This window comes from Pseudomonas sp. P4_C3 (assembly GCF_056402075.1).
Map to the genome: position 1 here is coordinate 1 of NZ_JBFUIC010000014.1, position 47988 is coordinate 47988.

Consider the following 47988-nt stretch of genomic DNA (forward strand, 5'->3'; position numbering starts at 1 on the left):
CCCCTGTAGGAGCTGCCGAAGGCTGCGATCTTTTGATCTTGCTTCTAAAGCACCGGGCGGCCATTGCGGCAGCCCGGATTGTCGGTGTTAACCGATGGTCATCAAACTGGCATTACCACCCGCCGCAGCCGTGTTAACGCTCAACGCCCGCTCGATCACCAGGCGTTCCAGCGCAATGTTGGTTTCGCCTTGTGACAGGCCCTGCACGCCAACGATGGCGCCGGCACGCTTGGCAACCTGCTGGCACACCGCACGCAACTGGTCGGAGTGGCCGTGATGCACAACCGCATCAAACACCACTTCGTCCTTGTTCCAGTCGGAAATCAGCTTGATGCGTGCCTGAATATCCTTCGGCAGGCGTGCGAACAAGGCCTTGGTCAAGTCAGCTTCCGGCCACACCGCTGAACCACCGACAGCCAGTACCGCCGCCAGTTGGGTCAGCAGATCGCCTTCGACTTCCGCCAGGCAAAGTACGTGCTCGCGCGGCAAGATCGCATAGCTATTGCGCTCGCCGGTCGGGCCGGCCAGGACACGGGTGATGCCACTTTGCGATTGCGCGGCGAACTGCACGCACAGGGTGCTCAGATCGGCGAACTTGTGGCTGTCGGCCCAGGCTTTCAGGGCGGTCAGCGGCTTGCTCATGGCGTCGCGCAGACGAACGTCCGGTGCTGCGGCAGCATCGCCGCGAGCGAAGGATTGTTCGATCGCATCCGCAGGACGCGTCGACAGCAGGCGGTACAGGTACAGCGGGCCACCGGCTTTCGGGCCGGTACCCGACAAGCCTTCGCCGCCGAATGGCTGCACGCCGACCACGGCACCCACAATGTTGCGGTTGACGTAGACGTTACCGGCGTTGACGTTGTCGATCACCTTGGCGATGGTTTCGTCGATGCGGGTGTGAACGCCCAGCGTCAGGCCGTAGCCGGAAGCGTTGATCTGGCCGATCAGTTGATCGATGTCTTTGCGCTTGTAACGGACCACGTGCAGCACCGGGCCGAAGATCTCCCGCTGCAGTTCGTCGAAGCTTTCCAGTTCGATCAGCGTCGGCATCACGAAGGTGCCGCGTTTGACTTCTTCGGCATCGGCGATGGCCACCTGGTACACGCTGCGACCTTTGTCGCGCATGGCCTGGATGTGCTTCTCGATGCCAGCCTTGGCTTCGGCGTCGATGACCGGGCCGATGTCCACGGACAGGCGCTCAGGGTTGCCGAGACGGCTTTCAGCCATCGCGCCCTTGAGCATTTCGATGACGCGGTCTGCGGAATCTTCCTGCAAGCACAAGACACGCAGGGCCGAGCAACGCTGACCGGCGCTGTCGAAGGCCGACGAAACCACGTCGATCACGACTTGTTCGGTCAGTGCCGAGGAGTCAACGATCATTGCGTTCTGGCCACCGGTTTCGGCGATCAGCGGGATCGGACGACCCTGGCTATCCAGGCGGCCGGCGATGTTGCGTTGCAGCAAGCGCGCGACTTCGGTGGAGCCGGTGAACATCACGCCTTTGACGCGTTCGTCGCCGACCAGGCCGGCACCGACGGTTTCACCGCGACCCGGCAGCAATTGCAGTACGCCTTCCGGAATCCCTGCTTCGAGCAGCAGGCGCACGGCTTGAGCGGCGACCAGCGGAGTCTGTTCCGCAGGCTTGGCCAATACCGGGTTACCAGCGGCCAACGCAGCAGCCACTTGGCCACTGAAGATTGCCAGCGGGAAGTTCCACGGGCTGATGCACACCACTGGGCCCAGCGGACGGTGAGCGTCATTGGTGAAGTCGTTGCGCGCCTGCACCGCGTAATAACGCAGGAAGTCCACGGCTTCACGCACTTCGGCAATGGCGTTGGCGAAGGTCTTGCCGGCTTCGCGAGCCAGCAGGCCCATCAGCGGCTGGATCTCGGCTTCCATCAGATCGGCGGCACGTTCCAGGATCGCGGCGCGTTCGGCGGGCGGGGTGGCCTGCCAGATCGGCGCAGCGTTGAGGGCGCACTGGATCGCGTTGTCGACGTCTTCGACGGTCGCTTCCTGCACATGGCCGACCACATCACGCAGATCGGACGGGTTCAGCACCGGTGCCGGCGCTTCGGTGCTGGAGGCGCAACCGAGCATCGGCGCCGCTTTCCAGTGGTTGTGTGCGGTAGCAAGAAGCGCGCAGGACAGGGACGCCAAACGATGTTCGTTGGCCATGTCGATGCCGCTGGAGTTGGCGCGCTCGGAGCCGTAGAGATCACGCGGCAGCGGAATGCGCGGGTGCGGCAGGCCGAAACCGCCTTCCACGGTCGCCATCTGCTCGATGCTGGCTACCGGATCGGCTACAAGTTCCTGGATCGAAATCGACTGGTCGGCAATGCGGTTGACGAACGAGGTGTTCGCGCCGTTCTCCAGCAGGCGACGCACCAGGTAAGCCAGCAGGGTTTCGTGGGTGCCGACCGGAGCGTACACACGACACGGACGGTTCAGCTTGCCTTCGGAAACTTTGCCTACAACCTGTTCGTACAGCGGTTCACCCATGCCGTGCAGGCACTGGAACTCGTACTGGCCCGGGTAATAGTTCTGACCGGCGATGTGATAAATGGCCGACAGGGTGTGGGCGTTGTGCGTAGCGAACTGCGGGTAGATGACTTCCGGCACCGACAGCAGTTTGCGGGCGCAAGCGATGTAGGAGACGTCGGTGTACACCTTGCGGGTGTAGACCGGGTAGCCTTCCAGGCCTTCGACCTGGGCGCGCTTGATTTCGCTGTCCCAGTACGCGCCTTTCACCAGGCGGATCATCAGGCGATGACGGCTGCGGCGAGCCAAGTCGATCACGTAGTCGATCACGTACGGGCAACGCTTCTGGTAAGCCTGGATCACGAAACCGATACCGTTCCAGCCAGTCAGTTGCGGCTCGAAGCACAGGCGCTCGAGCAGATCCAGCGACAGCTCGAGGCGGTCGGCTTCTTCGGCGTCGATGTTCAGGCCGATGTCGTATTGCTTGGCCAGCAGGGTCAGCGACAGCAGGCGCGGGTACAGCTCTTCCATCACGCGCTCGTACTGCGCACGGCTATAGCGCGGGTGCAGGGCGGACAGCTTGATCGAAATGCCCGGGCCTTCATAAATCCCGCGACCGTGGGAGGCCTTGCCGATCGAGTGGATGGCTTGTTCGTACGAGGCCAGGTACTTCTGCGCGTCGTGCTCGGTGAGTGCGGCTTCACCCAGCATGTCGTAGGAATAACGGAAGCCTTTGGCTTCGAACTTGCTCGCGTTGGCCAGGGCTTCGGCGATGGTCTCGCCGGTCACGAACTGCTCGCCCATCAGGCGCATGGCCATGTCGACGCCCTTGCGGATCATCGGCTCGCCGCTCTTGCCGATGATGCGGCTCAGGGACGATGTCAGGCCGGCTTCGTTGTGCGTGGACACCAGCTTGCCGGTCAGCAACAAGCCCCAGGTGGCAGCGTTGACGAACAACGACGGGCTGTTGCCCAGGTGCGGCTGCCAGTTGCCGGTGCTGATCTTGTCGCGGATCAGGGCGTCGCGGGTGCCTTTGTCCGGGATGCGCAGCAGCGCTTCGGCCAGGCACATCAGCGCCACGCCTTCCTGGGACGACAGGGAGAACTCCTGCAGCAGGCCCTGAACGATGCCGGCACGGCCGCCAGCGCTCTTCTGGTTGCGCAGTTTTTCAGCAATCGAGGCGGCGAGTTTGTTGGTGGCGTCGCACATCGGTGCCGGCAGGCGCGCCTGCTCGATCAGCATCGGCACGACTTCCGGCTCAGGGCGACGGTAGGCGGCGGTGATCGAGGCACGCAGTACCGATTGCGGCAGGATGCTTTCGGCGAATTCGAGGAAGCACTGGTGGGCGTGATCCAGAGGCGCGTCGACGCTGTCGTCGGAGTCCTTGGTCAAACCGCTCAGCTCGGTCAGGGTTGCACCACCCTCGAGTTTTTCCAGGTAATTGAAGATTGCCTGCTTGATCAGCCAGTGCGGCGTGCGATCAATCGAGGTCGCGGCGGCCTTGAGGCGTTCGCGGGTCGGGTCGTCAAGTTTGACCCCAAGGGTGGTGGTAGCCATGTTTTTATCCTCATGTTTGCCACGACTGCGTGGCATCAGCTGGCGGCAAGATTAGCCGTGAGACTGTCGAGGTGCAACCGGGTGCAACCCTTTTTTTGTCAGAATATTACGCAGCTCGTCAGGAAATAAATTCTGGTAAGGCTGCGTTGCATTTGCTTGGTGCTTTTCCGGTGAGTTAACACTCGTTTTTGCTCCGAAAAGGAGCAAAAAACGATTTTTAACGTTTATTTCTCGCTAGGTGCAACTTAATCCCGAGAAACTGGTTGCACCTTATTTGCTTTGTTGAATAGCATTCGCGTCCAAGGTGCAACCCGGACAAAATCCGGGTGCTCCGGCTGATGGCTTTCCTGGGGAAACATCAGTCATAAATGCGCGGGAATCCGGATCGTCTGTCAAACGTATGCGTTTGCGAGCGGTTCACCAGCCGCCGCTACATAAAAACAAAGCCAGGGCGTAACTTAATGAGCGTAAGCAATCCAACCCTGATCACGTTCGTGATCTATATCGCAGCAATGGTGCTGATCGGCTTGATGGCCTATCGCTCCACCAACAACCTTTCCGATTACATCCTGGGCGGCCGTAGCCTGGGCAGCGTCGTGACTGCACTGTCCGCCGGTGCCTCCGACATGAGTGGCTGGTTGTTGATGGGCTTGCCCGGCGCGATCTACATGTCCGGTCTTTCCGAAAGCTGGATCGCCATCGGCCTGATCGTCGGCGCCTACCTGAACTGGCTGTTCGTCGCCGGCCGTCTGCGTGTACAGACCGAGCACAACGGTGATGCACTGACCCTGCCGGACTACTTCGCCAGCCGTTTCGAAGACAAAAGCGGCCTGCTGCGGATCATCTCTGCGGTCGTGATCCTGGTGTTCTTCACCATCTACTGCGCTTCCGGCATCGTGGCCGGGGCCCGTCTGTTCGAAAGCACCTTCGGCATGTCCTACGAGACGGCGCTGTGGGCCGGTGCTGCGGCGACGATTGCCTACACCTTTATTGGTGGTTTCCTGGCGGTGAGCTGGACCGATACCGTACAAGCCACCCTGATGATCTTCGCGCTGATCCTGACGCCGGTCATCGTGCTGCTGGCCACCGGTGGCGTCGACACCACCTTCCTGGCCATCGAAGCGCAAGATCCAAGCAACTTCGACATGCTCAAGGGCACCACTTTCATCGGCATCATCTCGCTGATGGGCTGGGGGCTGGGCTACTTCGGCCAGCCGCACATCCTGGCGCGTTTCATGGCTGCCGATTCGGTTAAATCGATCGCCAAGGCCCGTCGCATCTCCATGACCTGGATGATCCTGTGCCTGGGCGGCACCGTGGCAGTGGGCTTCTTCGGTATCGCCTACTTCTCGGCGCACCCGGACGTGGCGGGCGCGGTCTCCGAGAACCACGAGCGTGTGTTCATCGAGCTGGCCAAAATCCTGTTCAACCCATGGATCGCCGGTATCCTGCTGTCGGCCATTCTGGCTGCCGTCATGAGCACCCTGAGCTGCCAGTTGCTGGTGTGCTCGAGCGCCCTGACCGAAGACTTCTACAAGACCTTCTTGCGTAAATCCGCTTCCCAGGTTGAACTGGTCTGGGTCGGTCGTGCCATGGTGCTGTTGGTTGCCCTGATTGCTATCGCGCTGGCATCCAACCCGGAAAACCGTGTACTGGGTCTGGTGAGCTACGCCTGGGCTGGTTTCGGTGCCGCATTCGGTCCCGTCGTACTGATCTCCGTGATCTGGAAAGACATGACCCGCAACGGCGCACTGGCCGGTATCCTGGTCGGCGCGATCACCGTGATCGTCTGGAAACACTTCGAACTGCTGGGCCTGTACGAAATCATCCCTGGTTTCATCTTCGCCAGCCTGGCGATCTACTTCGTCAGCAAAATGGGCACGCCGACTGCTGGCATGTTCCAGCGTTTTGCGGCTGCAGAGAGTGATTATCGTTTGAACAAGTGATGAGTGATGGGTTGAGCTCTTCCCATCTCTGATAAAAGAACGGCTCGCAGCTTTATGTTGCGGGCCGTTTTTTTTTTGCAAGCCAGGTCCGAAAACAGGCATTGGCCCTCCAATATCCGTGGTCCTTTTCAGTGCTGGTCGTAAGACATTTCCTGATTTTCTCGGCCATCTTGAGTTTCCTCTCTGTCCACGTACTTTGCGCTAAGCCACTCATCCCGAGTCGGCTTACCGATCGTTAACAGTGGTGCGCTGCCCATGACTGGGACGGCAGTAGAGAGGGAGATCAATCAATGACTGAAGGGCATTTTATCCGCTTGGGTGACAAGACCACGTGCGGAGGCAAGGTAAAGGACGCCGATACACGCGTCATGATGTATGGCCTCGCCCATGCGCGCGAAGGCGATCCGGTCACCTGCGGCGTGGACGGCCAAACCTACAGGATTGAGGGCGGTATTTCCTACATGGTGAGTCATGGACGATTGGTGGCCGGCACGCTGGACAGTTTCAGCGGTTGCCCTTGCAAGGCGACTCTTATCGCATCGGATTTCACAGGCTCGTATGGATCCAGCAGAAGTGCTGCACCGCACGCCGCACGGGCCGTCAGACAACCGTCTGCCCTAGCCACGAGCAACCCGGTAGCATCGCCATCATCACTCGCGACCGCGCGGAGCAATCCGAAACCGATACCGTTCAATACATCGGTCCAGGAGCCTGGTTTTTACGTCGTTCCCAAAAGCACCACCCGCGAACAACTCGAGGCCTCGCTGTTCACCCTGCGCGACCCGGCGGTGATGGGCAAATTCAAGTTGCTCAATCCCAACCTGCGCGACGTCAAAGCCGGCTCGCTGATCGTGCTGAGCGATCCCAACAACTTCCAGTGCACCCGCGAAGAAGCGCTGCTCATGGATGTGGCGGCACGGACCAATCAAATACTGGAGACGCTTAGCCCGGAAGAGGCGGATTTCATGATGCAACACCGGGATGCCATTCAGACGATCTTGGGCTATGGCTCAGGCGCTGTGGGCGTCGGCGCGAGCATTTTCAAGAATAATCTGGATAACGTCGGTAATGCCTTGAGGGAAATTGAAGTATTGCAACAGACGACGCTCCAAAGAGATGGGCACCTTCGTTCGCCGGCCTTCTTCGTAGAACGACAGCGTTTACTGGCACAACTCAACAGCCATATGACGACCCTAACCCGCAAGGGTATTGGATTCCCAAACCACATCAATTTGAAAAAAATGTTGGGCATCTCCAGCCAAAGTCTGGTTCACCACTGGACCAATGCCAGTCCTGCGGGGCAAATACCGGGTCACGCCACTCATCTAGAAAGTGTGGCAAAGGCAACTAAATACATCAAATACGGTGGTTGGCTAGGTACTGCCATTGGTGGCGGGGCATCTGCCGTGAAGGTTCAGGATGTGTGTACTGCGGGAAATACTGAAACGTGCGAGCGGGTTAAATTTACTGAAACGGGGAGTTTTACCGGGGGGATCGTAGGTGGCGGAATTGTAGGTGCTGCTCTATCAACCTCAGCTGTCGGCGGGCTTTGTGTTGGGTTGGGTGTGCCAACTGGCGGCTTGGGATTACTGGTCTGCAGTATTGTTGTGGTCGGGGCAGGCTCTTTTTCTTCCAGCGCTATTGGGAGTGTTATTGGTGAAAAAATGGGCGAGCGGATTTTCGAGGCCACTCAATGAACATTAGCGTTGCAGACGCACTATTCCTGGCATCAGGGCTAATAGTTTTCGGTGGGGCACTTGTTGTTTTTGGGGTTGCGCTGCACTTGGGCTACACCAAGGGAGATGCCCTTTCAGAGCATTTCCAAAACAGTTCTCCACTTATAACTGTCTCCGCGCGTATTGACGCAGGGCTTAGAGGTAAGACTCGACTGGTTTATTCAATATCTAGCGTCGTTACGTTTCCCCAATTTTTTCTGAAGCGCGGTATGGTCACTGCTGAAGATCTCGACAACTTTCCCCATGACCTCAGGCAAAAGCTCGTAGTGCTGCAATGGACTCTTCTAGGGGTTCTATCCGGCATGGTGCTACTTGGCCTGATAGTGATGTCGGGGATACTCAGGTAACTGACCCATAAAAAATGGGCACCCAATCTGGTTAATACCGATCAGTTAAGGACTCTGTAGGAGCGAGCTTGCTCCGGGCGGCGTTCCGACGATGGACTCAAGAGCGCCGCGTTTAGCCAGTAAACACGCGCTATCGTTAACGACCATCGCGAGCAAGCTCGCTCCTACAGTGATTCCCTTTCGCTTAACTGATCGGCATTACCCAATCTTGTTGGTGTGCCCGTTCTTCATGCCACTCCTCACCCGTCAGGCAGGTTGTAAATTTTCTGGGCAAGGTCCTAGGACGTTTCCTTCAAAACCTATCGGTTTTCATGAACTGGTGCGATGCGAGTTCCGTCGATAGTCTTTGGCGGTCACTGATAATTCAGTGGTGGGGTGTAGGAACCTCTCAAGACCGTTAGAGCTACATTGGCGTCACTGCCTGGTTTGCGGCCGTTTGCATGCGGCCGTAAGATCAGTTGCGGCGGCTATGCGCGGGCACGCTTCGGCGTGGTCGAGTTTTGCTCTAGGTCTCGATATTCCTACCCCGTGCATAGCTGCCACCCTAGCCCGTAGGAAGGCTAATGGCAGGTCCATTTCTTCCTTAGAGCATTAAAAATGAAATCAATACATCCTGACCCACCCTACGAAAAACCAATCCCCCATCCCGACAACCGCTTCATGGCGTTGACCAGTAACTGCACCGACATGCCCACGCTGTTCGTCGACACCCACGTGCCGCTCGACATCCTCACCGACGCCGCCAACTACAGAATCCGTGCAGTAACCCAAGTGCTTGAGAACCTGTCGATGCGCGGTTCGATCGAGTGCGAGTCGTTCATCCTCAGCGATTTTGCCTTGCTCTGCGCAATCTCGTTGCGCGATGGCTGCGATGTGCTGGATGTGGTTGGGCGGCGTGCGGGTGCGGCCTACAGCGGCGGCGTAGACGTCGCCACAAGATCAAAAGATCCCGGGCTTCATCTTCGCCAGCCTGGCGATCTACATCGTCAGCAAATTGGGCGCGCTGTCTGCCGGCATGCTGCAGCGATTCGCCGCGGCGGAAAAGGACTTCATGCTGAACAGATGAGGCTTTCAGCGAGGCTTTTTAGCTTCCTGATTGAAGAAGACGGCCCGCATCCGATGGGTGCGGGTCGTCTTTTATTGGGGATCAGTCAAGATCGGCATCGGGCTGATTCAGAAAGATCAGCACGCCCAGTATTGCCATGTAGAACCTGAAGGCTGCGTCCTGGCCATTCCAGATGTCGGATTGCCACATCAGAAACCACTCGCCTCCAACAACCATGAAGCCGAAAAACCACACGAAAAACCCAGTCGTCAAACCCGCTACGGCCCACTTCCTGGCCAGTCTGAATTCATGTCCACCGGCTGACCGTGAGCGCCAGAGCTGTAGTGCGCCGTAGCCAAGAAGTCCACAGGTAATGGCTTCGCCAACGATGATCAGCCAGTAGGCCCCATGCCACACCCAAGGCAGATCAATTGCGCGATACCGGGCGGCGTTGTCAGGGAAGGTGGTGTCCATGCTCAGCACGTGCCGGACGAAGTTGAAGTTGGAACCGTAGTCGTTGATGTTGTTGAACACGGTCATGAAGGCGAATGCGGCGAGCGCCAGGGTCATTGCAATCTTTGCGTAGCGAATGGTCATTTGTGCGTCCTTTGCTTTTTTCGACAAAGAACGCTATCACGCCGGTTTGCAGGTTCGGGAATCTTCCTGTTGTGAGGCGTTTCTGAATTTGTCGAGTGATGGTGCATGCTTGTTGCCGCTATGAATGCTCGAAGTGTCCGCTCGGCCGTCAACCCCTGACTTGCCGGCCGGTAAAAGGTAAACTCCCCGGCCTTCGCAGGAGCAACCATGAATTATCGTCACGCCTTCCATGCCGGCAATCACGCCGATGTGTTCAAACACCTGACCTTGACCCGCCTCATCGCCCTGATGTCGCGCAAGGAACAGCCGTTTGCCTATCTCGACACTCACGCCGGTATCGGTCTGTATGACCTTCAGGGTGATCAGGCCAACCGTACCGGCGAGTACCTGGAAGGCATTGCGCGTTTGTGGGATCAGCCGGATCTGCCGATCCTGACCGCTGATTACATGCAGGTGCTGCACGAGATGAACCCGGATGGCCAGTTGCGCTATTACCCGGGGTCGCCGGAGTTGGCGCGGCGCCTGACTCGCCCGCAGGACCGTGTGTTGCTCAACGAGAAGCACCCGGAAGACGGCGTGCTGCTCAAGGACAACATGGCCGGTGATCGTCGGGTCAAGGTGCACCTGGGCGAAGGCTGGCATGTGCCGCGAGCCTTGCTGCCGGTGCCGGAGAAGCGTGCGGTGATGCTGATCGATCCGCCGTTCGAGAAGCTCGACGAAATGCAGCGCTGTGCCGCGTCGTTGAAGGAAGCGATTGGCCGGATGCGCCAGACCGTGGCGGCAATCTGGTACCCGGTGAAGGATCAGCGTGCGCTGCGTCGTTTCTACCAGGACCTGGCCGGAACCGGTGCGCCGAAGTTGTTGCGGGTGGAGTTGCTGGTGCATCCGCTGGATACGCCGAACAGCCTGAACGGTTCCGGGTTGGCGATTGCCAATCCGCCTTGGGGGCTTGAGGAAGAGTTGCGTGAGTTGCTGCCGTGGTTGTCCCAGAAGCTGGGGCAGACCCAGGGTGGGTGGCGGATGGATTGGTTGATTGCCGAGAGTTGATCTGTAGGAGCGAGCTCGCTCCGGGCGGCGTTCCGACGATGTTCGTGAACGTTAACGCGTAAAACCAGGTGCCCAGCGGCGCCCTTTGGTTTTTCGCGAGCGAGCTCGCTCCTACAGTAATCAGATCGGGCAGGTCACGCCTGTACCGCCAATGCCGCAATAGCCTTCCGGGTTTTTCGCCAGGTACTGCTGGTGATACGTTTCGGCAAAGTAGACGGTCGGGGCCTGGTCTATTTCGGTGCTGATTTCACCGAGACCGGCCTTGGACAGCTCGGCCTGGTAGGTTTCCTTGCTCTTGAGCGCCGCGTCCAGTTGTTCCTGGCTGGTGGCGTAGATCACCGAACGGTACTGGGTGCCGATGTCATTGCCCTGGCGCATGCCCTGCGTCGGGTTGTGCAGTTCCCAGAACATCGCCAGCAGTTCTTCGTAGCTGACCTTGGCCTTGTCATACACCACCAGCACCACTTCGGCGTGGCCGGTCAGGCCCGAGCAGACTTCTTCGTAGGTCGGGTTCGGCGTGAAACCGCCGGCGTAGCCGACCACGGTGCTGACCACGCCTTCACGTTGCCAGAAGCGGCGTTCCGCGCCCCAGAAGCAGCCGAGGCCGAAGATCGCGAAGTCGACATCTTCGAAGAACGGGCCGAGCAAGGGGGTGTCTTTAAACACAAAGTGCTTTTCGGGCAGGGTCATCGCGGTTTCGCGGCCGGGCAGAGCTTGTTCTTTAGTCGGGAGCACGTTTTTGTTCACCAGGATTTCCGAGCGCAGAACCATGATCAGTCCTCTCAGTCAGGTTGGGTTGTAAATAAACAGACCGTCAGTGTGCCCAATACCTTCCAGATAATCACTATCCAGGTGGGAGATTCCATGTTGCAGGGCAACCCTGCAACTTCAGGCTGGTGGGTATTCACTCCGGCAGTTCATACAGGTAAATCTTGTCCGCCTCCATCTGATACCCCGCATCCGCCAGCTCGCTGGTGGACGCCTTGACCTGCAACGCGCCTTCAATCCAGTACGGCTGATACAGCTCGTCGAGCTTCACGCCGACTTCGCTTTTGACGTGCACGATCTGGTTCGACGGCGGTGGCGGCACATGGATACAGGCGCCGAAATACGGCACCAGCAGGAACTCCGTGGTGCGTCCTTCCTCGCTCACTTCCAGCGGCACGATGTAGCCCGGCAGGCGAATGTTCTGGCCATCGAGGGTCTTGACCACCGGTGCGTTGGGCATGTCCTGTTTGGCTGCTGGCGCCGACTCTGCCGAGAGCGTGCTGCTCATCTGCGACAGATCGTGCAGCGGCGTCATGTTCGGCACTTCTTTCGGCGCGTCGGGCGGGATCATCTCCGACCAGGTCAGGTCTTTTGGCTGGGCTGCCCACAGGGGCAGGGCGACCAGCATCAACAGCGCAAGTACAGCGCGGGGCATTTTCAACGTCCTCATAAACGGATCGACAGGCCATCGGCCAGGGATTGGCGATAGGCACGCCAGGCCGGCACGCTGCCCATCAGCAGCGCGGCGACCAGGATGCCTCCGAGCAGCGTCCATTCATACTCGCTTGGCCAGGACAGCGGCAGGAACAGGCCGTAGTTGGCCTGCACATAACCCTGGGCCGCCGCGATGCACACATACAGCAACGCTACGCCGGCGATCACGCCTGACAGTGCCAGAGCAAAGGCTTCGAGCACCAACAACGTCGCGATATGCCATGGCCGAGCACCCACCGAGCGCAGGATCGCCATCTCCCGGCGGCGTTCGTTGAGGCTGGTGAGAATGGCCGTGAGCATGCCGATCAATCCGGTCAGCACCACAAACAGCGAGACCACGAACAAGGCTTTTTCCGCGGTGCCCATCAGGCTCCACAGCTCTTGCAACGCCACGCCCGGCAGGATCGCCAGCATCGGCTCACCGCGGAATTCGTTGATTTCCCGTTGCAAGGCAAAGGTCGAAATCTTGTTGTTGAGACCGAGCATGAACGCGGTGATCGCTTGCGGCGCGAGGTCCATGTTGCGCGCTTGATCGGCCGTGATGCGACCCTCGCCCCGGGCCGGCACGCCGTTATGCCAGTCGATGTGAATCGCTTCCATGCCACCAAGGCTGATGTGCAGCGTGCGGTCTACCGGGGTGCCGGTGCGTTTGAGAATGCCGACCACGGTGAACGGCTTGTCGTCGTGCTTGACCAGGCTGATCGCCGCCACGCCGTGGGCCAGCACCAGTTTGTCACCGAGTTTGTAGTGCAGCGCATCGGCCACTTCGGCACCGAGCACCACTTCGAACGGGTCAGTGGCAAAGGCCCGGCCATCGGCCAGTTCCAGGTGTTGCTGGCGTCCGTACTGATAATGCTCGAAGTAGGCTTCGGTGGTGCCCATCACCCGGTAGCCGCGATGGGAGTCACCGAGGGACATCGGGATCGCCCACTTCACTTTCGGGTTGCTGGCGAAGTGTTCGAAGCTGTCCCAGCGAATGTTGTTTGTGGCGTTGCCGATGCGGAACACCGAGTACAGCAACAGGTTCACCGAGCCTGAGCGGGCGCCGACGATCAGGTCGGTGCCGCTGATGGTGCTGGCGAAACTGGCCTTGGCTTCGGTGCGCACGCGCTCCACTGCCAGCAACAGGCATACCGACAGGGCGATGGCGAACGCCGTGAGAATCGCGGTGAAGCGGCGGTTAGCCAGGCTGGCCATGGCTAGACGAAACAGATACATCTCAGACCTCGGACGGGGTAGCGGCGCGATTGAGTTCGGCCAGCGACAGGTTGTGGTCGAACAGCGGCGCCAGGCTCTGGTCATGGCTGACGAACAACAGGCTCGACCCGGCTTCGCGGCACTCGGCGAACAGCAGGCGAATGAAGTTCTCGCGGGCGTCGTAATCGAGGGCCGAGGTCGGCTCGTCGGCGATAACCAGTTCCGGTTGCCCGATCAGCGCGCGGGCGGCGGCGACCCGTTGCTGCTGGCCGATGGAAAGCGAGTCGGCGCGGCGACCGAGGATGTTTTCATCCTTCAAACCCAGGTGGGCAAGCAGCGTCGCGGCCGCTTTGTCGACGCTGCCGTGACGTTGTTTCGCCCGTTCGGCGCGCAGTTTCGAGAAGTGGCAGGGCAGTTCGACGTTTTCGCGCACCGACAGAAACGGCAGCAGGTTGAACTGCTGGAAAATGTAGCCGGTGTGATCGACGCGGAAGTGGTCGCGGGCGCCGGCCGAGAGTTGCGTCAGTTCCTGGCCGAGCAGGCGGATGCTGCCGCGATCAGGCTTCTGCACGCCTCCGAGCAAGCCGAGCAGGGTGGTCTTGCCGCTGCCGCTGGGGCCTTTGAGGAACAGGGTTTCCCCGCGCTCCAGGCGAAACGCCGGGATGTCCAGCAGTGGCGGGTGACCGGGCCAGCTGAAGCCCAGGTCGGACAGTTCGATGAGTGCTTGGGTCATGGCACCGATTTCATAAGTGTGGGAACTGGTCTGGATTTCACTATCAACACAACCCCCTGTGGGAGCGAGCTTGCTCGCGATAGCGGTCTTACAGTCACATTGAAATTGAATGTGCTGGCCTCATCGCGAGCAAGCTCGCTCCCACAGGGATCTTCAGTGGATTCAGAACTTCAGGTTGGCAGCCTTGGCCGTCACATCAACCCCTTGCTGCCCGCTCGGGCCGATCAGTTGTACCTGAATTGTCCGGGTGGCCGGGAAGCTGGTGAAGATATTCGCCAGGTCCAGCGACTTCAGGGCCGCCGGCGTGGCGCAAGTGAACTGATAGCGAGCGTGGATTTCGCTGTGATCATGGTGATGTTCGTGGCCGTCTTCGTCCTTGGCGTCTTCATCGTGATCATCGTCGGCATCGGGCTGGTCGCCGAACAGCGGGCTTTCCAGTTCCTGGTTTTCCACCACGCAACCGGCGGCTTTTGGCAGGTTGAACAGGGTCAGTGGTTGCTCAAGCCGGGCGCGGGCGGCGGCGACTTTGGCTTTGTCTGCGTCGCTGGTGGCTACATGCTCGAAACCCACCAGGTTCATGGCCGGGCTTTCCAGCTCCAGCTCCAGGGTCTTGCCGTCCAGCGCCGCGTTCAGGCGTCCCACGCCATGTTCGTGGGCACCCAGGCTGCCATGCTCATGATCGTGTTCGTCGGCGGCATGGGCGACAGTCAGCGGCAACATGGCAAACGACAGGGCGAGAAGCAGACGACGCATGGCGAGTCTCCGAAAAGTAAAATGAAGAAAATGTTATGTAATCTTATAACGTAAGCGCGGAGAGTTTGACTGCCTGCTTGGCGTTGCACAAGTCCCATGGGAGCATGCGGGGAAGAAAAGTGCGGGAGCAGACCTATGTTGCGAATTCGCGGAAGCATCGGCGACTGGCCGGTGGATTTGACCCTGGAGATGGACGACGCGGACTGGGCGCGACTGGGAGCGCAGTTGCAGGTGGAAAAATCCGAGGTCAGCGCGCCAGCGGCGAAACCGCTGGATCAGGATGATGCGCTGTGGCAGATCGCCAGGGATTTGCTGCGCAAGGCCGGGCAGCTCAGCGGGCCGGATCTGCTCGATCAACTCGAAGGCCTGACTGGCAGTGCGGCGGCGGGCAAGCGCCTGCTGGTGCGTTTGCGCCATAGTTCGGACGTGAAGGTGGAAAGCGGCGGGGATACGCCGCTCTACCGCTGGTTGTAGGAGCGAGCTTGCTCGCGAAAAGCGTCAGGGCGCTTCGGCCATGCAGGCAGCCCTCGTCATCGTTGACGACCATCGCGAGCAATCGAGCGTCGACCGGCTGCTCCTACAGGTTTGTGATCAGTAGAGAGCGGCAAACAACTTGCGACGGTAGGTGCTCACCAACGGATGATCGTTGCCCAACAACTCGAACACCTGCAGCAAGGTCTTGTGCGGCAAGCCTTCGCTGTAGCTGCGGTTACGGATGAACAACTTGAGCAATGCGTCCAGCGCGGCGTCGTACTGCTGACGGGCCAGTTGCTGGATCGCCAGTTGATAGACCGCCTCATCGTCCAGCGGGTCTTTCGCCAGTCGGGCCTTCAGGTCGGCGGCATCCGGCAAGTCCTTGGCTAAACCGAGAAACTTGATCTGTGCCTTGGCGCCGGCCAGCGCAGCCTTGTGCTCGTCGCTCTTGACCGCATCCAGCACTGCTTGCGCTTCGCCCAGCTCGCCGCGCTCGGTCAGGCAGCGGGCGTACAGGATTAACGCCTTGGCGTTGGTGTTGTCTTCACCCAGCAGTACTTTGAGCAGGGCTTCAGCATCGGCAAAGCGGCTGTCATCGAACAGTGCCTGGGCCTGTTCGAACGGATCGGCAGCGGCCGGCGGCGGCATCTGCACATGGGGTTCGAGCAGGGCACGCACGGCGGATTCCGGCTGGGCACCGGCAAAACCATCGACAGGCTGGCCGTCCTTGAACAGGACCACGGTCGGCAGGCTGCGGATGCCGAAGCGGGCGACGATGTCTTGTTCGAGGTCACAGTTGACCTTGGCCAGCAGCAACTCACCCTGGTAGCTCTCGGCAATGCTTTGCAGCATCGGCATCAGCACTTTGCAGGGTGCGCACCATTCGGCCCAGAAATCCACCAGCACCGGTTTGTGGAAAGAGTTCTCGATCACCGACTGGTCGAAATCGGCAGTCGTGGCGTCGAAGATGTACGGCGTTTCCTGACTCATGGGCAATCTCTTGGAAGCGTGAATATGCTCACTATAAGGGCTGGCGTAAAAGATCGCAGCCTTCGGCAGCTCCTACATTGGCCGTGTAAATATTCAATCCTGTAGGAGCTGCCGAAGGCTGCGATCTTTTTGCGATTTCAAGCGCGCTGCGCGTGGTAGAGGCTCACATGCCGAAACTCGTGGGGCTCGGCCAGGTCCGGCAGGGTCATCGCCTCCAGCATCTCTATGCGCTGGTACAACGGATGGCGAAAGTCCCGCACTCGGGAATCCGCCACCAGCGCCTCCCGGCCGCGACTGAGGAACTGGTCGAGCAATGGCAGGTTGGCCCGGTCGTACAGCACATCCGCCACCAGGATCAGATCGAAGCGATCGGCCTCGGCGAAAAAATCCGTGGAGTAATTGAGCTGCACGTCATTGAGCTCGGCATTGGCCCGACACGCGGCAATCGCCAGCGGGTCGAGGTCGCAGGCCAGCACCTCGAGCGCGCCGGCCTTGGCAGCGGCAATCCCCGCCACCCCGGAACCGGCACCGAAATCCAGTACCCGCTTGCCTTCGACCCAATGCGGGTTTGCGGCCAGATAACGGGCCACGGCCAAGCCGCTGGCCCAGCAGAAGCTCCAGTACGGCGGCTCATGCAGGATGCGCCGGGTTTCTTCCGGGCTGAAAGCGCGGTCCATGTTATCGCCGTCGATCAGCCACAGTTTCAAATCGGTTCCCGGTAAATCACAGTCCACCAATCGCGCGTCACCGAGCAGATCCTCCAAGGCCATTTGCAGGTCGAGCGGTGCACTCATGGGGCTTTGACGAATTGCAGTTGGCCCAGGGCCTGGGTGGTCGGCTGGGTGATCAGCTGCGATGGCAAGTGCAGGATCAATTGCCCGGACTGGCTGGCGCGGCCTCGCAGTTCAACGCGGGCGCCGACCGGAAAGGCATCCGGGTTGAAGCGCAGGTGAAACGGCAACACCTGGTTGTTGCCGATCAGGCTGGAACTGGCGAGCAATTGCTGCGGACGGTCTTTATCGTCGATCACCAACAGCGCCAGCTCGACTTCGGCGCCGGCCGGCACACCTTGCAACGTGCCGCTCAATTCGCGCTGATACGCGGGCAGCGGGCCAAGTTCGGCGGCCTCCCGGGCTTTCTTCTGCGCTTGCTGCGGCGCCGGGCCTGGCGTTGGCGGCTGGGGCTTGGGTGCGTCGCTGCCGCAAGCCACCAGCAGGCTGAAAACACTGAGCAAAATGAGCGGACGTAACGACATTGGTGGCTCCATAAAGCTGAATTCCATGGATCAAGTGATCATCCCGTCTGTATACCGCAAACCCTATGGCTTGTCTTGCCACCGGGATGCGCTACCATGGCCCTCCCTTTTTTTGTTGCCTGCCACCATGCACTGTCCCTTCTGCGGTGCCAACGACACCAAGGTCATCGACTCGCGTCTGGTCGCCGAGGGCGAACAGGTGCGCCGCCGGCGTGAATGCCTGGCCTGCGGCGAGCGTTTCACGACGTTCGAGACGGCTGAACTGGTGTTGCCGCGCCTGATCAAAACCGACGGCAGTCGCCAGCCGTTCGACGAAGAAAAACTCCGCGCCGGCATGCAGCGGGCGCTGGAAAAGCGCCCGGTGAGCGTCGAGCGCCTTGAATCGTCGCTGGTGCACATCAAACACAAACTGCGCGCCACCGGCGAACGCGAGGTCAAATCCCTCGTGGTCGGCGAGCTGGTGATGGCCGAGCTGCAGAAACTCGACGAAGTCGCCTACATCCGCTTCGCTTCGGTATATCGCCGCTTCCAGGACCTCAACGAGTTCCGCGAAGAGATCGATCGCCTGGCCCGTGAACCGGTGAAAGAATGAACACGCCCGCAGAACAAGCCATTCTCGATGCCCATTTCATGGCCCGTGCCCTGGAACTGGCGCGCAAGGGGCATTACACGACGCACCCCAATCCGCGGGTCGGTTGCGTGATCGTGCAGGGTGGGCAGATTGTCGGCGAAGGCTGGCACGAGCGCGCCGGTGAACCCCATGCCGAAGTTCACGCCCTGCGCGCGGCCGGTGAGTTGGCCCGTGGCGCTACTGCCTATGTCACGCTTGAGCCGTGCAGCCATCACGGCCGTACGCCGCCCTGTGCCGATGCGCTGGTGAATGCCGGTGTGGCGCGGGTGGTCGCGGCGATGCAGGACCCGAATCCGGAAGTCGCCGGTCGCGGTCTGCAGCGCCTGGCTCAGGCTGGTATCACCACCGAAAGTGGTGTGCTGGAGGGTGAAGCGCGAAAGCTCAATCAAGGTTTCCTGAAACGCATGGAACACGGCTTGCCGTTCGTGCGGGTCAAATTGGCCATGAGTCTGGACGGCCGTACGGCGATGGAAAGTGGCGAAAGCCAGTGGATCACTGGCCCGGCGGCGCGCTCGGCCGTTCAGCGTCTGCGCGCGCAAGCCAGTGTGGTACTGACCGGCGCCGATACGGTACTGGCGGACAACGCGCGATTGACCGTGCGCGCCGATGAGTTGGGGCTTGATGCCGAGCAAACCGCACTGGCCATGAGTCGTCCCCCGCTTCGAGTCCTGATTGACGGACGCCTGCGGGTACCGCTGGATGCACCGTTCTTCAAGGTCGGCCCGGCGCTGGTCGCCACCTGCGTGGCGGTGGAAGAGCAATATGCCAACGGTCCGGAATGCCTGATCGTGCCGGGCTATGACGGCCAGGTCGATTTGCGTCAGCTGCTGGTCGAACTCGCCAACCGTGGCGTCAACGAGGTGCTGGTCGAAGCCGGTCCGCGTCTGGCGGGTGCGTTTGCCCAGCTCGGACTGGTGGACGAGTTCCAGATTTTCATCGCCGGCAAGTTTTTGGGTTCCTCGGCGCGGCCGCTGCTGGACTGGCCACTCGCGCAAATGAAGGATGCGCCTGAGCTTAAGATCATCGAAATTCGTGCGGTTGGCGATGACTGGCGAGTCATCGCCATTCCTTTGCCATCAGCAAGCGTATAATTTCCGGCCATCGCGCAAGCTTTGGCTTTGTTCTCGAGGAGAACCTCATGTTTACCGGCATCATCGAATCCATCGGCAGTATTCGTGCATTGACCCCAAAGGGCGGTGATGTGCGGGTTCACGTCGAAACCGGCAAGCTCGACCTGAGCGACGTCAAACTGGGCGACAGCATCGCGGTCAACGGCGTGTGCCTGACTGCCGTGGAATTGCCCGGCAATGGCTTTGCGGCGGACGTCAGTCGCGAAACCCTCGACTGCACCGCCATGAACGACCTGAAAAGCGGCAGCCCGGTCAATCTGGAAAAAGCCCTGACCCCGACCACTCGCCTCGGCGGGCATCTGGTCAGCGGTCATGTCGATGGCGTGGGCGAAGTGGTTGCCCGTACCGAGAACGCGCGTGCCGTGGAGTTCCGCATCCGCGCGCCGAAGGACCTGGCCAAGTACATCGCCCATAAAGGCTCGATCACCGTCGACGGCACCAGCCTGACCGTGAACGCAGTTGATGGCGCCGAGTTCCTGCTGACCATCATTCCCCACACCCTGAGCGAAACCATCATGGCGTCGTACCAGCCAGGCCGCCGGGTGAATCTGGAAGTGGACTTGCTGGCCCGTTACCTGGAGCGTCTGTTGCTCGGCGACAAGGCCGCAGAACCAAGCGACTCTTCGCAAAGGCCAGGTAACATCACCGAAAGCTTTCTGGCCGCCAATGGCTATCTCAAATCCTGACTCAAGGGGGTGCCTTGTGGCGCTCAATAGCATCGAAGAACTGGTTGAAGACATCCGCCAAGGCAAGATGGTCATCCTCATGGATGACGAAGACCGCGAGAACGAAGGCGACCTGATCATGGCCGCCGAGTGCTGCAAGCCCGAGCACATCAACTTCATGGCCAAGCACGCCCGTGGCCTGATCTGCATGCCGATGAGCCGCGAGCGCTGTGAACTGCTCAAGCTGCCGTTGATGGCGCCGCGCAACGGTTCCGGTTTCGGCACCAAGTTCACCGTATCGATCGAAGCGGCCACCGGTGTGACCACCGGCATCTCCGCCGCCGACCGTGCGCGCACCGTGCAGGCTGCTGCCGCCCGTGATGCCAAGGCTGAAGACATCGTCAGCCCGGGTCACATCTTCCCGCTGATGGCCCAGGCCGGCGGTACCCTGGCCCGCGCCGGCCACACCGAAGCGGCGTGCGACCTGGCGCGCATGGCCGGTTTCGAGCCGAGCGGCGTGATCTGCGAAGTGATGAACGACGACGGCACCATGTCCCGTCGCGCCGAACTGGAAGCTTTTGCCGCCGAACACGACATCAAGATCGGCACCATCGCCGACCTGATTCACTACCGGATGATCCACGAACGTACCGTTCAGCGGATTGCCGAGCAGCCACTGGACAGCGAACTGGGCCAATTCAACCTGGTGACCTATCGTGATTCGGTGGAAGGCGACGTGCACATGGCACTGACCCTGGGCAACGTGTGTGCCGAAGAACCGACCCTGGTTCGCGTGCACAACATGGACCCGCTGCGCGACCTGCTGATGGTCAAGCAACCGGGCCGCTGGAGCCTGCGCGCCGCCATGGCCACGGTTGCCGAGGCCGGCAGCGGCGTGGTGCTGTTGCTCGGTCACCCGCTCGATGGCGACGTGTTGCTGGCGCACATCCGCGAAACCGCCGATCACGCCGCGGTGAAAAAACCGACCACCTACAGCACTGTCGGTGCCGGTTCGCAGATCCTGCGCGACCTTGGCGTACGCAAAATGCGCCTGATGTCGGCACCCATGAAATTTAATGCGATATCCGGTTTCGATCTGGAAGTTGTAGAATACGTGCCCTCCGAATAATGACCGGTTGTTTCCGGCCTTGAATTCGCGGTTCAAATATCACCGAGGGACGCGTACGAGACGCGTCCCGGCTCTTTAAGAGATTTATCGAATGACCCTGAAGACCATCGAAGGTACCTTCATCGCCCCTAAAGGCCGCTACGCTCTGGTAGTGGGCCGTTTCAACAGCTTCGTCGTTGAAAGCCTGGTCAGCGGTGCAGTTGATGCCCTGGTTCGCCACGGCGTGAGCGAAAGCGACATCACCATCATCCGCGCACCTGGCGCCTTCGAAATTCCGCTGGTTGCGCAGAAAGTCGCCCAGAAAGGCGAATTCGCGGCAATCATCGCCCTGGGCGCGGTCATTCGTGGCGGCACTCCGCACTTCGAATACGTGGCTGGCGAGTGCACCAAGGGCTTGGCCCAGGTTTCCATGGAGTTCGGCGTTCCGGTCGCTTTCGGCGTCCTGACCGTTGATTCCATCGAGCAAGCCATCGAACGTTCCGGCACCAAGGCCGGTAACAAAGGTGCTGAAGCTGCCCTGTCCGCTCTGGAAATGGTCAGCCTGCTGGCGCAGTTGGAGGCCAAGTGATTAGCGACGAAAGCGATCGTTTCAACCCGCGCGATCCAAAGCCTGCGGATGCCGGCAAACCATCGAAAAGCGTCAAGCGTCGCGAAGCCCGTCAGCTCGCGACCCAGGCGTTGTACCAATGGCACATGGCCAAGCAATCGCTGAACGAAATCGAAGCGCAGTTCCGGGTCGATAACGATTTCACCGATGTCGATGGCGCCTACTTCCGCGAAATCCTGCACGGGGTGCCGCAGTTCAAGACCGAAATCGACACGGCGCTCACGCCTTGCCTGGACTTGACCATCGAAGAGCTGGACCCGGTTGAACTGGCGGTTCTGCGCCTGTCCACCTGGGAACTGCTCAAGCGCGTCGACGTGCCGTACCGCGTTGTGATCAACGAAGGTATCGAACTGGCCAAGGTCTTCGGTTCCACCGACGGCCACAAGTTCGTCAACGGTGTGCTCGACAAGCTGGCCCCGCGTCTGCGTGAAGCTGAAGTCAAGGCGTTCAAGCGCTAACAGCGCTTGGATCTAGTGTCCTGTCTCGCCGATACGTTCGTTTTTTAGCGAGTGGCTGGTGTTGCCAGACAAGGCGCCGCGACGAGTCATAGCGTGCTATGGCGAGGAGCGGCAACGCAGTATGGCGACACCAGACGCCGCTAAAAAATGAACAGTATTGGTGAGACAGGACACCCTATGGGCGAGTTTGAGCTGATCCGCAATTTCTTCGCCGCCGCGCCTTGTGCGCAGGGCGGTGAAGGCGTTGCCCTCGGGATTGGCGATGATTGCGCCTTGCTGGCTGTTCCCCCCGGGGAACAGTTGGCGATTTCTACCGATACGTTGGTGGCCGGCGTGCATTTTGCCGATCCCTGCGATCCGTTTCTGCTCGGTCAGCGCTCGCTGGCCGTGGCCGTCAGCGATCTGGCTGCCATGGGCGCCACCCCCGTTGCCTTTACCCTTGCCCTGACCTTGCCGACGGTGACCGCCGATTGGCTGCAAGCCTATGCCCGTGGTTTGAACCAGATGGCGCAAAGCTGCGGCGTGGCGCTGGTGGGCGGCGACACCACCCGTGGGCCGCTGAGCCTGACCATGACCGTGTTCGGGCGCGTGCCGGGTGGTCTGGCGCTGACCCGCAGCGGTGCGCAACCGGGCGATCTGCTGTGTGTCGGCGGCGACCTGGGCAACGCCGCCGGTGCCTTGCCATTGGTGCTTGGCCAGCGCACGGCCCAAGCGAGCATTGCCGCGCCGTTGCTGGCGCATTACTGGTCGCCGCAACCGCAACTCGGTTTGGGTCAGGCGCTACGTGGCAAGGCCACTTCGGCAATGGATATCTCCGACGGCCTGCTGGCTGATTGCGGGCATATCGCGCTGGCCTCGAAGGTCGGTATCGAAGTCGAGCGGGATCGTTTGCCGCTGTCGCAGAGCCTGGTCGACTTTCTCGGTCAATCGGACGCACAGGCTGCGGCACTGAGCGGTGGCGACGATTACGTATTGGTCTTCACCCTACCGTCCGTCGAGTTGCCGCTATTGCTGGCCGACGGCTGGCCGATCCATTTGATTGGGCGCGTCGTTAATGGGCAAGGTGTGACACTGCTGGATGCCAGCGGACACGACATCACCCCGCAAACCCGGGGTTATCAACATTTTCGGGAGTCACCGTGACAGATCATCCCAATCAGGTCCCGGCGGAAAACGTACCGCCGTCGGTCTGGCGTAATCCGTGGCATTTTTTGGCGTTCGGCTTCGGCTCGGGCACCTTGCCAAAGGCGCCTGGCACTTGGGGGTCGTTAGTTGCGCTGCCTTTTATCCCGTTGTGGCAAATGCTTCCCGACTGGGGTTACTGGCTGATGCTGGGCATCACCATGTCGTTCGGCTTCTGGCTGTGCGGCAAAGTGGCCGACGATTTACGGGTACACGACCATGAAGGCATCGTCTGGGACGAAATGGTCGGAATGTGGATCACCCTGTGGCTGGTGCCGGAAGGTTGGCAATGGTTGCTCGTGGGTTTCTTGATGTTCCGCTTCTTCGACATCCTCAAACCGTGGCCGATTCGCTGGATTGACCGGCACGTACATGGCGGCGTCGGCATCATGCTCGATGATGTCCTGGCCGGGGTGTTCGCCTGGCTGGCGATGCAAGGACTGGTGTGGTTTTTCGCCTGACCGGGGATTTCCAGGCGTTGATCATGAGTGCTGTTTATCGGGGGACGCGGGGGATGGCTGTACGCGGATTGATGGTGCTGGCGTTCACGATGTTGTGCGCTTTTTTCCAGGCGCAAGCAGGGGGTGCTACGCCGCCGTCGGTGATTCATCTGGCCAGCGAAGACTGGGAAGACTACACCGCTGCTGACGGTCATGGACTGGGTTGGGACGTGCTACGGCAAGTGTTCGAGCCGGCGGGCGTCAAGGTCGACGTCCGCACCGAGCCGTACGTGCGCTCCCTGGGTCTGGCCGAGAGTGGCGAGGTCGATGCCTGCGTCGGCTCCTATCGTGACGAATCCGAGGGCGTGCTCTATCCCCATTGGAACTTCGACACCGATCACATCTATGCCTTGGGCCTGGCAAGCAGTCCGGTACCCACCCCGCAAACCCTGGGCAATTATCGACTGGCCTGGGTCCGCGGCTACGATTACCAGCATTACCTGCCCAATGTGCGCCACTTCGATGAAGTGATGCGGCGTACCGGCATCGTGTCGATGCTGACCCACAATCGTGCTGACTTCTATATCGACGCTCTGACCGAAGTCGATGACGTTATCAACCGCGCCAAGGATCCGTCCCAGCTACGGCGCACCCATATCGCCGAGTTGCCGCTGTACCTGTGCTTCGCCAAGACCCCGAAGGCGCGCAGCCTGTTGGCCCTGTTCGACCAGCGCATGGAGCAACTGGTGAAAAACGGCGAGCTGAAACCTATCTTCGAGCGCTGGAAACAGCCGTATCCGTTTGAAGATAATTGACCCGTTTCAAGGACTGACACTGAACCCTGTGGGAGCGAGCTTGCTCGCGATGGCGGACTTTCAGTTGACGAATACGCTTCTGACACACCGCTATCGCGAGCAAGCTCGCTCCCACAGAGGTCGTATCTTCAGGGCGCATATCAAACTTTTTGATAGTTATCGCCGATAATTCAGCCTAAGCGTCGCCCGGAACCTGCTGTTACAATGCCGGCTCTGCGAATCTTCAGACTCTTTAGATCAGGAGCACACCGGTGCCTGTCGTTTTTGTCGCCGCTTCCAAGCTGCCAACGCCTTTTGCGCAATTCACCATGCACGGCTTTCTCGATGAAGCCACCGGCCGCGAGCACGTTGTGCTGAGTCTGGGTGAATTCGCCGACGGTGCCCCGGTACTCGGCCGGTTGCACTCCGAATGCCTGACGGGCGACGCCTTGTTCAGCCAGCGTTGCGACTGCGGCTCGCAACTGGAGGCCGCCTTGCAGGCCATCGCCCGCGAAGGTCGCGGCGTTTTGCTCTACCTGCGTCAGGAAGGCCGGGGCATTGGCCTGCTGAACAAGATCCGCGCGTATGAGCTGCAGGACGGTGGTGCCGACACCGTCGAAGCCAACGAGCGTCTGGGCTTTGCCGCCGATCAGCGTGACTATGCCATGTGCCTGCCGATGCTGGAGCACCTGGGCGTGAAATCCCTGCGCCTGATGACCAACAACCCGCGCAAGGTCAAAGCCTTGACCGACATGGGTATCGTGGTCGCCGAGCGCGTGCCGCTGCACACCGGCCACAATCCGCATAACCGACTCTACCTGGCGACCAAGGCCAGCAAGCTCGACCACATGATGGGCAATGAGCATCAGGGCGAGGTAGACCGGGCGTGACCCGCGATCAGGTGCGGCGGCGACTGTCCGTCAACTGGTGGCAGTACCTGGCACTGGCCTTGTTGCCGCTGTTTGTGATCAACGCGGTGTTCGGCCAGGGCGAAGCCATTCTGCCGGTGCTGGCGATGCCGTTGTTCATCGCCGGAGTCGCCTCGATGTTTGTCAGCCTGAGGTTCTTCGGTGCCTACAAACACGCGCTGATCGCCACCCAGAAAGCCCTCGATACCCCTGAAGAACCTGCCGCCTGGATCAGTCTGGCGGCCAAGCGGCGTACGGCATTCCTCGTCGCCGGGCTGCCGGCCTGGATCGGTGCCCTGGCGGTGTTCGTCGGTCTTGAAGCGGTGCCGCTGATGCTGCTGGCACTGTCGACCGCCGTGCTGTTCTACCTCTACCGTATTCCGCGTCAACTCGGTTGATGCGCGCGCTCTGGCTGGCGGTGTTGCTGCTGGCCGCCAGTGGCTCGGCCATCGCGGTCGAGCGGGTTGTCAGCCTCGCACCGTCGCTCTCTGAAATCGTCGTTGAACTGGGCTCCGCCGACCTCATGGTCGGTGTGCTGGACGCCGGTGAACGGCCTGCGCAACTCAAGGACCTGCCCTCCGTTGGCCGCTATGGCCAGTTGGACATGGAGCGCCTGCTCAGCCTGAAACCCGATCTGTTGCTGTTATGGCCCGGTAGCGTCGGCCCGGCCCAGCGTGACCAGCTCAAGCGACTGAATATTCCCACCTACGTCGCCGAACCCCACAGCCTGCACCAGCTCGCCGCACAGATCGAGACCATAGCCGCTCAGCTTGGTCGGCCTGAACGCGGAACTTCATTGGCCAGCGATTTACGCCAGCGGCTGGATGAATTGCGCCAACGCTATCGACGGGATAAGCCGTTACGGGTGTTTTATCAGGTCTGGGATCGGCCGCTGTATACGGTTGGCGGCGAGCAGATCATCAGCGATGCACTGGAGGTCTGCGGTGCCCAAAACGTGTTTACCGACCTGAAGCTGCCGGCACCGCAAGTCAGTGTGGAAGCCGTGCTGCAGCGTAATCCCGAGGTGATTCTGGCCAGCGAACAGGCGCAGCTCGATGCGTGGAAAGCCTGGCCACAGGTGGCGGCCGTGGCACAGGGACAGTTGCGCTTGGTGACGGACAAGGGCCTGGAGCGGCCGAGTGGGCAGATGATTGAGGCGACTGCAAAGCTTTGCCATTTGATTGCGCCAGACCGCTGAGACCGAGGTGCCTTCATCGCGAGCAAGCTCGCTCCCACAGGGATTCGGTTTGATTGCAAATCTGTAATCCAGCCGCAAAACCTGTGGGAGCGAGCTTGCTCGCGATGGCGGTGTATCAGTCAGCATCTGAGTCGACTGACAGGCCGCTATCGCGAGCAAGCTCGCTCCCACAGGGTTTTGCGTTTAGATGTTGAGCAGTTGCAGGCGCTCGCGAATGGACGCTTCGATTCCCGCTTCATCCAAACCACACTCGGCCAGCATTTGCGCAGGCTTGGCGTGTTCGACGTAGATGTCGGGCAAGCCCAGGTGCAGCATCGACTTGAGGATGTTTTCGCGGGCGAGGAATTCGCTGACCGCGCCACCGGCGCCGCCCATGATCGCGTTTTCTTCGACGGTCACCAGCAGTTCATGGCTGCCGGCGATTTCGCGAACCAGCGCTTCATCCAGCGGTTTGACGAAGCGCATGTCGACCACGGTCGCGTCCAGCGTCTCGGCGACTTTCAGGGCTTCGGCCAGTTGCACGCCGAACACCAGCAGGGCGACTTTGCTGCCATGGCGGCGAATCACACCCTTGCCGATCTCGATCGGCTCGAGGTCTTTCTCGATGGTCGCGTTCGGGCCATTACCGCGTGGATAACGCACGGCCGCCGGGCCTTCATACAGGTGACCGGTGGTGAGCATTTTGCGCAGCTCGTTTTCATCGCTCGGGGTCATCACCAGCATGCCGGGGATGCAACGCAGGTAAGAAAGATCGAAGCTACCGGCGTGGGTCGGACCGTCTTCGCCCACCAGGCCTGCGCGGTCGATGGCGAACAGTACGTCGAGGTTCTGCACGGCGACGTCATGCACCAACTGGTCGTAGCCGCGCTGCAGGAAGGTCGAATAAATGGCTACCACGGGTTTGGCGCCCTCGCAGGCCATGCCGGCCGCGAAGGTGACGGCGTGCTGCTCGGCAATGGCCACGTCGAAGTAGCGCAGCGGGAATCGTTCGCTGAATGCGACCAGATCCGAGCCTTCCTTCATCGCCGGGGTAATCCCGACCAGGCGCGGATCGGCAGCCGCCATGTCGCACAGCCATTCGCCGAACACGCCGGAATATTTCGGTCCACTGGCCTTTTTCGGCGCAACGGCCGGGGCGTCCAGCGGTTCGAGTTTGGTAATGGCGTGGTAACCGATCGGGTCGACTTCCGCCGGGGCGAAGCCTTTGCCTTTCTTGGTGACGACGTGCAGGAACTGCGGACCTTTCAGATCGCGCATGTTGCGCAGGGTGGCGATCAGGGTCGGCAGGTCGTGGCCATCGATCGGGCCGATGTAGTTCCAGCCCAGTTCTTCGAACAGCGTGCCGGGAACCAGCATGCCTTTGGCATATTCTTCGGTCCGGCGAGCGATTTCCCACGCACCGGGCAGGCGCGACAGCACTTTTTTGCTGCCCTCGCGCATGCTGGCGTAGGTGCGGCTGGAAAGGATCTTCGCCAGATAGTTCGACAAGCCACCGACGTTGCGCGAGATCGACATGTCGTTGTCGTTGAGGATCACCAGCATGTTGGCATCCACTTCCGGCGCATGGTTCAGCGCCTCGAAGGCCATGCCCGCAGTCAACGCGCCGTCGCCGATCACCGCGATCGCCTTGCGCTCGCTGTTTTGCAGGCGGGCGGCAATCGCCATGCCCAGCGCGGCACTGATCGAGGTGCTGGAGTGGCCGACGCCAAAGGTGTCGTATTCGCTCTCGGAGCGGCGCGGGAACGCGGCAACGCCGTCCTTCTGGCGCAGGGTGCCCATGCGCTCGCGACGACCGGTGAGGATCTTGTGCGGATAAGCCTGATGACCCACGTCCCACACCAGCCGGTCGTCCGGGGTGTCGAAGACGTAATGCAGCGCGATGGTCAGCTCGATCACGCCCAGGCCGGCACCGAAATGCCCACCGGTCTGGCCGACCGTGTAGAGCAATTCCAGGCGCAACTCATCGGCCAGGGTTTCCAGCTCGGCTTCGCCTAACCGGCGCAGGCCGTCCGGCGTTTTCGCGCGGTCGAGCAGGGGCGTGGTCGGGCGTTTGCGGGGAATCTCATGAAACGTCGTGGGCATCAGGCGAATCGTTATAGGTATAAAAGATGCGGCAGTTTACCTGATGCATCGGTCCCTGCCCACGCGTTGGTTTTTTTTGGCGGATTCGCCGTCAGCTGCGGCGATCGACGATATACCGGGCCAGATCGCGCAATGGCTCGGCCGCCGCGTCAAACGGTCGCAGTGCGTGCAGGGCCTGGTCGCGCAGCTCCAGGGCGTAGGCCTTGGCGGCGTCGAGGCCGAGCAGGGCCGGGTAGGTCGGTTTGTCCCGGGCAATGTCGGCGCCCTGGCGTTTGCCGAGGGTTTCGGTATCGCTTTCGACGTCGAGAATGTCGTCCTGGACCTGGAAGGCCAGGCCGATGGCCTGTGCATAAGTCTGCAGGGACTTGAGTTCGTCTTTCTCGGCACGGCCGCTGGCCAGGGCACCGAGCTTGACGCTGACCTCGATCAGCGCGCCGGTCTTGTGCCGGTGCATGTACTCCAGGGCTTTCTGGTCAAGTTTCAGGCCGACCGAGCCGAGGTCGATGGCCTGACCGCCGACCATGCCCGCCGGGCCTGCCGCCAGCGCCAGGGCGCTGACCATTTGCAGGCGGATTTCGGCATCCGACGCGCTCAGGCGTGGATCGAGCAGGGCGCTGAAGGCCAGGCTCTGCAAACCGTCGCCGGCGAGGATCGCGCAGGCTTCATCGAATTTCTTGTGGGTAGTGGGCTGGCCGCGGCGCAGATCGTCATCGTCCATCGCCGGCAAATCGTCATGCACCAGCGAATAGGCGTGGATCAGCTCCACGGCACAGGCTGCGCCGTTGGCTTGCTCGGCCTTGCCGCCCAACGCTTCGCACGCGGCGTAGGCCAGCAGTGGACGCACGCGTTTGCCGCCATTCATCACGCTGTAGCGCATGGCCTCATACAACCGCGCCAGTTCAGGGCTCGGCGCGATGAACAGGGTTTCCAGGGCTGCATTGACGCGGGCCTGGCTGGTGGCCGAGTACGCTGCAATCATTCTGGCTGATCCGCGTCGAAGGGTTCCTCGGCCAACTCGCCATCACGCTCGAGCAGCACTTGAACCTTTTGCTCGGCCTGGGCCAGCGCCGCCTGGCAATCGCGGGTCAGACCGATGCCTTGCTCGAAAGCGGCCAGCGAGTCCTCGAGCGACAATTCGCCATTCTCCAGACGCTCCACCAGCGTTTGCAGGTCGGCGAGGGACTGTTCGAAATCCAGTGCAGCTTTTTTGCGGGCCATGGCGGCGATTTCCGGTTGACGTTAAACCGGCGCGACACTAGCAGATAGGGGGGGTATGGGCAAATGAGCGAGGCCGGTGTCTACGGATTATTCGGCTCATTTCGTGAGCCGAATAACGTCTCTATTCGGCTCACCGTTCACCCCTTACCGTGATTCCCACCGCAATTTCGGAGCCATTCGATTGTTAAAAAACACCCGAATGGCTAACCTTCGAGCCCTATACGACCTGGCAGTCACGGGTCTTTCAGACGAAACGCAGTATCCGCATCGGTAACGCGCCCAGGATCAGGCGCAAGGTTTCGTCATGCATGGCAGGAGGCGTCGCATGCGCTCATTTCTTTTGCTGCTGATCGGGTTGGCTATCGCGCCCGTGATTCTGGCCGCGCCGAATGCCGAGTTGTCGGAGCCGGTGGGTGGCTGGCGTTACAACGGTCTGCTGGACCGTAGCGAAAACCCGCAAGTCGCCTATCCCACGCCACCGATTGACCGAGGCGTGCAGCGCAACCGCACGATGATCGAAGGCCGCCTCAAGGCCATCGGCACTCAGCGCGGGCCGCACACGTTGGCGGTCAACGGCAATCCGCTGAACCTCTACACCGACGAGCAAGGGCGTTTCGCCCGACCGTATGCGTTTGGTGCCGGTTCCAACAGCGTCGAAATCCGCAGCGCCGAAGGCCAGTCCCTCAAGCGTGTTCAATTCTATGAAGCCAACAACCTGCGCACTCCGGCGAAGATTCGCGTGGTGCTGGGTTGGGACGATCCGAAGGCCGAACTCGACCTGCACATCGTCACGCCCGACGGCCAGCATGCCTTCTGGGCGCACCCGGACTTGACCAACGGCGGCGGCCTCGACCCTGACGGCGTCGATGGCCCGGGTCCGGAAATGTTCACCATGACCGCACCGCTGCATGGCACCTATCTGGTTTACGTGAACTATTGGGGCAACTTCGGCAGCGGCGGCTATAACTTCGATGAGACAAGCAACCAGAACGAGGTGATTACCTCGCAGATCAACCTGGTGCTCAACGAAAACACCGTCGATGAAAAACGCGAGACGTTCATCGTGCCCCTGCGCGCAATCGGCGACCTGCTGCTGGTCAAGACTTTCAACTACTAAGCATCCCCGCTCCACGGATGAACATCGGGTTTTGTGAACATGAGTGATAGCGCTGTTACTCCGGCCGCTGGCGCACCAGCGGCCAAACATTCCCTGCATTGGCCGACACTGCTGATCGGGATATGCCTGGTCGTCGTTGTGGCCGGTGGGTTGGGGTGGTTCATGCACAAGCCCAAGGCCCCGGCGCCTGCGTTGGCCAGTGACAAACTGGGCATGAGCCGCCCGGATGGCTTGCTGGAAACCCATTCCCTGAGTCAGTTGCCCAAGGACTTGCTGGCAGTGCCGTTTCTCAAGGAAACCCTGACCGAAGACTTCGTCTTCTATTACGAAAGCCATGCCGACCGCCTGGGGTTGATCGGCAGCTTGCGGCGGATCATCTACGAACATGACCTGAAACTGCAGGACACCTTGATCGAGCAGCTGTTCGATCAGCCTGCCGACGTAGCGTTGTGGCGCGGGGCGGATGGGCGGCTCAAGGATTTCCTGCTGGTGATGGATCGCGGCGGGCTGGCCAAGGTGCTGGAGCCGCTGGCCAAAGTGGCGCTGGACGACTCGCAGTTGAGCAAAGTCGCTGACGTGAAGGTCGGCACCGACGACGTGGCGCTCTATCAACTCAATTACAACGCCAGCAAGGCGCTGCTGTTTGCGTCCCATGGCGACAAACTGGTGGTGCTGTCCAATCCGGCGAAACTCTACGATCCACAAAGCGGTGCAACGGAAGAATCGGGCAGCGTGTCGACCACGGCCATTGCCGCGTTGCTCAATGGCGACAAACTGTTCCCCGAAGCCTTCGGCCTGCCGCCGCGTGCTCCGCAGGTGAAACAACGCCTGTCGGTCAATGCCAGTGTGCTGGCCATGGGTTACCAGCGCTTCATTCCGAATTTCGCCGGCCTGCGTTTCGACATGGACGACAAGGGCTGGCACAGCTTCCTGGCCATGGATGAACTGGAGAATCAGCCGGACTTCGATTTCAAGCCGATCTGGCAAGCCATGCCGATGGGCGCCAGCGCTTGCGTGGCGTTGCCGCTGGCTGCCGAACAACAGAAACCGCTGCTGATGAAACTCGGTGCCGAGGAGAAGGTGGCTCAGGCGCTGACCGAACACATGGCCGGCGCGGCGGGCCTGTGCTGGTATGCCGATTCGCGGTTGTACACACCCTTACTGGTGGCCAGCCTCAACGATGATGGCGGCGGCAAACTCGATGGAGATTTGGGCAGTCTGTTCGGCTCGATGGTCGGTGCCTACGAGAGCAATGTCGAAGAAGGCGCCTTCCCGGTGGTGGAAAAACAGCAAGGCCAGAGCCATCAGTGGCAACGTCAGGTCAGCTCCAGTTTCGGTCCCTATACGGCCAAGGAAGCTCAAGATCCCGATGCCATCAGCGGCAAGGCGTTCATGCGCGTGAGCCTGGCGCGTCACGGTTCGATGCTGCTGTTTTCCCTCGATGACAAGCTGGTGGACAAGGCTCTTGGCACCCTCGACAAACGTTTCCCGCCAATGGCCGACGTGGTGCCCAAAGACCTGCTGATGCCGGTCTATTTCGGTCCGGAGTCCATGGCGCAACTGATGCAGCAGGAAACCCTCGACAGCCTGCCCCAGGACATGGAGCCGGTGTTCTACAACGCCGCGCAAACCTACCTGATCCCGAAACTGCGCAAGCTCGGCGGCTACGGTAAATACGCCCTGACCTTGCCCGAAGGCAGCGAGCCCGACGGCCACTGGCAGTGGCTGCCGCTGGAGTGGAAAGCTCTGTGACGGCATTGATCCGAAGTCTCGGCCTGCTGGCCTTGTTGCTGAGCGCGGGTGCCCGCGCTGTCGAGGCACCATCGCTCGACCCACAGCAATCCCAGGTGTTTCGCGCCTGGTTCGTGCGCATCGCCCAGGAGCAACTGAGCCAGGGCCCGAGCCCCCGTTGGTATCAGCAAGACTGCGCCGGACTGGTGCGCTTCGCCGCTAACGAAGCGCTGAAAGTCCATGACGACAAATGGCTGCGCAGCAATGGCCTGTCCAATCGTTACCTGCCGCCGGAGTTGCAATTGAGCGATGCCCAGCGCGGTCTTGCCCAGCAATGGCAGCAGGGCGGCGGCAAAGTCGGGCCATACGTCAATGCGATCAAATTGATCCAGTTCAACAGCCATCTGGTCAGCCGCGATGTGGCTCAAGCCCGCCCCGGCGACCTGATGTTTTTCGATCAGGGCGACGACCAGCACCTGATGATCTGGATGGGCCGCTACATTGCCTATCACACCGGCACCACCACACCCACCGACAACGGCATGCGTTCGGCAAGCCTGCAGCAACTCATGACATGGAAGGACACCCGATGGATACCCGACGCAGCCAACCCCAACTTCATCGGCGTCTATCGACTGAATTTTCTTTCCCAATGACCGGTGCCCGCATGCTGCGTTTTCTGTCTCTGCTGTTGGTATTGGTGCTGCCTTTCTCGGCGGTTGATGCGGACGACTCGGTCCCGTCCAGCGGCTATGCACCAGTGGCCGGCGAGAGTTTTTTCCTGCTGGCCGACAGCAGCTTTGCCAGCGATGAACAGGCGATGGTGCGCCTCGAAGCGCCGGGTCGCGACTATCGCCGGTTTCGCATGGAGCCCTACGGTGGTGCCGACATTCGGGTGTATCGCATCGACAAGCCAATGGATTTTCTCAAGCGCCAGAAGAACCTGCATCGGGTGGTCAGCGATGGCCAGTTCAAGGGTGAAGGGCTGTCCAACACTCTCGCTTACCTGTGGGACAACTGGTATCGCAAATCCCGTCGGGTGATGCAGCGGGCGTTTTCCTACGAGTCGCGTAAACAAGTCACCGAGGAAGTGCCGGAGCTGAAAATGGGCGACGCGATGGCCGCGCCAACACCCTACGATGCGCAACCGCAATTCGCGCTGATACCGGGTTTGCCGGTGGTCAGCCAGTTCCGTTATCCGTTGTGGCAGGCCAAACCGATCCAGCCACCTGCAGGGGTGAACCTGGCCGGTTCTTCCAGTGAGTTCGTCAGCGTCGCGCCGGGCAACGTGTACATCCCGTTGGGCCATCTCAAACCGGGTCTTTATCTGGTGGAGGCGCTGATCGGCAAGTACCGCGCGACCACCATGGTGTTCGTCTCCAACACCGTGGCGGTGAGCAAGATTGCCGGTGACGAATTGCTGGTGTGGACTGCGCGCAAACACGAAGGCAGCTCGGTGCCGAAGGTCAATGTGCTGTGGACTGACGGCCTCGGCGTGATGAGCAGCGGCGCCACGGATGCCGATGGTTTGCTACGCCTGAAACACGTCAGCCCCGAGCGCTCGTTCGTGATAGGCGAAGACGAAGAGGGCGGGGTGTTTGTCTCCGAGAACTTCTACTATGACAGCGAAATCTATGACACCAAACTCTATGCCTTCACCGACCGGCCTCTGTATCGGCCGGGGGACTGGGTGTCGCTGAAAATCGTCGGGCGGGAGTTCAAGAATGCCCGGGATTCGGTGCAGCCCACCGCGGCCGACGTCAACGTGACCGTGCTCGATGCGACCGGCACGGCGCTGCAATCCCTCGATCTGAAACTCGATTCCAAGGCTGGCACTCAAGGCCGATTCCAGTTGCCCGATAACGCCGTGGCCGGTGGTTATGAACTGCGTTTCAACTACAAGGATCAGGCCTACAGCAGCGCCTTTCGTGTCGCTGAATACATCAAGCCGCACTTCGAGATTTCGCTCAATCTGGCCAAGCAGGATTACCGTACTGGCGAGCCGGTCAAGGGCAACCTGGTGCTGCTGTACCCGGACGGAAAACCGGTGGCCAATGCGAAATTGAGTCTGAGCCTGCGCGCCCAGCAACTGTCGATGGTCGACAACGAACTGCAATACCTCGGGCAATTTCCGGTGGAGCTGACCAGCACCGAATTGACCACCGATGCCAAGGGCAACGCGTCCCTCGACTTGCCGGCTGCCGACAAACCGAGTCGCTACATGCTCACGGTGTTTGCCAGCGACGGTGCGGCGTATCGGGTCAAGACCACCAAGGAAATCCTCATCGACCGTGGCGCGGCGAATTTCCGCTTGAGCGCGCCTCGGCGTTTCAGCGCGGTGGGTGACAGGGTTGCCTTCAGCTACACCCGCGAAGGTGAGCAGGTCGATGCCATTACGCCGGGCAGCTACGGCTGGGTACGCCTGGAAGACCAGAGCATCGGCGAAGGCAAACTCGCGGCAATCGACAAGGGGTTCACCCTGGCCTTTGACCGGCCGGGCACCTACAACCTGACGCTCAAGGATGATCATGGCCGGGTGGTCGGTGCCACCGGTCATTCGGTTACCGGCGAAGGTGTCAAAGCCGTACCCGGCACCGTGGAAATCGTCCTCGACAAGCCCGAGTACATAGCAGGTGATGAGGCGCTGGCGCTGATCACTTTCCCCGAGCCAGTGAGCGATGCGCTGCTGTCTCTGGAGCGCGATAAGGTCGAAGCCACTGCGTTACTTTCCAAAGGCGGCGACTGGCTGAAGATGGAAAAACTCAGCGATACCCAATACCGCGCGCGCATCCCGGTGAAGGACGGTTTCGCGCCGAACCTGACCTTCTCGGTGCTGTACACCAAGGGCGGCCAGTACAGTTTCCAGAACGCCGGCATCAAAGTGATTACGCCGCAGATCGACGTGGCCATCGCCACCGATAAAGAGACCTACCAGCCGGGCGAAACCGTCTCGGTGGACCTGACCACCCAATTCGCCGGCAAAGCGATTCCCGCGCACCTGACGGTCAGCGTGGTCGATGAAATGGTCTACGCGCTGCAACCGGAAGTCGCGCCGAGCATCGACCAGTTCTTCTATCACCCACGGCGTAACAACGTGCGCACCAGCGCCAGTTTGTCGTTCATCAGTTATGACGTCGCCCTGCCGGGCAGCCCCGGTGCACCGGGCAAAGCCAATCGCAGTGAGCGCGGCGTGAAAGTGCTGGAGCGACCGCGTCGCGAGGATGTCGACACGGCGGCGTGGCAACCTGAGTTGCTGACCGATGCCAATGGCAAAACCCGCTTCACCTTCAAGATGCCCGACTCCCTGACCCGCTGGCGCATCACCGCCAGGGCCATCGCCGATGGCGGGCAGGTCGGGCAGAAGAAGCAATTCGTGCGCTCGGAAAAACCGCTGTACCTGAAGTGGAGCGGCCCGACTCGATTCCGCGCCGGCGACAAACCGGACCTCGGCGTGTTCGCCTTCAGTCAGGCCGAGAAACCGGTCAAGGCCGAACTGGTGACCCGTTACGCCGGCAACGAACAGCGCGTGCCTGCGACCCTGAACAGCGGCATCAACTACATCCCGTTGCCGGCCTTTGAGCTGGCCAATGGCGAGTGGAGCGCCGAGCTGGTGCAGGACGGCAAAACCGCTGACGCCCTGACGGTGCACCTGAGCGCGACCGGTGAAGGCTGGCAGGTGATTCAAACCCAGAGCCTTGATGTGGGTGAGGGCGATACGCCGCTGACGTTGCCGACAGACGCCAGTGATATCCGCCTGCGTCTGGATGACAGTCCGCCAGCGTTGTTCCGTTCTGCCCTCGACGACCTGCTGAGCTACCCCTACGGTGGCGTCGAGCAGACCGCCAGTCGCCTGTTGCCGTTGAGCATCGCCTACCCGACGCTGGCGGCGAATCCGCAGATCCGCGATCGCCTGCGCCTGATCATGCAAAACAGTCGCTTGCGCCTGGTGCAAATGGCTGGCCCTTCGGCGTGTTTCACCTGGTGGGGCATGGACGGCGAGCCGGATGCGTTCCTCACCGCTTACGCCTATTACGCCGACTGGCATGCCAGCCAGGTGCTTGAACTGAGCCTGCCGCCGGAGCATTGGCAGCGGGTGCTGGAGGTCTACGCCAAGCAGGCGAAGAGCACGCCGCTGTTGCAGCGGGCGCTGATCCTGTCGTTTGCCCGACAGATGCAGTTACCGGTCAACACCTTGCTCAGTGGCTTGATGGACGACCTGGCGAAAGCGGGCGAGGGCACTGCCGCGAATCTGATGGAAGACGGCGAAGACAGCCTCGTCATGAGCGATCCGGATTCAGCCTTGGGGCTGGCGGCCGCACGGGTGCTGACGGCATCGCTGGCCAGGCAAGCGAAGGTCGCTTTGCCGGATGTGTTCAACCGGCAACTGGCCGACGCGCAGCAACGTCTGGCAGTCAGTTCTCAGCCGTTTGCCGAAGCGCTGAACCTGTCGCTGCAACCCTTCGATCAGGCTCACGCCCAGGCCTTGCTGCAACGTTTGCTGCCACAGCAATCGACCCTGGAACGTGCGTTGGCGTTGACCTGGCTGCAACGCAGCATCGAGCAGGCATCGCCCACCATTGCATTGGCGCCGGGTGAAGGCTGGAAGAAACAGTACGGGGTTTCTGGTGAGATGTATTGGACGTGGCAGGGGCCTGCGCCAGTGCCGACGGTATTGACGCTGACCGGCGCGCAAGAGCGTCCGCTGCGCGCTGCATTGAGCTACCGCAGCCAGCAGCCGGTGGTCGATCCGATGGCCGTGACCATCACCCGTCGCCTGTCGCGACTGGTGCCGGGGGATGAGGCCTTCACCTTCAAACTCGAAGCGGTCGGCAACGCGCCATTGTCCAGCGACAACCTCTATCTCGACGAAGTGATCGTCACCAGCAAAGCCGCCAAACCGTTGCGTTACGGGATGCTGGAAGTGCCGCTGCCACCGGGTGCAGATGTCGAGCGCACCACCTGGGGCATCAAGCTCATGGGCAAGGCTGGCACCGAACCGACGGCACTGGAGAAGGCGCGTTTCGAACCGGGGCAAATGGCTTATGCCGTTCCGGTGGATGCCTTGAGTGGCGAATTGCGCCTGCGGCACTTGGTGCGCTTCTCGCAGAAGGGGCAGTTCAACTTGCCGCCGGTGCGTTTCACTCAGGTCTATGCACCGCAGCATCAGGCTGTGGAACAAAAGGCAGCCCTTGGCCAGGTCACGGTTCACTGACGTGCACAGGCTGCTGATAGGTGGGTTGCTGTGTTTGATCCCTGTGCTGGCAACGGCGCAGGACGAACCTTTGCGCCTGGCCTTCAACGGCGACTTGTTGTCGCTGAACCGAACGCAGGTGATCACCCGCGAGCCGTTGCCGCAGACCTTGCAGACGCCGCTGGGCAGTGTGTGGAAGTTGTTCGTCTACGCCTGGCTGGTGGACACCGGCGCGCGTGAGCCGGCTTATGAATGTCGCGGCCAGTCGAAGGAAGAGGTTTATTGCTGCACGGCGGGCGGCAGGATCGAGCGTGATCAGGCGTTGGTGAAGTCATGCGGTCTGTATTTCGAACCCGCGCGGCTGGGTATCCGTGATGCCGACTGGCGAGCCTATTGGCAGGCGCGGCAGGCGCCGCAATGGTTGCTGGATTTGCCTTCGTTGCAACCGGCTACTCGGGTTTCGGTGGCGGAACTGTTGATGATGTTGGCCGTGCTGCCGGCGCAGGATCAAGCCCGACGTGTATTGCTCGATGTGGTGCTCAATGCCGGCGATGGCCATGTCGTCGGTGAACTCGGAAGCCGTCTGCGGGTGAAGACCTGGAGCTGGTTGGCGGATCAGGATGCTGCGTTGCGCCAGGGCGGGTTTGCCGGTTGGACCGCGGATGGCATACCGGTCTGGGCCGGCGGGCGCGGTACCAGTCAACGGGTTCTTCGAGATTACGCGCAGGCACTGTCTACGGTGATTCCCGCTTCATGGCCTGCGGATGCAGGGAAATGCGTAGAGGTCGACCTGTTCTCGCGCTATCCACTTCGGCGCGTGCTGTCGGGGGGCAGTGTGGTGACTTCCGGAGCGTTGCAGGGAGACTACCGTGTTGAATTCGCCAACGGTAATGCGCTGGATATTCACAGCGACGGCGAACTATTCCTGCTCAACGACAAGCTCGTCGCCCGGCTGGATCGCGAAGAATACGTCGCCCGTGTTCTCCAGCGCGAAGCCAGTGCCGAACCGGTCGAAGCCGCCAAAGCCCTCGCCGTGGCCATCCGCACGTACCTGCTGCAAAACGCCACGCGCAGCGGTGACTGCCTGAGCATCGACGACAGCAGCAGCCGTCAGCGGGTCGCACCGCGTCCGGCGTCGTCCGGGTCTCGCGACATCGCCGCGTGGACCAGCGACCTGGTCCTGGCCGGCAGCACCGTCACCTACCATTCCGATCAACCCGGCCCGGACAAACTGTCCTGGCAGCAAGCCGTCGAACAGGCACGGGCCGGCCAGCGTTACGACGCCATCTTGCTGCACGCCTACCCACGCGCCAGTCTGAGCCGCTGGGACAACCCGGTCGCGTCCTGCGAAGCGTTGCCCGTCGCACAAGAATGGCTGCAGAAACAACGGCGCGGCTGGCGCCCAAAGCTTGAAAGCGAAACCGGCTACAACGAAGTCAGCACCTTCGCCGTATGCCGCCTGGCCTTCGGCCGCCCCTATGTCGATCGCGAACGTCAGCGCATCTACGTACGCGGCGCGCAGACGCTGCAAGAACGCCTCGACCTGACCCACGAATACCTGCACCTGGCCTTCGAAGCACACCCCAACGGCCAGGATGAAACCTACATCGAAGGGCTCGCCCGCCACCTCTTGCTGGAATAGGCCATGAAACTCCGTTATCCACAGGTCTTGCTGTTGCTCTGTTCGCTGGTGGCGTTGCCATCGGTGATGGCGGCTGACAGCGTCAAACTCGACACCCCCGCAGGCGGTTGGCGCACCGGCGCGCCTGAGGGCGAAGGGGAAAGCTTCCGGCAGACCGTCAACTACCCGGCCTCGTCGGTGAATACCCCGGCAGGGCAGGCCAACACCGCTCGCATCAGCGGGCAGATCAAAGCCACACCGAAGTCGACAGAGCCCGGCCGGCTGATCGTCAACGGGGTGAGCATGCCGCTGAAAATCGACCCGGCCGGCCGCTTCGATCGCCCGTTCTCATTCCCCAACGGCAGCAACAGCGTCGAAGTACGCAGCCCTGATGGCCAACAACGTCACCGCACGCAATTTCTCAACAGCAGCGGCGGTGCGACCCCGGCCAAGTTGCGCGTTTTGCTGTCGTGGGACAGCGATAACACCGACCTCGACCTGCACCTGATCACCCCTGACGGCGCCCACATCTGGTACGGCGACCGCGTCGCCCCCAACGGCGCAGCGCTCGACGTCGACGTCACCACCGGCTACGGCCCGGAGATCTTCGCCATGCCCGCGCCAATCAAGGGGCAATATCTGGTCTATGTGAACTACTTTGGCGGTGGCTACAGCAGTGATGAAGAGGGGCAGGAAGACGCGGTGCAAGCGCTGACCACGGCGCAGGTGACGGTGATTACCGAGGAAGGCACGCCGAGCGAGAAGATGGAGACGTTCCTGGTGCCGATGCGCGCGGTGGGGGAGCTGACGTTGGTGAAGTCATTCAGCTATCCGTGAGGTTGAGGTACAACTTGCGCAGGGTTTGCACACGATTGCGCCCGTGATCCTTGGCGCCATGTAGGGTTTCATCCGCCTGTGAAAGCAGGCTCGAAAGGTCGTAGCCCGACTCGCGGTTGAAAACGAGCGGGACAATATCGACCCCGCCAACTGATCAGCACCACACCCAGCGCCGCCAGCAGCATCATTGCACCCAGATAAGCCAGAGGAAGCTCGCGGGTTTCACGCCACCAGGCATGACAGGTCAACAAACCCATCAGAATGAAAACGAAGACCGAGACTACCAGCAGGGTCGGGATGTGCAGATCCATTGCGTAGGTTCCCGTTGAGCTTGAAAGCGAAGTCCGACCGGCAGAGCATCTTCCGGGGTAAGGGGAGCGGTTTTTGGACGGGATAGAGGCTTGTTAGCGTTGTTTCATGCAGACATACATTGTGAATGTTCTTGCGTCGGTATCAGGAGTAATTGAGAGGGCCCTCCAACCGACATGGAAATGCCCTGACGTGAATGATCTTCCTGGCAATACCTCTATCGATTCTGCTTTCAACGAAATCACCCAACTGATCGTGACAGCGCGACAACGCGCCATGCAGGCGGTCAACACCGAGCTGATCGAGTTGCACTGGCAGGTTGGGGCCTATATCAGTCGCAAAATTGAAGCGGCGGAGTGGGGGGATGGGGTGGTGGCTCGATTAGCCACTCACCTCGCTCGTACTCAGCCCGGACTGCGGGGCTTTACCCGGCCTAATTTGTTTCGTATGCGTCAATTTTTCGAAGCGTACAGGCATGACGTAAAAGTCTCAGCACTGCTGAGACAATTGCCCTGGACACACAACATGATCATCCTCAACCAGAGCAAACGCCCGGAGGAGCGTGAGTTTTACCTGCGCATGGCAATCCAGGAAAAGTGGTCGAGCCGCGAACTGGAGCGTCAGTTCAAGGCGGCTCTGTTTGAGCGTTCAGTGGTCAGCCCGGCAAAAGTGTCAGCACCGCTGCGACAAATTCATCCCCAGGCCCTGGATGTGTTCAAGGATACCTATGTGGTCGAGTTTCTGGCTCTGGAGCGTGGACATGCAGAGACAGACTTGCATGGAGGCCTGCTGCACAAACTCAGGGACTTTCTGATCGAACTGGGCAGGGACTTCTGCTTTGTGGGTTCGCAATATCCGTTGCAGGTAGGTGGGCGTGACTTTGCGCTGGATCTGTTGTTTTTCCACCGTGGGCTGAACTGCCTGGTGGCGATCGAACTCAAGGTCGGGCGCTTTGAGCCGGAATACCTGGGGAAGATGGATTTTTATCTTGAAGCGTTGGACCGCAATGTCCGCAAACCACACGAAAACCCGGCGCTCGGCGTATTGTTATGCGCAAGCAAAGAGGACGAAATCGTCGAGTACGCCCTGAACCGCTCGCTGTCGCCTGCCTTGATCGCGGAGTACCACACCCAATTGCCAGACAAGAAACTGTTGCAAGCCAAGTTGCAGGAGTTTTATGCGCTGAATACTGAAGGGGTTGAGTGATTTTTGTCGTGAATCACTTTCTTTCAGACATTAAAAAGCCGGCTTGTGGCCGGCTTCTCGGGGACTGGCTTGGATCATTTTTGGTAAACCGCGCCAGCCTTCAAAACGTACACCCGGATCTTGCGTCCGGCTGTGGGACCTGGTGAGAAAGTCATCTGTCAGGTCAGTGCATCTGAGCCGCAAGGCGGATCGATGCGCAAATGTGGGGCGCAGCATACGCAGGTTTGACGAAAATTCCCAGCGGGAAGTGCCGGGCAGAGCCGTTTGGCCGCCCGGGTGGGCGGCCGGGTGGGCGGCCGATGGGCGTTCTGGAGCGCTTAAAGAAACGGCAGCGCCGGCCGCCGTTTGTTCAGGGTCGACCACCAGAACACCCAGCCCAGCACCCTGATGTTCTGCTCTTCGATTTGGGCGGGTCTGAAGATTTCATCCGGGTATTCGGCGCGGTTGTGGCTGCGCAGTCGCAGGGAGTTGCCCGGTAGTCGGTGCAGGTACTTGATGCGCAGCATGCCGTCATGTTCGATGGCGTAGATCTCGCCATCGACAATCTGGGTCAGGCCACGGTCAATCGCCAGGGTCGAACCGTCTTCAATTTTCTCGCCCATGCTATTGCCGCTCATAAGGGCGCAGATGGCGTCGGCGTGGTTGATTTCCAGGGAATCGAGGTGGCTGCGGGGCAGGCGGATGGATTTCTCGGGGTCTTCTATAACGTGGGTTATGTTGGAACCCGGGGCAGTGACAGCTTCTTTGAGGAATGGCAGTTCGACGTCGACAGGCTCGATGACTGTATAGACACCGCGGATGGTCTGGGCATCGAAGATGTTGCCGGAGTCTTCGAGCAGGCGCAGGTGCTGGGCATCTTTCGAGCCTTCGCCGGTTTTCAGCCAGTCGCTGCTGACGGAGAGTTTTCTGGCGACTTCTTCCATGCAATGGGCGGGCACACCGCGGGTGTACCAGTTATGTACATTTTGCGGAGCCGTATCCAGGAATTCGGCAAATCCGGTGGTCGTGATGTTCGCTGCTTCGAGGAGAGCCTTGAAGCGTGGGCCGCTAGTGTTCTTTTTCATGAACGCGAGTCTACTGGCGGCTAACAAGGGTTTGAATAAACGTCTCGTTCAAATTTCGCGGGAAATTTACGACGGGATGTAAGACGCTCTTGGGGAATTTTAAACAAATAAAAACCAAGATCGAGCAGGGTTAAACGTTATGTTTAGCGCACTTATCAAGCGCCCACAAAAAACCCTGGTTCAACCAGGGTTTTTCTTGAAGCTTGTCGCTTGAAGCTCGCGGCCGCTCTTAACCTTTATAGGCAGCAACCGACTTGGTGATCGCGTCGCGGGCGGCGTCTGCGCCGGCCCAGCCTTCGATCTTCACCCATTTGCCTTTTTCGAGATCTTTGTAGTTCGCGAAGAAGTGCTCGATCTGCTGGATCAGCAGCGCTGGCAGGTCGGTGTATTCCTTCACGTCGACGTACAGCTGGGACAGCTTGTCGTGTGGGACTGCGATGACCTTGGCATCGCCGCCGCCATCGTCGGTCATGTTCAGGATGCCGACCGGACGGGCGCGGATCACCGAACCTGGAGCAACCGGGTAAGGGGTTACGACCAGCACGTCGAGGGGGTCACCGTCGTCAGCCAGGGTGTTCGGGATGTAACCGTAGTTGGCCGGGTAGAACATTGGGGTGGCCATGAAACGGTCAACGAACAGGCAATCGCTGTCTTTGTCGATTTCGTATTTGATCGGCGCGTGGTTGGCCGGAATCTCGATCGCGACGTAGATGTCGTTCGGCAGGTCTTTGCCAGCCGGAATCTTGCTGTAGCTCATTGGGCGTTGCCCCCGTTAGTTGACCAAAAACACTTGGCCGGATTGACCAAAAAGTGGCGGCGATTATAGGCATATTCCTGGATCGACGCCACGCACCAGAAGTCGTATGGCGCTCACTGGTGTGCCTGATAGACAGGGTCATGCGCCTTTAGTTGCTTCAACCTCGCCAGAGGGTCCTGGCGATAGAACAACTTCAGCTGCTGGTACACCTGTGGATAAGCCTCGTGCAGCAAATCCGGGGCGCTGAAGAAGTATTCGCTGGTGACGGCGAAGAACTCGGCAGGGTTTTCGGCGGCATACGGGTCGATGGCCGTTTCGGCATCGGGATTGCGTTCCAGTTGCCGGTCGAGGTCGTAGTAGGCCTCTTGCATGACGTTGGCCCAGTCGCTGACGCGCATGTCGGCATGCAACGGCGGCAGGCCGTTGGCGACGCCATTGAGCATGTCGAGTTTGTGCGCCAGTTCGTGGATCACCAGGTTGTAGCCTTCCCAGCCTCCGCTGGCCATTACGCCGGGCCAGGCGAGGATGATCGGGCCTTGCTGCCAGGCTTCACCGCTGTGTTCTCCGTCCCATTCGTGCTCGACGCCGCTGGCATCGCGATGGCGCTGGGGGCTGAGGAAGTCGTCGGGGTAGAGAATGATTTCGTGGAAGCCCTGATACCAGTTCAGGTCGCCGAGGTGCAGCAGCGGCAGTTGCGCCTGGGCTGCGAGCAGCAAGCGTTGTTCCTGATGCAGTTCGACACCGGGCAGGGCGCTCAGGTGCTTGTCTTCGAGGAACAGCACGCAGGCTTCGCGCAGCCATTGGTCTTCGGCGGCGCTGAGGCCATCGAGAAAACTCAGGTAATGGCGCACCCGTTGCCACATGTCATCGGCAATCGGGTGCTTTGCCAAGGTGCGCCGGCGACGCCAGGCGCTCAGGGACCACATCGTGTCAGCGCGATTCGGCTTTGGAGTTCGAACCTGCAAGGCGGTTACGTACCATGCCAATGATCATTGGCACCAACGACAACAGGATGATGCCGACTACCAGCAGCGACAGGTTCTTCTTGATGAACGGTACGTTGCCGAAGAAGTAACCGAGCGTCACCAGCCCGCCGACCCACAGGACAGTGCCAAAGACGCTGAAGGCGAAGAACCGCGGATAAGGCATTTTCCCAACACCGGCGACGAACGGTGCAAAGGTGCGGATGATCGGCATGAAGCGCGCCAGAGTCACGGTTTTGCCGCCATGCTTGTCGTAGAAGTCGTGGGTTTGTTGCAGGTAGTCACGACGGAAGATCTTCGAATTCGGATTGCTGAACAGTTTTTCACCCGCCGTTCGTCCGATGATGTAGTTGGTGCTGTCGCCCAGAATCGCCGCCAGCATCAGCAGGCCGCCGAGCAGTACCGGATCCATGCCGCCACCGGCCGCCACGGCACCGGCGATGAACAGCAGGGAGTCGCCCGGCAGGAAGGGCATGACCACCAGGCCGGTTTCACAAAAGATCACCATAAACAGGATGGCGTAGATCCATGCCCCGTAGTTGGTTACAAGCATGTCGAGGTAGACGTCGAGATGCAGGACGATGTCGATCGGGTTGAAATCCATGGAAAGCACCTGTGGTAACGGCCCGACTCAGCAGGCCTGTGCGGATGACTTCGCGTAAGACTACGGATAAGGGTAGTTTTTCTTACAAGCCGGGGAGTTCGGGATTATACGAGGCGAGAGGTGAAAATCGCGTCGAGATTGTAGCGGGGAATGTCATGACAAGACCGATGGCTTGATACCGAACCTGTGGGAGCGAGCCTGCTCGCTCCCACAGGTGCAGGTAATTCAGAGTTCGTCGCTGATCGGCAGCACATAGTTCTTGAATTCGGTGTCTTCCTTGAATCCGATGGACTCATAGGTTTTCTGCGCGACTTCGTTGTTGCTGCTGGTGGAAACACGCATGCGCACGGCATTGGTTTCCTTGGCCATTTTTTTTGCGGTGCGGATCAGGTTGTCGGCCACCAACTGGCGGCGGGCGTCCTCGGCGACATAAATATCGTTGAGGATCCACACGCGTTTGAGCGAAAGCGAGGAGAAACTCGGGTAAAGCTGACAGAAACCCATCAGTTTGTTGCTGTCGTCATCGGACAACGCCAGGTAGATCACCGACTCTTTGCGACGCAGGCGTTTTTCGAGGAACGCCCGGGACGAGTCCGGATACGGCAGGGAGCCATAAAACTCGCGATATTTGACGAACAACGGGGTCAGCAGGTCCAGGTGTTCGAGGGTCGCTTGAATAATCCGCATGGTAGGTCTCGTCTTCAAGTGGCTGTCTTACGTCTCTGACGGCGATGGGAAACCCTTGGCGGCCGCGCAACGATCCTGCCTGAAACTGGTACGAATGTGCAATGCAGAAGCGGTTCAGGCATTCGGCGGGCCGAGCAGGAAATTAGCTTTCATGTCGGCCTCCGCGTCCGACGCCAGTGTCTGAACCTGCGCTTCGTCCTTCAGATTGACCCCTGACAACTGCCGCCGGCAGGCTTCACGCATCAAATACAGCAAACGGTGTGCCGCCATGCCGTAGCTCAGCCCTTCAAGCCGGACATTGGAGATGCAATTACGGTAGGCATCGGTAAGGCCGACCTTGGGATTGTAGGTGAAATATAAACCCAGGCTGTCCGGGGAGCTGAGGCCAGGGCGTTCGCCGATGAGAATCACGGTCATTTTTGCGCCAAGCAACTCACCGATCTCATCGGCGACGGCCACCCGGCCCTGTTCCACGAGTATGACTGGCGCAACAGTCCAGCTGTCGTCTGCCATTTGCTCTTCGAAACGCGTCAGAAACGGCAGGGTATGGCGATGAACGGCCAGTGCCGACAGGCCGTCGGCGACCACGATCACCAGATCCACGCCTCCCGGATGGGCCGTCGCGTAATCACGCAGGGTCTGCGCCGAGGCATCACTGAGTTTTCGCCCCAGATCGGGGCGTTGCAGGTACGTGTTGCGATCCGTCGCCGCACTGTGCAGCAAAAGACACTGGCGATCACGTTCGGCCAATTGCGCGCTGAGGGAGGCATGGTCAAACGGCAAGTGCACCGCATCCCGCGCCTGAGCGTGGGCGTATTGGAAGTCCAGTTGTGCGCGAGTGGGAATGCTGGTGCCGGTGCGGCCCAGAGCGATTCGCGCCGGCGTCAGGCGCCGCAGCTCCAGCCAGGGGTTGTGTGGATCGAAGGGTAGTTTATCCATGTCAATGCTCATCCCAGTTGCGCCAAGGCCTGCCGGAAGGCTGGCGGCAGGCTGTCGCCGAAGAGAACCCTGCCATCGGCTTGAGTGAAGATGCCCATTTTTGCCAGCCACTGCTCGAACTCCGGTGCGGGCTTCAGGCCGAGGGTCTGCCGGGCGTAGAGCGCATCGTGGAACGAGGTGGTCTGGTAGTTGAGCATGATGTCGTCGGAGCCGGGGATGCCCATGATGAAGTTGATCCCGGCGACGCCCAGCAGGGTCAGCAGGGTATCCATGTCATCCTGGTCGGCTTCGGCGTGGTTGGTGTAGCAGATGTCGCAACCCATGGGCACACCGAGCAATTTGCCGCAGAAGTGGTCTTCCAGGCCGGCGCGGATGATCTGTTTGCCGTTGTACAGGTATTCCGGGCCGATGAAGCCGACGACGGTATTCACCAGGAACGGTTTGAAATGCCGCGCGACGGCGTAGGCGCGGGTTTCGCAGGTTTGTTGATCGACGCCGTGATGGGCGTTGGCCGACAGGGCACTGCCCTGGCCGGTTTCGAAGTACATCAGGTTCTTACCCAGTGTGCCGCGATTGAGGCTCAATCCTGCGTCGTAACCTTCCTGCAATAAGTTGAGGTTGATGCCGAAACTGGCGTTGGCCGCCTCGGTGCCGGCGATCGACTGGAACACCAGGTCTAACGGGACACCGCGATTGACCGCTTCGATCGATGTGGTGACATGGGTCAGCACACAAGCCTGGGTGGGGATTTCGTAGCGCTGGATGATCGCGTCGAGCATCTCCAGCATGGCGCTAATCGAAGCGATGCTGTCGGTGGCGGGGTTGATGCCGATCATTGCGTCGCCATTACCGTGCAGCAG

44 protein-coding genes and 2 pseudogenes are annotated in these 47988 nt (G+C 60.4%); 25 read left to right on the top strand and 21 right to left on the bottom strand.

The window, feature by feature from the left end; genetic code table 11:
• Positions 1–87: 87 nt before the first annotated feature.
• A complete protein-coding gene (gene putA / locus AC1DVH_RS04950) occupies positions 88–4038 on the bottom strand; it encodes a trifunctional transcriptional regulator/proline dehydrogenase/L-glutamate gamma-semialdehyde dehydrogenase (RefSeq protein WP_477752858.1) in 3951 nt (1316 codons plus the stop codon).
• A 461-nt stretch (positions 4039–4499) separates the two neighbouring features.
• Here putA and putP point away from each other — a divergent pair, with 461 nt between their 5' ends.
• The 4 genes and pseudogenes from putP to AC1DVH_RS04970 all read left to right on the top strand — a co-directional run.
• Entirely contained in the window at positions 4500–5984 is a 1485-nt protein-coding gene (gene putP / locus AC1DVH_RS04955) for a sodium/proline symporter PutP (protein ID WP_477752859.1), read from the top strand.
• A gap of 290 nt (positions 5985–6274) precedes the next feature.
• Complete coding sequence (locus AC1DVH_RS04960) at positions 6275–7681, top strand: PAAR domain-containing protein (RefSeq protein ID WP_477752860.1); 1407 nt, start codon at positions 6275–6277, stop codon at positions 7679–7681.
• 983 nt (positions 7682–8664) lie between these two features.
• Positions 8665–8973 (top strand): annotated as a pseudogene (locus AC1DVH_RS04965) (hypothetical protein); the annotation flags it as partial.
• 40 nt (positions 8974–9013) lie between these two features.
• Positions 9014–9133, top strand: a pseudogene (locus AC1DVH_RS04970) (sodium:solute symporter family transporter); the annotation flags it as partial.
• Positions 9134–9214: 81 nt separating this feature from the next.
• Here AC1DVH_RS04970 and AC1DVH_RS04975 read toward each other — a convergent pair.
• Positions 9215–9709, bottom strand: a complete 495-nt coding sequence (locus tag AC1DVH_RS04975; RefSeq protein WP_477752861.1) for a DUF2165 family protein — start codon at positions 9707–9709, stop codon at positions 9215–9217.
• 207 nt (positions 9710–9916) lie between these two features.
• On the opposite strand from AC1DVH_RS04975, the gene AC1DVH_RS04980 reads away from it, so the two are divergent.
• Entirely contained in the window at positions 9917–10756 is an 840-nt protein-coding gene (locus AC1DVH_RS04980; RefSeq protein WP_223457684.1) for a 23S rRNA (adenine(2030)-N(6))-methyltransferase RlmJ, read from the top strand.
• A 120-nt stretch (positions 10757–10876) separates the two neighbouring features.
• On the opposite strand, the gene msrA is transcribed toward AC1DVH_RS04980, so the two are convergent.
• The 5 genes from msrA to AC1DVH_RS05005 form a co-directional block, all read right to left on the bottom strand.
• Positions 10877–11527 carry a peptide-methionine (S)-S-oxide reductase MsrA gene (gene msrA, locus AC1DVH_RS04985; protein ID WP_477752862.1) on the bottom strand — a complete coding sequence of 217 codons (651 nt, stop codon included), beginning with the start codon at positions 11525–11527 and terminating at the stop codon, positions 10877–10879.
• Positions 11528–11660: 133 nt separating this feature from the next.
• Positions 11661–12179 carry a DUF3299 domain-containing protein gene (locus tag AC1DVH_RS04990; RefSeq protein WP_090451674.1) on the bottom strand — a complete coding sequence of 173 codons (519 nt, stop codon included), beginning with the start codon at positions 12177–12179 and terminating at the stop codon, positions 11661–11663.
• 11 nt (positions 12180–12190) lie between these two features.
• Positions 12191–13456 carry an ABC transporter permease gene (locus AC1DVH_RS04995; RefSeq protein ID WP_477752863.1) on the bottom strand — a complete coding sequence of 422 codons (1266 nt, stop codon included), beginning with the start codon at positions 13454–13456 and terminating at the stop codon, positions 12191–12193.
• Between the two features lies 1 nt (position 13457).
• Positions 13458–14168: an ABC transporter ATP-binding protein gene (locus tag AC1DVH_RS05000; protein WP_057713120.1), complete on the bottom strand. Its 711-nt coding sequence runs from the start codon at positions 14166–14168 to the stop codon at positions 13458–13460.
• A gap of 162 nt (positions 14169–14330) precedes the next feature.
• On the bottom strand, positions 14331–14921 hold the full coding sequence (locus AC1DVH_RS05005) for a DUF2796 domain-containing protein (protein ID WP_477752864.1): 591 nt from the start codon (positions 14919–14921) through the stop codon (positions 14331–14333).
• 135 nt (positions 14922–15056) lie between these two features.
• Between AC1DVH_RS05005 and AC1DVH_RS05010 the strand changes: the two genes are divergently transcribed.
• Complete coding sequence (locus AC1DVH_RS05010; protein WP_477752865.1) at positions 15057–15395, top strand: hypothetical protein; 339 nt, start codon at positions 15057–15059, stop codon at positions 15393–15395.
• A 117-nt stretch (positions 15396–15512) separates the two neighbouring features.
• Here the strand turns inward: AC1DVH_RS05010 and trxA are convergent, their stop codons facing one another.
• The 3 genes from trxA to AC1DVH_RS05025 all read right to left on the bottom strand — a co-directional run bounded on the left by trxA (position 15513) and on the right by AC1DVH_RS05025 (position 17640).
• Positions 15513–16385 (bottom strand): thioredoxin, encoded by an 873-nt coding sequence (gene trxA / locus AC1DVH_RS05015; protein WP_477752866.1) that lies wholly within the window; start codon positions 16383–16385, stop codon positions 15513–15515.
• A gap of 137 nt (positions 16386–16522) precedes the next feature.
• Positions 16523–17179, bottom strand: a complete 657-nt coding sequence (locus tag AC1DVH_RS05020) for a class I SAM-dependent methyltransferase (protein WP_477752867.1) — start codon at positions 17177–17179, stop codon at positions 16523–16525.
• Entirely contained in the window at positions 17176–17640 is a 465-nt protein-coding gene (locus AC1DVH_RS05025; RefSeq protein ID WP_108216297.1) for a YbaY family lipoprotein, read from the bottom strand. Before AC1DVH_RS05025 ends, AC1DVH_RS05020 begins: the two co-directional genes overlap by 4 nt.
• Before the next feature lie 127 nt (positions 17641–17767).
• Between AC1DVH_RS05025 and nrdR the strand changes: the two genes are divergently transcribed.
• From nrdR to AC1DVH_RS05085, 12 genes are all read left to right on the top strand, one after another.
• The gene (gene nrdR / locus AC1DVH_RS05030) at positions 17768–18232 is read left to right on the top strand and encodes a transcriptional regulator NrdR (protein WP_003228656.1); all 465 of its coding nucleotides are present in this window, start codon (positions 17768–17770) and stop codon (positions 18230–18232) included.
• Entirely contained in the window at positions 18229–19362 is a 1134-nt protein-coding gene (gene ribD / locus AC1DVH_RS05035) for a bifunctional diaminohydroxyphosphoribosylaminopyrimidine deaminase/5-amino-6-(5-phosphoribosylamino)uracil reductase RibD (protein ID WP_477752868.1), read from the top strand. The genes nrdR and ribD overlap by 4 nt, the downstream gene beginning before the upstream one ends.
• 47 nt (positions 19363–19409) lie before the next feature.
• Positions 19410–20087, top strand: coding sequence for a riboflavin synthase (locus AC1DVH_RS05040; protein ID WP_477752869.1), 678 nt, complete (start codon positions 19410–19412; stop codon positions 20085–20087).
• Positions 20088–20103: 16 nt separating this feature from the next.
• Positions 20104–21195, top strand: a complete 1092-nt coding sequence (gene ribBA, locus AC1DVH_RS05045) for a bifunctional 3,4-dihydroxy-2-butanone-4-phosphate synthase/GTP cyclohydrolase II (RefSeq protein ID WP_007984459.1) — start codon at positions 20104–20106, stop codon at positions 21193–21195.
• Between the two features lie 91 nt (positions 21196–21286).
• A complete protein-coding gene (gene ribH / locus AC1DVH_RS05050) occupies positions 21287–21763 on the top strand; it encodes a 6,7-dimethyl-8-ribityllumazine synthase (protein ID WP_003228649.1) in 477 nt (158 codons plus the stop codon).
• Positions 21760–22260: a transcription antitermination factor NusB gene (gene nusB / locus AC1DVH_RS05055; RefSeq protein ID WP_008053839.1), complete on the top strand. Its 501-nt coding sequence runs from the start codon at positions 21760–21762 to the stop codon at positions 22258–22260. Before ribH ends, nusB begins: the two co-directional genes overlap by 4 nt.
• Positions 22261–22437: 177 nt before the next feature.
• Positions 22438–23403, top strand: a complete 966-nt coding sequence (gene thiL / locus AC1DVH_RS05060; protein WP_477752870.1) for a thiamine-phosphate kinase — start codon at positions 22438–22440, stop codon at positions 23401–23403.
• The gene (locus tag AC1DVH_RS05065) at positions 23400–23903 is read left to right on the top strand and encodes a phosphatidylglycerophosphatase A family protein (RefSeq protein ID WP_477752871.1); all 504 of its coding nucleotides are present in this window, start codon (positions 23400–23402) and stop codon (positions 23901–23903) included. Before thiL ends, AC1DVH_RS05065 begins: the two co-directional genes overlap by 4 nt.
• 53 nt (positions 23904–23956) lie before the next feature.
• Positions 23957–24697 (top strand): substrate-binding periplasmic protein, encoded by a 741-nt coding sequence (locus AC1DVH_RS05070; RefSeq protein ID WP_477752872.1) that lies wholly within the window; start codon positions 23957–23959, stop codon positions 24695–24697.
• Between the two features lie 251 nt (positions 24698–24948).
• Positions 24949–25566, top strand: a complete 618-nt coding sequence (ribA, locus tag AC1DVH_RS05075) for a GTP cyclohydrolase II (protein ID WP_150726901.1) — start codon at positions 24949–24951, stop codon at positions 25564–25566.
• Positions 25563–25982: an MFS transporter gene (locus AC1DVH_RS05080; RefSeq protein ID WP_477752873.1), complete on the top strand. Its 420-nt coding sequence runs from the start codon at positions 25563–25565 to the stop codon at positions 25980–25982. The genes ribA and AC1DVH_RS05080 overlap by 4 nt, the downstream gene beginning before the upstream one ends.
• Positions 25982–26782 (top strand): cobalamin-binding protein, encoded by an 801-nt coding sequence (locus AC1DVH_RS05085; RefSeq protein ID WP_477752874.1) that lies wholly within the window; start codon positions 25982–25984, stop codon positions 26780–26782. Before AC1DVH_RS05080 ends, AC1DVH_RS05085 begins: the two co-directional genes overlap by 1 nt.
• Positions 26783–26965: 183 nt before the next feature.
• Here AC1DVH_RS05085 and dxs read toward each other — a convergent pair whose 3' ends face one another.
• From dxs to AC1DVH_RS05100, 3 genes are all read right to left on the bottom strand, one after another.
• On the bottom strand, positions 26966–28864 hold the full coding sequence (dxs, locus tag AC1DVH_RS05090; RefSeq protein WP_477752875.1) for a 1-deoxy-D-xylulose-5-phosphate synthase: 1899 nt from the start codon (positions 28862–28864) through the stop codon (positions 26966–26968).
• A gap of 91 nt (positions 28865–28955) precedes the next feature.
• Entirely contained in the window at positions 28956–29843 is an 888-nt protein-coding gene (gene ispA, locus AC1DVH_RS05095; RefSeq protein WP_218429751.1) for a (2E,6E)-farnesyl diphosphate synthase, read from the bottom strand.
• On the bottom strand, positions 29840–30082 hold the full coding sequence (locus AC1DVH_RS05100; RefSeq protein ID WP_007970180.1) for an exodeoxyribonuclease VII small subunit: 243 nt from the start codon (positions 30080–30082) through the stop codon (positions 29840–29842). The genes ispA and AC1DVH_RS05100 overlap by 4 nt, the downstream gene beginning before the upstream one ends.
• A 325-nt stretch (positions 30083–30407) precedes the next feature.
• Here AC1DVH_RS05100 and AC1DVH_RS05105 point away from each other — a divergent pair, with 325 nt between their 5' ends.
• The 6 genes from AC1DVH_RS05105 to AC1DVH_RS05130 are packed head-to-tail and all read left to right on the top strand — an operon-like array spanning position 30408 to position 40579.
• Entirely contained in the window at positions 30408–31199 is a 792-nt protein-coding gene (locus tag AC1DVH_RS05105; RefSeq protein WP_477752876.1) for a YfaP family protein, read from the top strand.
• 39 nt (positions 31200–31238) lie between these two features.
• Positions 31239–32951, top strand: a complete 1713-nt coding sequence (locus tag AC1DVH_RS05110) for a DUF2138 domain-containing protein (RefSeq protein ID WP_477752877.1) — start codon at positions 31239–31241, stop codon at positions 32949–32951.
• Entirely contained in the window at positions 32948–33586 is a 639-nt protein-coding gene (locus AC1DVH_RS05115; protein WP_477752878.1) for a DUF1175 domain-containing protein, read from the top strand. Before AC1DVH_RS05110 ends, AC1DVH_RS05115 begins: the two co-directional genes overlap by 4 nt.
• Positions 33583–38142: an alpha-2-macroglobulin family protein gene (locus AC1DVH_RS05120; protein ID WP_477752879.1), complete on the top strand. Its 4560-nt coding sequence runs from the start codon at positions 33583–33585 to the stop codon at positions 38140–38142. Before AC1DVH_RS05115 ends, AC1DVH_RS05120 begins: the two co-directional genes overlap by 4 nt.
• Positions 38120–39763: a DUF2300 domain-containing protein gene (locus AC1DVH_RS05125; RefSeq protein ID WP_477752880.1), complete on the top strand. Its 1644-nt coding sequence runs from the start codon at positions 38120–38122 to the stop codon at positions 39761–39763. The genes AC1DVH_RS05120 and AC1DVH_RS05125 overlap by 23 nt, the downstream gene beginning before the upstream one ends.
• Before the next feature lie 3 nt (positions 39764–39766).
• The gene (locus AC1DVH_RS05130) at positions 39767–40579 is read left to right on the top strand and encodes a YfaP family protein (RefSeq protein WP_477752881.1); all 813 of its coding nucleotides are present in this window, start codon (positions 39767–39769) and stop codon (positions 40577–40579) included.
• A 68-nt stretch (positions 40580–40647) separates the two neighbouring features.
• On the opposite strand, the gene AC1DVH_RS05135 is transcribed toward AC1DVH_RS05130, so the two are convergent.
• Complete coding sequence (locus tag AC1DVH_RS05135; RefSeq protein ID WP_477752882.1) at positions 40648–40890, bottom strand: hypothetical protein; 243 nt, start codon at positions 40888–40890, stop codon at positions 40648–40650.
• A gap of 190 nt (positions 40891–41080) precedes the next feature.
• Between AC1DVH_RS05135 and AC1DVH_RS05140 the strand changes: the two genes are divergently transcribed.
• Positions 41081–42094 (top strand): PDDEXK nuclease domain-containing protein, encoded by a 1014-nt coding sequence (locus AC1DVH_RS05140; protein ID WP_477752888.1) that lies wholly within the window; start codon positions 41081–41083, stop codon positions 42092–42094.
• 317 nt (positions 42095–42411) lie between these two features.
• Here the strand turns inward: AC1DVH_RS05140 and AC1DVH_RS05145 are convergent, their stop codons facing one another.
• The 7 genes from AC1DVH_RS05145 to eutB all read right to left on the bottom strand — a co-directional run.
• Entirely contained in the window at positions 42412–43158 is a 747-nt protein-coding gene (locus AC1DVH_RS05145; RefSeq protein ID WP_477752883.1) for a LexA family transcriptional regulator, read from the bottom strand.
• A gap of 229 nt (positions 43159–43387) precedes the next feature.
• Positions 43388–43915: an inorganic diphosphatase gene (ppa, locus tag AC1DVH_RS05150; protein ID WP_007894323.1), complete on the bottom strand. Its 528-nt coding sequence runs from the start codon at positions 43913–43915 to the stop codon at positions 43388–43390.
• A 113-nt stretch (positions 43916–44028) separates the two neighbouring features.
• A complete protein-coding gene (locus AC1DVH_RS05155) occupies positions 44029–44841 on the bottom strand; it encodes a M90 family metallopeptidase (protein WP_477752884.1) in 813 nt (270 codons plus the stop codon).
• Between the two features lie 4 nt (positions 44842–44845).
• Positions 44846–45502 carry a DedA family protein gene (locus tag AC1DVH_RS05160; RefSeq protein ID WP_477752885.1) on the bottom strand — a complete coding sequence of 219 codons (657 nt, stop codon included), beginning with the start codon at positions 45500–45502 and terminating at the stop codon, positions 44846–44848.
• A gap of 225 nt (positions 45503–45727) precedes the next feature.
• Entirely contained in the window at positions 45728–46189 is a 462-nt protein-coding gene (locus AC1DVH_RS05165) for a GNAT family N-acetyltransferase (protein WP_007990572.1), read from the bottom strand.
• Between the two features lie 114 nt (positions 46190–46303).
• Positions 46304–47128: an ethanolamine ammonia-lyase subunit EutC gene (gene eutC, locus AC1DVH_RS05170; protein ID WP_477752886.1), complete on the bottom strand. Its 825-nt coding sequence runs from the start codon at positions 47126–47128 to the stop codon at positions 46304–46306.
• Between the two features lie 8 nt (positions 47129–47136).
• A partial coding sequence (eutB, locus tag AC1DVH_RS05175; protein WP_477752887.1) for an ethanolamine ammonia-lyase subunit EutB occupies positions 47137–47988 on the bottom strand: 852 nt, incomplete at its 5' end.

Coding starts and splice junctions, on each gene's coding strand:
- AC1DVH_RS05070 (WP_477752872.1), top strand. CDS start 23,957: ATGGCTGTACGCGGATTGATGGTGCTGGCGTTCACGATGTTGTGCGCT.
- dxs (WP_477752875.1), bottom strand. CDS start 28,864: ATGCCCACGACGTTTCATGAGATTCCCCGCAAACGCCCGACCACGCCC.
- AC1DVH_RS04995 (WP_477752863.1), bottom strand. CDS start 13,456: ATGTATCTGTTTCGTCTAGCCATGGCCAGCCTGGCTAACCGCCGCTTC.
- AC1DVH_RS05010 (WP_477752865.1), top strand. CDS start 15,057: ATGTTGCGAATTCGCGGAAGCATCGGCGACTGGCCGGTGGATTTGACC.
- trxA (WP_477752866.1), bottom strand. CDS start 16,385: ATGAGTCAGGAAACGCCGTACATCTTCGACGCCACGACTGCCGATTTC.
- AC1DVH_RS05160 (WP_477752885.1), bottom strand. CDS start 45,502: ATGGATTTCAACCCGATCGACATCGTCCTGCATCTCGACGTCTACCTC.
- AC1DVH_RS05020 (WP_477752867.1), bottom strand. CDS start 17,179: ATGAGTGCACCGCTCGACCTGCAAATGGCCTTGGAGGATCTGCTCGGT.
- AC1DVH_RS05165 (WP_007990572.1), bottom strand. CDS start 46,189: ATGCGGATTATTCAAGCGACCCTCGAACACCTGGACCTGCTGACCCCG.
- putA (WP_477752858.1), bottom strand. CDS start 4,038: ATGGCTACCACCACCCTTGGGGTCAAACTTGACGACCCGACCCGCGAA.
- msrA (WP_477752862.1), bottom strand. CDS start 11,527: ATGGTTCTGCGCTCGGAAATCCTGGTGAACAAAAACGTGCTCCCGACT.
- ribD (WP_477752868.1), top strand. CDS start 18,229: ATGAACACGCCCGCAGAACAAGCCATTCTCGATGCCCATTTCATGGCC.
- ribH (WP_003228649.1), top strand. CDS start 21,287: ATGACCCTGAAGACCATCGAAGGTACCTTCATCGCCCCTAAAGGCCGC.
- ppa (WP_007894323.1), bottom strand. CDS start 43,915: ATGAGCTACAGCAAGATTCCGGCTGGCAAAGACCTGCCGAACGACATC.
- thiL (WP_477752870.1), top strand. CDS start 22,438: ATGGGCGAGTTTGAGCTGATCCGCAATTTCTTCGCCGCCGCGCCTTGT.
- AC1DVH_RS05085 (WP_477752874.1), top strand. CDS start 25,982: ATGCGCGCGCTCTGGCTGGCGGTGTTGCTGCTGGCCGCCAGTGGCTCG.
- eutC (WP_477752886.1), bottom strand. CDS start 47,128: ATGGATAAACTACCCTTCGATCCACACAACCCCTGGCTGGAGCTGCGG.
- AC1DVH_RS04975 (WP_477752861.1), bottom strand. CDS start 9,709: ATGACCATTCGCTACGCAAAGATTGCAATGACCCTGGCGCTCGCCGCA.
- AC1DVH_RS05120 (WP_477752879.1), top strand. CDS start 33,583: ATGACCGGTGCCCGCATGCTGCGTTTTCTGTCTCTGCTGTTGGTATTG.
- AC1DVH_RS05130 (WP_477752881.1), top strand. CDS start 39,767: ATGAAACTCCGTTATCCACAGGTCTTGCTGTTGCTCTGTTCGCTGGTG.
- AC1DVH_RS05105 (WP_477752876.1), top strand. CDS start 30,408: ATGCGCTCATTTCTTTTGCTGCTGATCGGGTTGGCTATCGCGCCCGTG.
- AC1DVH_RS05040 (WP_477752869.1), top strand. CDS start 19,410: ATGTTTACCGGCATCATCGAATCCATCGGCAGTATTCGTGCATTGACC.
- AC1DVH_RS05155 (WP_477752884.1), bottom strand. CDS start 44,841: ATGTGGTCCCTGAGCGCCTGGCGTCGCCGGCGCACCTTGGCAAAGCAC.
- AC1DVH_RS05110 (WP_477752877.1), top strand. CDS start 31,239: ATGAGTGATAGCGCTGTTACTCCGGCCGCTGGCGCACCAGCGGCCAAA.
- ispA (WP_218429751.1), bottom strand. CDS start 29,843: ATGATTGCAGCGTACTCGGCCACCAGCCAGGCCCGCGTCAATGCAGCC.
- AC1DVH_RS05145 (WP_477752883.1), bottom strand. CDS start 43,158: ATGAAAAAGAACACTAGCGGCCCACGCTTCAAGGCTCTCCTCGAAGCA.
- putP (WP_477752859.1), top strand. CDS start 4,500: ATGAGCGTAAGCAATCCAACCCTGATCACGTTCGTGATCTATATCGCA.
- AC1DVH_RS04960 (WP_477752860.1), top strand. CDS start 6,275: ATGACTGAAGGGCATTTTATCCGCTTGGGTGACAAGACCACGTGCGGA.
- AC1DVH_RS04980 (WP_223457684.1), top strand. CDS start 9,917: ATGAATTATCGTCACGCCTTCCATGCCGGCAATCACGCCGATGTGTTC.
- nrdR (WP_003228656.1), top strand. CDS start 17,768: ATGCACTGTCCCTTCTGCGGTGCCAACGACACCAAGGTCATCGACTCG.
- AC1DVH_RS05135 (WP_477752882.1), bottom strand. CDS start 40,890: ATGGATCTGCACATCCCGACCCTGCTGGTAGTCTCGGTCTTCGTTTTC.
- AC1DVH_RS04990 (WP_090451674.1), bottom strand. CDS start 12,179: ATGCCCCGCGCTGTACTTGCGCTGTTGATGCTGGTCGCCCTGCCCCTG.
- AC1DVH_RS05100 (WP_007970180.1), bottom strand. CDS start 30,082: ATGGCCCGCAAAAAAGCTGCACTGGATTTCGAACAGTCCCTCGCCGAC.
- AC1DVH_RS05005 (WP_477752864.1), bottom strand. CDS start 14,921: ATGCGTCGTCTGCTTCTCGCCCTGTCGTTTGCCATGTTGCCGCTGACT.
- AC1DVH_RS05025 (WP_108216297.1), bottom strand. CDS start 17,640: ATGTCGTTACGTCCGCTCATTTTGCTCAGTGTTTTCAGCCTGCTGGTG.
- AC1DVH_RS05000 (WP_057713120.1), bottom strand. CDS start 14,168: ATGACCCAAGCACTCATCGAACTGTCCGACCTGGGCTTCAGCTGGCCC.